This is a genomic window from Pseudomonas parafulva NBRC 16636 = DSM 17004 (genome assembly GCF_000730645.1).
Taxonomy (GTDB): Bacteria; Pseudomonadota; Gammaproteobacteria; order Pseudomonadales; family Pseudomonadaceae; genus Aquipseudomonas; species Aquipseudomonas parafulva.
Genome location: NZ_BBIU01000021.1, coordinates 1 through 40,624, shown reverse-complemented (window position 1 = coordinate 40,624; position 40,624 = coordinate 1). Strand labels below are relative to the sequence as shown.

38 protein-coding genes, 2 tRNA genes and 1 pseudogene are annotated in these 40,624 nt (G+C 62.3%); 21 read left to right on the top strand and 20 right to left on the bottom strand.

All coding sequences use genetic code 11. The features are described from left to right. Window positions 1-280: 280 nt before the first annotated feature. The 5 genes from PPA02S_RS14885 to PPA02S_RS14865 all read right to left on the bottom strand — a co-directional run bounded on the left by PPA02S_RS14885 (window position 281) and on the right by PPA02S_RS14865 (window position 4,370). Entirely contained in the window at window positions 281-1,846 is a 1,566-nt protein-coding gene (locus PPA02S_RS14885; protein ID WP_028631828.1) for an ABC transporter permease, read from the bottom strand. Next, a complete protein-coding gene (locus tag PPA02S_RS14880) occupies window positions 1,846-2,859 on the bottom strand; it encodes an extracellular solute-binding protein (protein ID WP_028631827.1) in 1,014 nt (337 codons plus the stop codon). The genes PPA02S_RS14885 and PPA02S_RS14880 overlap by 1 nt, the downstream gene beginning before the upstream one ends. A gap of 102 nt (window positions 2,860-2,961) precedes the next feature. Continuing rightward, entirely contained in the window at window positions 2,962-3,984 is a 1,023-nt protein-coding gene (locus tag PPA02S_RS14875) for a methyltransferase domain-containing protein (RefSeq protein ID WP_028631826.1), read from the bottom strand. Between the two features lie 126 nt (window positions 3,985-4,110). After that, window positions 4,111-4,197 (bottom strand) — tRNA-Leu (locus PPA02S_RS14870). A gap of 86 nt (window positions 4,198-4,283) precedes the next feature. Next, a tRNA-Leu gene (locus tag PPA02S_RS14865) sits at window positions 4,284-4,370 on the bottom strand. A 270-nt stretch (window positions 4,371-4,640) separates the two neighbouring features. Here PPA02S_RS14865 and rnr point away from each other — a divergent pair. The 9 genes from rnr (at window position 4,641) to azu (ending at window position 15,158) form a co-directional block, all read left to right on the top strand. After that, window positions 4,641-7,220, top strand: coding sequence for a ribonuclease R (gene rnr, locus PPA02S_RS14860; protein ID WP_028631825.1), 2,580 nt, complete (start codon window positions 4,641-4,643; stop codon window positions 7,218-7,220). After that, complete coding sequence (gene rlmB, locus PPA02S_RS14855; protein ID WP_028631824.1) at window positions 7,217-7,963, top strand: 23S rRNA (guanosine(2251)-2'-O)-methyltransferase RlmB; 747 nt, start codon at window positions 7,217-7,219, stop codon at window positions 7,961-7,963. The genes rnr and rlmB overlap by 4 nt, the downstream gene beginning before the upstream one ends. Window positions 7,964-8,269: 306 nt before the next feature. Next, window positions 8,270-8,695, top strand: a complete 426-nt coding sequence (gene rpsF / locus PPA02S_RS14850; RefSeq protein WP_013974420.1) for a 30S ribosomal protein S6 — start codon at window positions 8,270-8,272, stop codon at window positions 8,693-8,695. A 28-nt stretch (window positions 8,696-8,723) separates the two neighbouring features. Further along, window positions 8,724-8,954, top strand: a complete 231-nt coding sequence (gene rpsR, locus PPA02S_RS14845) for a 30S ribosomal protein S18 (RefSeq protein ID WP_003249563.1) — start codon at window positions 8,724-8,726, stop codon at window positions 8,952-8,954. A gap of 33 nt (window positions 8,955-8,987) precedes the next feature. Then, window positions 8,988-9,851 carry a hypothetical protein gene (locus PPA02S_RS14840; protein ID WP_028631823.1) on the top strand — a complete coding sequence of 288 codons (864 nt, stop codon included), beginning with the start codon at window positions 8,988-8,990 and terminating at the stop codon, window positions 9,849-9,851. A gap of 20 nt (window positions 9,852-9,871) precedes the next feature. Then, the gene (rplI, locus tag PPA02S_RS14835) at window positions 9,872-10,318 is read left to right on the top strand and encodes a 50S ribosomal protein L9 (protein WP_028631822.1); all 447 of its coding nucleotides are present in this window, start codon (window positions 9,872-9,874) and stop codon (window positions 10,316-10,318) included. Between the two features lie 113 nt (window positions 10,319-10,431). Then, the gene (gene dnaB / locus PPA02S_RS14830; protein WP_028631821.1) at window positions 10,432-11,829 is read left to right on the top strand and encodes a replicative DNA helicase; all 1,398 of its coding nucleotides are present in this window, start codon (window positions 10,432-10,434) and stop codon (window positions 11,827-11,829) included. Between the two features lie 228 nt (window positions 11,830-12,057). Beyond that, on the top strand, window positions 12,058-14,364 hold the full coding sequence (locus PPA02S_RS14825; protein WP_028631820.1) for a YgiQ family radical SAM protein: 2,307 nt from the start codon (window positions 12,058-12,060) through the stop codon (window positions 14,362-14,364). Between the two features lie 344 nt (window positions 14,365-14,708). Continuing rightward, a complete protein-coding gene (azu, locus tag PPA02S_RS14820; protein ID WP_028631819.1) occupies window positions 14,709-15,158 on the top strand; it encodes an azurin in 450 nt (149 codons plus the stop codon). A gap of 54 nt (window positions 15,159-15,212) precedes the next feature. Here azu and nadE read toward each other — a convergent pair whose 3' ends face one another. Then, entirely contained in the window at window positions 15,213-16,040 is an 828-nt protein-coding gene (nadE, locus tag PPA02S_RS14815) for an NAD(+) synthase (protein WP_028631818.1), read from the bottom strand. 3 nt (window positions 16,041-16,043) lie between these two features. Continuing rightward, window positions 16,044-17,249: a nicotinate phosphoribosyltransferase gene (pncB, locus tag PPA02S_RS14810; protein WP_028631817.1), complete on the bottom strand. Its 1,206-nt coding sequence runs from the start codon at window positions 17,247-17,249 to the stop codon at window positions 16,044-16,046. A gap of 388 nt (window positions 17,250-17,637) precedes the next feature. On the opposite strand from pncB, the gene PPA02S_RS14805 reads away from it, so the two are divergent. From PPA02S_RS14805 to PPA02S_RS14780, 6 genes are all read left to right on the top strand, one after another. Continuing rightward, window positions 17,638-18,774: a branched-chain amino acid ABC transporter substrate-binding protein gene (locus PPA02S_RS14805; protein WP_028631816.1), complete on the top strand. Its 1,137-nt coding sequence runs from the start codon at window positions 17,638-17,640 to the stop codon at window positions 18,772-18,774. A gap of 157 nt (window positions 18,775-18,931) precedes the next feature. Next, the gene (locus PPA02S_RS14800) at window positions 18,932-19,846 is read left to right on the top strand and encodes an ABC transporter permease subunit (protein ID WP_028631815.1); all 915 of its coding nucleotides are present in this window, start codon (window positions 18,932-18,934) and stop codon (window positions 19,844-19,846) included. Between the two features lie 2 nt (window positions 19,847-19,848). Further along, window positions 19,849-21,150: a high-affinity branched-chain amino acid ABC transporter permease LivM gene (gene livM / locus PPA02S_RS14795; RefSeq protein WP_028631814.1), complete on the top strand. Its 1,302-nt coding sequence runs from the start codon at window positions 19,849-19,851 to the stop codon at window positions 21,148-21,150. Then, on the top strand, window positions 21,147-22,022 hold the full coding sequence (locus PPA02S_RS14790) for an ABC transporter ATP-binding protein (RefSeq protein WP_028631813.1): 876 nt from the start codon (window positions 21,147-21,149) through the stop codon (window positions 22,020-22,022). Before livM ends, PPA02S_RS14790 begins: the two co-directional genes overlap by 4 nt. Beyond that, on the top strand, window positions 22,019-22,735 hold the full coding sequence (locus tag PPA02S_RS14785; protein WP_028631812.1) for an ABC transporter ATP-binding protein: 717 nt from the start codon (window positions 22,019-22,021) through the stop codon (window positions 22,733-22,735). The genes PPA02S_RS14790 and PPA02S_RS14785 overlap by 4 nt, the downstream gene beginning before the upstream one ends. A gap of 894 nt (window positions 22,736-23,629) precedes the next feature. Continuing rightward, window positions 23,630-24,397 (top strand): SDR family oxidoreductase, encoded by a 768-nt coding sequence (locus PPA02S_RS14780; protein WP_028631811.1) that lies wholly within the window; start codon window positions 23,630-23,632, stop codon window positions 24,395-24,397. An 11-nt stretch (window positions 24,398-24,408) separates the two neighbouring features. Here PPA02S_RS14780 and PPA02S_RS14775 read toward each other — a convergent pair whose 3' ends face one another. The 3 genes and pseudogenes from PPA02S_RS14775 to PPA02S_RS14765 form a co-directional block, all read right to left on the bottom strand. Next, on the bottom strand, window positions 24,409-25,506 hold the full coding sequence (locus PPA02S_RS14775; RefSeq protein WP_028631810.1) for an AGE family epimerase/isomerase: 1,098 nt from the start codon (window positions 25,504-25,506) through the stop codon (window positions 24,409-24,411). An 88-nt stretch (window positions 25,507-25,594) separates the two neighbouring features. Continuing rightward, window positions 25,595-26,227 carry a TetR family transcriptional regulator gene (locus PPA02S_RS14770; RefSeq protein WP_028631809.1) on the bottom strand — a complete coding sequence of 211 codons (633 nt, stop codon included), beginning with the start codon at window positions 26,225-26,227 and terminating at the stop codon, window positions 25,595-25,597. A 138-nt stretch (window positions 26,228-26,365) separates the two neighbouring features. Further along, window positions 26,366-26,575: pseudogene (locus PPA02S_RS14765) on the bottom strand (phage infection protein); the annotation flags it as partial. Between PPA02S_RS14765 and PPA02S_RS23445 the strand changes: the two are divergent. Next, a complete protein-coding gene (locus tag PPA02S_RS23445) occupies window positions 26,574-26,705 on the top strand; it encodes a hypothetical protein (protein ID WP_256217453.1) in 132 nt (43 codons plus the stop codon). The pseudogene PPA02S_RS14765 and the gene PPA02S_RS23445 overlap by 2 nt on opposite strands. Before the next feature lie 140 nt (window positions 26,706-26,845). Continuing rightward, complete coding sequence (locus tag PPA02S_RS14760) at window positions 26,846-28,912, top strand: AsmA family protein (protein WP_028631808.1); 2,067 nt, start codon at window positions 26,846-26,848, stop codon at window positions 28,910-28,912. Window positions 28,913-29,008: 96 nt separating this feature from the next. Here PPA02S_RS14760 and PPA02S_RS14755 read toward each other — a convergent pair whose 3' ends face one another. Continuing rightward, a complete protein-coding gene (locus PPA02S_RS14755; protein WP_028631807.1) occupies window positions 29,009-29,539 on the bottom strand; it encodes a ferritin-like domain-containing protein in 531 nt (176 codons plus the stop codon). Window positions 29,540-29,587: 48 nt separating this feature from the next. Continuing rightward, window positions 29,588-29,929 (bottom strand): osmotically-inducible lipoprotein OsmE, encoded by a 342-nt coding sequence (gene osmE, locus PPA02S_RS14750; protein ID WP_028631806.1) that lies wholly within the window; start codon window positions 29,927-29,929, stop codon window positions 29,588-29,590. Window positions 29,930-30,106: 177 nt separating this feature from the next. Between osmE and PPA02S_RS14745 the strand changes: the two genes are divergently transcribed. Together PPA02S_RS14745 and PPA02S_RS14740 are read left to right on the top strand one after the other, a co-directional pair. Next, entirely contained in the window at window positions 30,107-30,394 is a 288-nt protein-coding gene (locus PPA02S_RS14745) for a PsiF family protein (RefSeq protein WP_028631805.1), read from the top strand. Between the two features lie 71 nt (window positions 30,395-30,465). After that, window positions 30,466-31,473 (top strand): AI-2E family transporter, encoded by a 1,008-nt coding sequence (locus PPA02S_RS14740; RefSeq protein ID WP_028631804.1) that lies wholly within the window; start codon window positions 30,466-30,468, stop codon window positions 31,471-31,473. Between the two features lie 33 nt (window positions 31,474-31,506). Here the strand turns inward: PPA02S_RS14740 and PPA02S_RS14735 are convergent, their stop codons facing one another. After that, window positions 31,507-32,778, bottom strand: a complete 1,272-nt coding sequence (locus tag PPA02S_RS14735; RefSeq protein WP_028631803.1) for an Hsp70 family protein — start codon at window positions 32,776-32,778, stop codon at window positions 31,507-31,509. A gap of 163 nt (window positions 32,779-32,941) precedes the next feature. Between PPA02S_RS14735 and cbpA the strand changes: the two genes are divergently transcribed. Both cbpA and PPA02S_RS14725 read left to right on the top strand, forming a co-directional pair. Then, complete coding sequence (gene cbpA / locus PPA02S_RS14730; RefSeq protein ID WP_028631802.1) at window positions 32,942-33,901, top strand: curved DNA-binding protein; 960 nt, start codon at window positions 32,942-32,944, stop codon at window positions 33,899-33,901. 2 nt (window positions 33,902-33,903) lie between these two features. Next, window positions 33,904-34,209 (top strand): chaperone modulator CbpM, encoded by a 306-nt coding sequence (locus tag PPA02S_RS14725; protein WP_028631801.1) that lies wholly within the window; start codon window positions 33,904-33,906, stop codon window positions 34,207-34,209. Here PPA02S_RS14725 and PPA02S_RS14720 read toward each other — a convergent pair. The 7 genes from PPA02S_RS14720 to PPA02S_RS23245 form a co-directional block, all read right to left on the bottom strand. Then, window positions 34,196-34,717, bottom strand: coding sequence for a GNAT family N-acetyltransferase (locus PPA02S_RS14720; protein WP_028631800.1), 522 nt, complete (start codon window positions 34,715-34,717; stop codon window positions 34,196-34,198). The two genes, PPA02S_RS14725 and PPA02S_RS14720, sit on opposite strands and share 14 nt — an antisense overlap. 31 nt (window positions 34,718-34,748) lie before the next feature. Then, on the bottom strand, window positions 34,749-35,447 hold the full coding sequence (gene urtE / locus PPA02S_RS14715; RefSeq protein ID WP_028631799.1) for an urea ABC transporter ATP-binding subunit UrtE: 699 nt from the start codon (window positions 35,445-35,447) through the stop codon (window positions 34,749-34,751). A gap of 67 nt (window positions 35,448-35,514) precedes the next feature. After that, window positions 35,515-36,372, bottom strand: coding sequence for an urea ABC transporter ATP-binding protein UrtD (gene urtD, locus PPA02S_RS14710; protein ID WP_028631798.1), 858 nt, complete (start codon window positions 36,370-36,372; stop codon window positions 35,515-35,517). Next, window positions 36,369-37,448 carry an urea ABC transporter permease subunit UrtC gene (gene urtC, locus PPA02S_RS14705; protein ID WP_028631797.1) on the bottom strand — a complete coding sequence of 360 codons (1,080 nt, stop codon included), beginning with the start codon at window positions 37,446-37,448 and terminating at the stop codon, window positions 36,369-36,371. Before urtC ends, urtD begins: the two co-directional genes overlap by 4 nt. Continuing rightward, on the bottom strand, window positions 37,448-38,935 hold the full coding sequence (gene urtB / locus PPA02S_RS14700) for an urea ABC transporter permease subunit UrtB (protein WP_028631796.1): 1,488 nt from the start codon (window positions 38,933-38,935) through the stop codon (window positions 37,448-37,450). The genes urtC and urtB overlap by 1 nt, the downstream gene beginning before the upstream one ends. A 127-nt stretch (window positions 38,936-39,062) precedes the next feature. Beyond that, complete coding sequence (urtA, locus tag PPA02S_RS14695; RefSeq protein WP_028631795.1) at window positions 39,063-40,328, bottom strand: urea ABC transporter substrate-binding protein; 1,266 nt, start codon at window positions 40,326-40,328, stop codon at window positions 39,063-39,065. Window positions 40,329-40,422: 94 nt separating this feature from the next. After that, window positions 40,423-40,624, bottom strand: a 202-nt coding sequence (locus tag PPA02S_RS23245; protein ID WP_217997274.1) for a hypothetical protein, incomplete at its 5' end; no start/stop codon positions are given.

Below are 40,624 nucleotides of genomic sequence, written 5' to 3'. Positions count from 1 at the left end.
TCCCACAGGATGGGGGTTCACCGGTGAAGGCGCCTGGTCAGGCGGAAGCGCCCAACTGGCCTTGGTCGCAGCAGGGCTGCGGGGCGTTGGCGGCTGAAGTACCAGACGCAGAAGGTCACCAACGATACAGACAGCAGAATCAGGCTCCCGCAGAGGCACCCACACTGCTAGTCAGAAAAATTGCGCAATCCTTGTAGATGAAACTGTCTTCCACAAGATCTCAAAGCTGGCGCAATCACTGTGGGAGCGCGCCGCGCTATGCCTGACGTTTGTGCGCTGATCAGGCCTTGTTCAGATACATTCGCGTAGTCAGCAAATACACCGGCAACCCCGACACCACAATCAGCAGCGCCGCATACGGCGCCGCTGCCGCGAACTCGACATTGGCCGTGTGCGCCCAAACCTCGGTGGCCAGGGTAGTCATGCCGGTCGGGCTTAGCAGCAATGTGGCGGTGAGTTCCTTCATGGCATCCAGGAACACCAGGGCAAAGGCGGCCGCCATGGCGGGGAAGATGATCGGCAACGTGACCCTGCAAAAGGCCGTGAAGCTGCTCGCGCCCAGCGTTCTGGCGGCCTCTTCAAGCGTTGGCGAGGCCTTGTTCAGCGCGGTGCGTACGGGTGACTGGGCCAACGGCAGGAACAGCAGCGCATAGGCCAGCAGCAACAGTGCCGACGTCTGGTACAGCGCCGGCACATAGTGCAGGGCGAAGAACACCAGCGTCAGGGCGATCACCAGCCCGGGCAGGGCGTGCAGCAGGTACGGCAGGCGCTCTGCCCAGATGGCCAGGCGGCCTTTGTAGCGCACCACCAGGAAGCTGATCGGCAAAGCCAGCAGCACGCAGAAGCCCGCGCCGCCCAGCGATACCGAAAGCGATGTGAACAGCGCCTTGGAAATGGCTGCTACCGGGAAGGCGGCCGACGACCCCACACTCAACCAGTAACCGAGCATCGCCAATGGGATGCCGCTGCCCAGTACCGCCAGGCCCAGGCAGAACAGCTGCGCGGGCAGTGCCCAACCACCCAGCCGAACGGGTTGCGCCCGGCGCGCCACGCCCTGGCCAATGCGCACATGGCGAGCCTTGCCGCGTACACGCAGCTCCAGCCACAGCATCACCAGGCACATTGCCAGCAGCACGGCAGACAGCATGGCGGCATTGGCGTTGCTGAACTCCAGTTCGAACTGTTGGTAAATCGCCGTGGTGAAGGTCTGCAAACCGAGGATCGACAGGGCGCCGAATTCCACCAGCATGTGCAAGGCAATCAGCAGCGCGCCACCGAGCATCGACGGCCACAGCAGTGGCAGGGTGACCTTGAGGTACACCCCCCAGCGGCTGCAGCCCAGGGTACGCGCCGACTCTTCCAGGGAGGTGTCGAGGTTGCGCAGGGTGGCTGCCACGGGCAAGAACACCAAAGGGTACTTTGACAGGGCCATCACCAGGATCGCCCCGCCCAGGCCTTCGAAGTCCGAGCTCAGCGATACCCAGGTGAAGCTGCTGACAAAGGATGGCACCGCAAAGGGCAGGCACAGCACTACCCCCCAAAGCCTGCGACCGCGCAGGTTGCTGCGCTCGAGCAGCCAGGCCAGCGCCAGGCCCACCACCATGCAGGTCAGCGTTACACCCACCATCAGCAGCAGGGTGTTGCGCATCAACCCCCATACGAAGGGCCGCCACAGCAGGTGCAGCGCCTCTCGCCAGCCGGCTTCCCAGGCCTTGATGGCCACATAGAGCAAGGGCAGCAGGCTCATGGCGACCAGGAACAGTACGGGCAGCACCACCCAGACAGAGGGGCGCTTGCGGCGCGGCACGAAGCGTACCGGCGCCGGCTGGGTCAAGGCGGCAGTCATCAGAGCAGGCCGACCTCACGTTCAAGTTCGATCGCTTCCTCTGCGTTGCCCAGGTCGGCTGGCGAGATCTTCGGTGGGCGCAGGTCTTCGAATGGCTTGAGGCCGCGGTCAGACACCATGCCTTTGTGCAGTGGGTACTCGGCGGTGGTCTGGGTGATCACCCGCTGGCCTTCTTCGCTGGCCATCCAGTTCAGCAGGGCCTGAGCCTCCTTGGGGTGTTTGCTGGCCTTCACCGCCGCAGCACCAGAGATGGTCACCAGGTTGCCGGCATCGCCATCGGCCAGGTAATACAGCTTGGAGTCGAGCTTGCCGCGCTCGCGCTCCAGGGCGTACCAGTAGTAGTTGTTCACCAGCACAGCAGCCACTTCACCTTTTTCAACGGCCTTCAGCGCCACCATGTTGTTGGTGTAGGTCTTGCCGAATGCTTTCAGGCCTGTGAGCCATTCTTCGGTGGCCTCGCGGCCATGCATCTTGAGGATGGCCACGGCCTGCTCCTGGAATGCACCGCTGGTCGGCACGAAGCCGACGCGCCCGTCCCATTCCGGGTCGGCAAAGTCCATTACCGTGGTGGGCAGGTCTTTCTCGTCGATCTTCTTCGGGTTGAACACCACCACACGGGTACGGGCGGTAACGCCCATCCAGCTGCCATTGGCGGCCACATATTCCTTGGGCAACATGTTCAGGGTAGCGTCGTCGATCTTGGCCAGCAGGCCCAGTTCGCCCAGGTTGTTCAGCGGCGGCGACTCTTCGGTGTAGATGATGTCGGCGGGCGAGCGGTCGCCTTCCTCGATGATCTGGCTGGCCAGCTGGTTACTGCTGCCTTTGCGAATATTGATATGGATGCCGGTCTTGGCCTCGTAGGCCTTGGCGATGGCTTCGCCGATTTCCTTGTGCTGACCGTTGTACATGGTCAGGGTGACCGGGGCGTCTGCCATGGCGGCCGGAGCGCCGATGACCAGGCTCAGCACGGCGGCAGCCAGGGTGCGCATCAGCGGTTGCGGGCGGATCGTCATGCGGGTACTTCCTCGCTTACGGCTACATATTTGGAAACAATGGTAAACGAAATCGTTTCTCAAGTGGCCACGTGAGAAGAAATTCATGGTTGTGTGCTGCCATCACTTACAGGCAACCACTGCCGTCACCGGCGCCACCGGGTACCTCAGGCCATCCTCCTGGTGAACATCCGCGAACCCGGCATTGCGCAGCCGCTGCGCCAGTTCGCCGGCTGGCAATACATGCCGCCCTTGCATGCGCATATGCAGGTAATAAGGCAGTACCCGCGCTGCCGTGTGCCGGTTGCGTGGCACTTCGGCGTGGCAGCACATCAGCACACCGCCGGGGGTGAGCGCCGTATGAAGTCGGCGTATCACCCCATCGAGGTCACGGGCGAAGTGGAACACCGACGAGCACCAGATCAGGTCATAACCACTGCCAAACCCGTCATGGTCCAGATCACCACCAATGATATTCAGGCGCTTCTCCAGCCCCGCGCGCAGAATATTGTCCTGGGCAACGGCAGCGGTTTCGGCAAAGTCGAACACCGTGCCCTGCAATGCCTTGAACCGTTCAGCGAGGGCGATGGCAACCAGGCCTGGCCCGCCGCCCAGGTCCAGCATGTGTTTCAGGCGCGTAGCGTGGGGCAGCCGGTCGACCAACTGGCACGCAACGTCGGCTGTCACCGCTTGCTGCTCCTGGGCAATCTGCACCCGCGCTGCCTCTGCCCAGCGGCGAGCCATCTCTGGGCCGGGCGCTGTAGCCGGCGGCAGGCCGTTACGTAGCGCCTGCTCCAGGGGCGCGCCTGCCTGGCGCAGTACCTGGTGTCGGAACAGCAGGGCGTCACCGCAGTAATCATGCGCGCTGCGGATCAGGTAACGGCGGGCAGTGTCGCCATTGCGGTACTGGTTGCCGTGCTCATCACGCTCCAGCAGCCCTTGGGCCCAGAGCATTTCCAGCAGGTAGCCCGTGTTGAAGGGCTCAAGGTCCAGTGCCTTGGCCAATTGCGCGGGGGCAGTGAAGTGCTGCAGGTGATCGAACAGTTCAACCGTGAGTGCCGTGCGCAGGGCGTCGGCGGCCAGACCTGCCAGTTGCAGGTCCCAGCAGGCTTGAAGCGGGTGAGGGGTAGTCAGGTCCATGCTCATTGCAGGCTCGCTCCATGAGAGAAAGCCAGATGCTAGATGAGAATGATTCTGTATTGCAAATCCGGATGGACATTACAAAACCAGCAGGCAAGAAAAAACCCACTAGCAAGCTAGTGGGTTTTTGTATGGTGCCCAGGAGAAGACTCGAACTTCCACGACCGTTAAGTCACTGATACCTGAAACCAGCGCGTCTACCAATTCCGCCACCTGGGCAAAGCTTTACATCGTCTGGTGAAGGCGACTATTGTTCGCTTCACACAGTAGTAACAGATCCTTGGTCATCTATTACTTGAAAATCTTGGTGCCCAGGAGAAGACTCGAACTTCCACGACCGTTAAGTCACTGATACCTGAAACCAGCGCGTCTACCAATTCCGCCACCTGGGCACACATTCGAGATAAAAGATGCTTTACAGCGCCGTTCATCTCTACTACAACTGCGGGGTTGTCCGTCGTTGTGGTGCGCACTATACGGATGCCTCCGAGGGCTGTAAAGCCCCCGATCAAAAAAAATCTCAAAAAATTCAACTTGTTGATTTCACGAGCCTATTCCCGTTCGCCGGACACGCCACTGGGGCTGTCCAAGGCTGACATTTCCGGTTTCAATACGCCTATGCCAGAATTCCTATCTATATACCCCAAGGTGAACCCCTTCTGATGGCCGATTGGCAATCCCTCGATCCCGAGGCCGCTCGCGAAGCGGAAAAATACGACAACCCCATTCCCAGCCGTGAGCTGATCCTGCAGCGCCTCGCCGACCGTGGCGAACCGGCCGCACGCGAGGAGCTGGCGGCAGAGTTCGGTCTGCACGAAGAAGACCAGATCGAAGCCCTGCGCCGGCGTCTGCGGGCCATGGAGCGCGATGGCCAGCTTATCTATACCCGGCGCGGCACTTATGCCCCGGTGGACAAGCTGGACCTGATCTGTGGCCGTGTGTCCGGCCACCGCGATGGCTTCGGCTTCCTCATCCCCGATGACGGTAGCGAAGACCTGTTCCTCAGCCCCTCGCAGATGCGCCTGGTGTTCGACGGCGACCGCGGCCTTGCCCGTGTCTCGGGTGTCGACCGCCGCGGCCGGCGCGAAGGCGTGCTGGTCGAAGTCATTTCCCGAGGCCACGAAAGCGTGGTGGGCCGCTATTTCGAAGAAGGCGGCATCGGCTACGTGACCCCCGACAACCCCAAGATCCAGCAGGAAGTGCTGGTAACCGCGGGGCGTAACGGCGGGGCAAAGATCGGCCAGTTCGTCGAGATCAAGATCACCCACTGGCCAACCCCGCGCTTCCAGCCGCAAGGCGACGTGGTGGAGGTCATCGGTAACTACATGGCCCCAGGCATGGAAATCGACGTTGCCCTGCGCAGCTACGATATCCCCCACGTATGGCCCCAGGACGTGATCAAGGAGGCGCGCAAGTTCCGCTCCGAAGTCGAGGAGAAGGACAAGGAGAAGCGCGTCGACCTGCGCCATCTGCCGTTCGTCACCATCGACGGCGAAGATGCCCGCGACTTCGACGATGCCGTGTATTGCGAGCCGCTGGGCAAGCTGCGCATGTTCTCCGGTGGCTGGCGCCTGTACGTGGCCATCGCCGACGTTTCCAGTTACGTTCGCCTGGGTTCTGCCCTGGATGTGGAGGCCCAGCAGCGGGGTAACTCGGTGTACTTCCCGGAGCGCGTGGTGCCGATGCTGCCGGAGGAGCTGTCCAACGGCCTCTGCTCGCTGAACCCGCATGTCGATCGCTTGGCCATGGTGTGCGAAATGACCATGAACAAGGCTGGGCAGATGGTCGACTACCAGTTCTATGAAGGGGTGATCCATTCCCACGCCCGCCTGACCTACAACAAGGTCAGCAGCATGCTCGAGCACTCCCGAACCCGTGAAGGCAAGGCCCTGCGCGAGGAATACAAGGCGGTCGTGCCAGACCTGAAGAACCTCTACAACCTGTACAAGGTGCTTCTGAATGCCCGCCATACCCGCGGTGCCATCGACTTCGAAACCCAGGAAACCCGCATCATCTTCGGCGAAGAGCGCAAAATCGCGGAAATTCGCCCCACTGTGCGTAACGATGCGCACAAGCTGATCGAAGAGTGCATGCTGGCTGCCAACGTGGCCACTGCCGAGTTCCTGCAGAAGCATGGCGTGCCGGCCCTGTACCGTGTGCACGACGGCCCTCCGCCGGAGCGGCTGGAAAAACTGCGCGCCTTCCTGGGCGAGCTGGGCCTGTCGCTGCACAAGGGCAAGGACCCGTCGCCGAAGGATTACCAGGCCCTGCTGGCGAGTATCGCCGAGCGCCCGGACTTCCACCTGATCCAGACGGTGATGCTGCGCTCGTTGAGCCAGGCGGTGTACAGCACCGACAACAACGGCCATTTCGGCCTGAACTACGAGGCGTACACCCACTTCACCTCGCCGATTCGCCGTTACCCCGACCTGTTGGTGCACCGCGCCATCCGCAGCATCATCCGCTCCAAGGTGGATACCCCGCACGTCAAGCGTGCCGGCGCCATGAGCATCCCCAAAGCGCGCATTTACCCGTACGACGAGAACACCCTCGAGCAGTTGGGTGAGCAGTGCTCGATGACCGAACGCCGGGCCGATGAAGCGACCCGTGACGTGGTCAACTGGCTCAAGTGCGAGTTCATGAAGGACCGTGTGGGCGAAACCTTCCCGGGTGTAATCACGGCGGTGACGGGCTTTGGCCTGTTCGTCGAGCTGACTGACATCTATGTGGAAGGGCTGGTGCACGTCAGCGCACTGCCGGGCGACTACTACCACTTCGACCCTGTGCACCACCGCTTGTCCGGCGAGCGCACCGGGCGCAGTTTCCGCCTGGGTGACACCATCGAGGTGAAGGTCATGCGCGTTGACTTGGACGAGCGCAAGATCGACTTCGAGGTGGCTGACAAGACCCTCGCCGCGCCGATTGGCCGCAAGCAGCGTGGCGCAGCCCCTGCCGGCGCCCCCGCCGAGCAGGCGCAACCGGTAGAGGCCAAGGCCACACCGAAGCCGCGCAGCCGCAAGAGCGAAACCGCCGAAGCGTACTTCCCCAAGGACGCCGTACAGCGCAACAGCGAAGTGCGTAAAAGCCGCGAAATGAAAAAGGCGTTGATGACCGAGGCCCGCACCGGCGGTAATGCCAGTGGCAAGTCCGAGAAGGGCAGCAAGGCCACCGGCAAGCCCACCAAGCACCGTAAAGGCCCGTCGAAGTCCGGTACCCAACGCAAGAGCAAGAGCAAGTCATGAGTCAGCTGGAAAAAATCTACGGCGTGCATGCCGTGCAGGCATTGCTGCAGCACCATCCGAAGCGGGTCAAGCAGATCTGGCTGTCGGAAGGGCGCAGCGAGCCGCGCCTGCAGGCCCTGCTGGCGCTGGCTGCCGACAACCGCGTGGCGGTCGGCCAGGCCGAGCGCCGCGAACTTGATGCCTGGGTCGAGGGCGTTCACCAGGGCGTGGTCGCCGAGGTGAGCCCTAGCCAGGTGTGGGGTGAGTTGATGCTCGAAGAGTTGCTCGAGCGCACCGAAACCCCGCCGCTGATTCTGGTGCTCGATGGCGTGACCGACCCGCACAACCTGGGTGCCTGCCTGCGCACTGCCGATGCGGCCGGTGCCACCGCGGTGGTGGTGCCCAAGGACAAGTCCGCCACCCTGACGCCCGTGGTGCGCAAGGTGGCCTGCGGAGCCGCAGAGGTGATCCCGCTGGTAGCTGTAACCAATTTGGCACGCACGCTCGAGAAACTGCAGCAACGCGGTTTGTGGGTCGTGGGTACCGCCGGTGAGGCCGAGCAGGAAATCTACCAGCAGGACCTGACCGGCCCGCTGGTGATGATCATGGGCGCAGAGGGCAGGGGCATGCGCCGCCTGACCCGTGAGCATTGTGATTTCCTGGTCAAGTTGCCGATGGGCGGCAGTGTCAGCAGCCTGAACGTGTCGGTGGCTACCGGGGTTTGCCTGTTCGAAGCCGTGCGTCAGCGCCAGGCCAAGCGCTGATCATCAGCCCGTCGTGGCGTCTTCGCGGGTGAGCCCGCTCCCGCAGGTAGTGTGCAAGGCTTGATGCTAGGCCGAAGCCTGTGGGAGCGGTTTCACCCGCGAAAGGGCCGGCAGCTTGTGAATAGATTTCAGACTGTTCAAATAATCACCAATCACCTTGCTTGTACGCGCGGCCTTCTCTACAATTGCGCCCCTTGCCGACCTGGCAGGCGCGCATGTGCCTCCCCACCGTGCAAGACATACAGTGTCATTCACTCCTTGTCTGACCAGATTCGCTGGCAGACTACTAACCCGTAAGGAGCATTCATGCGTCATTACGAAATCATCTTCCTGGTTCACCCGGACCAGAGCGAGCAAGTCGGCGGCATGGTTGAGCGTTACACCAAGCTGATCGAAGAAGATGGTGGCAAGATCCACCGCCTGGAAGACTGGGGCCGTCGTCAACTGGCCTACGCAATCAACAATGTTCACAAGGCTCACTACGTGATGCTGAACGTTGAGTGCACTGGCAAGGCCCTGGCCGAGCTGGAAGACAACTTCCGCTACAACGATGCCGTTATCCGTAACCTGGTCATCCGTCGTGACGAAGCCGTTACCGGTCAGTCCGAGATGCTGAAGGCTGAAGAAAACCGCAGCGAGCGCCGTGAGCGTCGCGAGCGTCCTGAGCATGCCGAGTCCGCCGATGGCGACGACAGCAATGACAGCGACTCCAGCGATAACGCTGACGAGTAATCCACGGACCTTTAGAGGAGCCTATTAAATGGCACGTTTCTTCCGTCGTCGTAAATTCTGCCGCTTCACTGCTGAAGACGTGAAAGAGATCGACTTCAAAGATCTCAACACCCTGAAAGCTTACGTATCCGAAACCGGCAAGATCGTTCCAAGCCGTATCACCGGTACCAAAGCTCGTTATCAGCGTCAGCTGGCTACCGCTATCAAGCGCGCCCGCTTCCTGGCCCTGCTGCCCTACACCGACAGCCACGGCCGCTGAGACCGGGTCGTCGACAAGCAGTAAGGGATTAGCATGCGAGCGTTAGCAAGTTTCATCATGCGCGGTCGTGTGCAGGCTACCCTGGTGGTGGTCATCAGCGCGGTACTGCCGCTGCTGTTCTGGTTGAGTGCCGCTGCCGGCAGCCTTGTGCTGCTGCGGCGGGGTTTCAAGGATGCTACAACGGTCATCGCCGGCGGCTTGCTCGCCGGGCTGGCCGTGTGGGTCATGGGCGATCCGATCACCTTCATGGTGATCGCCGGTGCCCTGGCCTTGGCCGCCATGTTGCGTGGCGAGCATTCCTGGAGCCGGGTTCTGGTGGTCAGCGCCGTGTTCGCCGTGGTTTTCAGCCACGTGCTCGATCTGGCGCTGGCCCCGACCTTCGATGCGCTGGCCAAGGCGTTTTCCGACGCCATGCCGCAAGTCGAGGGGCAACCGGTGCTCTCCGGCGAAACGATCCGCCCTGTGCTGGTCGCTTCCACAGCCGTGACGGTGCAATTGTTCTGCGTGCTGGCTTTGGTGCTGGCGCGTTATTGGCAGGCAGCGTTGTACAACCCTGGAGGCTTCGGTCGCGAATTTCGCGCACTGAAGTTGCCGAAACAGACCATGGCGGTCTTGGTGGCAGTGATGGTGGTGGCCCCGTTCATCGGGCCGCAGTTCATCATCCTGGCATCGGCTTCGAGCCTGGTACTGGTGCTGGCCGGCATCGCGTTGATGCATGGGCTCGTGGCACAGGGCCGACTGGCTGGTTTCTGGCTGGTGGGGATGTACGTGACGTTGCCGCTGATCATGCAGCTGATTTATCCGTTGCTGGTGGTTTTGGCCATTGTCGACAGCCTGATTGATTTTCGCGGTCGCAAGTCCCCCAAGGGGAATGACTCCGCGAACGGTGAAGGTTAAAAGTTAAGAGGTTTTACCAAATGGAACTGATCCTGCTGGAAAAAGTCGCCAACCTGGGTAACCTGGGCGACAAAGTAAATGTTAAGGCTGGCTACGGCCGTAACTACCTGCTGCCATTCGGCAAGGCCACCGCTGCGACCGCCGCCAACCTGGCTGCGTTCGAAGAGCGTCGCGCCGAGCTGGAAAAAGCAGCCGCTGACAAGAAAGCTTCGGCTGAAAGCCGCGCTGCCCAATTGGCCGAGCTGGAAGTGACCATCACTGCCACCGCTGGCGACGAAGGCAAGCTGTTCGGTTCGATCGGCACCCACGACATCGCTGACGCCCTGACCGCCTCTGGCGTTGAAGTGGCCAAAGCTGAAGTGCGTCTGCCGAACGGCACCATCCGTCAGGTTGGCGAATACGACGTAGCCGTGCACCTGCACAGCGACGTTGAAGCCACTGTACGTGTGGTCGTCGTAGCTGCCTAAGCTGCGCTGACCGGCTGGCCCGTCAGGTGTCAGCCGGTTAACATCGGGCACGGTCCTGTCTTCGACAGGCCGTGCCCTTTGTGTTTCTAATCCTCCAGAATTCTTCCGTGGACATGAACGAGATCACTTCCTCCGAACAGCTTGACCTGCAAACCGCAGCCCTGAAGGTGCCGCCGCATTCCATCGAGGCCGAACAGGCCGTGCTCGGTGGCCTGATGCTGGACAACAATGCCTGGGAGCGGGTGCTGGACCAGGTGTCGGATGGCGACTTCTATCGGCATGACCACCGTTTGATCTTCCGTGCCGTGCACAAGTTGGCCGACGCCAACCAGCCATTCGACGTGGTGACCCTGCACGAGCAGCTGGACAAGGAAGGCCTTTCCACGCAGGTGGGTGGCTTGGCGTACCTCGCCGAACTGGCCAAGAACACGCCGTCGGTGGCCAACATCAAGGCGTACGCCGCGATCATTCGCGAGCGGGCCACGCTGCGCCAGCTGATCAGCATCAGTACCGACATTGCCGACAACGCGTTCAACCCGCAGGGGCGCGATGCCGCAGAAATCCTCGACGATGCCGAGCGGCAGATCTTCCAGATCGCCGAGGCACGGCCCAAGACCGGTGGCCCGGTGGGGGTCAACGAGCTGTTGACCAAGGCCATCGACCGTATCGATACACTGTTCAACTCCGACAGCGATATCACCGGGGTGTCCACCGGCTTTACCGATCTGGACGGGAAAACCAGCGGCTTGCAGCCGGCCGACCTGGTCATCGTTGCGGGACGACCCTCCATGGGTAAAACCACCTTCGCCATGAACCTGGTTGAAAACGCGGTGCTGCGTACCGACAAGGCAGTGCTGGTGTTCTCGCTGGAGATGCCAGGCGAATCGCTGGTCATGCGTATGCTGTCGTCGCTTGGCCGTATCGACCAGACCAAGGTGCGTTCCGGGCAATTGGACGATGATGACTGGCCCCGTCTGACCTCGGCTGTGAACCTGCTCAACGACCGCAAGCTCTTCATCGACGATACCGCCGGCATCAGCCCATCGGAGATGCGTGCGCGTACCCGGCGCCTGGCCCGCGAACACGGCGAAATTGCCCTGATCATGGTCGACTACCTGCAGCTGATGCAGATCCCGGGGTCGGCCGGTGACAACCGTACCAATGAAATTTCCGAGATTTCCCGCTCGCTGAAAGCACTGGCAAAGGAATTCAACTGCCCGGTCATCGCGCTCTCCCAGCTGAACCGATCCCTGGAGCAACGCCCGAACAAGCGCCCGGTGAACTCCGACTTGCGTGAATCCGGTGCAATCGAGCAGGACGCCGACGTGATCATGTTCGTCTACCGTGACGAGGTGTACCACCCCGAAACCGAACACAAGGGCGTGGCGGAAATCATCATCGGTAAACAGCGTAACGGGCCGATTGGTTTTGTGCGGCTGGCGTTTATTGGTAAATACACCCGCTTCGAGAACCTGGCGCCGGGGATGTACAACTTCGACGACGACGAGTAAGGCTCGACCAGGCGTTCGCCTTGCTGGTTTCAGTGTTGTTGAGTTCAAGCGCCGCGAGGGCGGCGCTCGATTTGACAAGCGAAGTCATCATCACGGCGGGCACCCGTAGGCCTTTACACCAACTGTCGCGCAACCCACCTATCCCCTACGATTCCAGTCGGACTTGGTTAAAATTTGTGCTATATTTCGCGCCCGCGATTTTCCTGCACACCAGAACCGGTCACTGACATGCAAGCAGCCAAACCACTCTACGACTATCCCAAGTACTGGGCCGAATGCTTCGGGCCAGCACCTTTCCTGCCAATGAGCAGGGAGGAGATGGATCTGCTCGGCTGGGATTCCTGCGACATCATCATCGTGACCGGGGATGCCTACGTCGACCACCCGTCGTTCGGCATGGCCATCATCGGCCGCCTGCTGGAGGCCCAGGGCTTCCGCGTGGGCATCATTGCCCAGCCGAACTGGCAGTCCAAAGACGACTTCATGAAGCTGGGCGAGCCGAACCTGTTCTTCGGGGTGGCTGCAGGCAACATGGACTCGATGATCAACCGCTACACTGCGGACAAGAAAATCCGCTCCGATGACGCCTACACCCCGGGCGGGCTGGCCGGCAGCCGCCCTGACCGTGCCAGCCTGGTGTACAGCCAGCGCTGCAAGGAAGCCTACAAGCACGTGCCGATCGTGCTGGGCGGCATCGAGGCCTCGCTGCGCCGTATCGCGCATTACGACTACTGGCAGGACAAGGTCCGCCACTCGATCCTGATCGACGCCAGCGCCGACATCCTGCTGTTCGGCAACGCCGAGCGCGCCGTGGTCGAAGTGGCCCAGCGCCTGTCCAACGGCGAGCGCATCGACACCATCACCGACGTACGTGGCACCGCGTTCGTGCGCCGCGATACCCCGCAAGGCTGGTACGAGATCGACTCCACCCGCATCGACCGCCCGGGCCGTGTCGACCAGATCATCAACCCCTACGTGAATACCCAGGACACCCAGGCCTGCGCCATCGAGCAGGCCAAAGGCGACCAGGAAGACCCGAACGAAGCCAAGGTGGTGCAGATTCTCGACAGCCCGCGCATGACCCGCGACAAGTCGGTGATCCGCCTGCCCTCGTTCGAGAAAGTGCGCAACGACCCGGTGCTGTATGCCCACGCCAACCGCGTGCTGCACCTGGAGACCAACCCCGGCAACGCCCGCGCCCTGGTGCAAAAACACGGCGAAGTGGATGTGTGGTTCAACCCGCCACCCATCCCCATGAGCACCGAAGAAATGGACTACGTGTTCGGCATGCCGTATGCGCGTGTGCCGCACCCTGCCTACGGCAAGGAGCGCATTCCGGCCTACGAGATGATCCGTTTCTCGGTGAACATCATGCGCGGCTGCTTTGGCGGCTGCACCTTCTGCTCGATCACCGAGCACGAAGGCCGGATCATCCAGAACCGCTCGCATGAGTCGATCCTCCACGAGATCGAAGAAATGCGCGACAAGGTGCCTGGCTTCACCGGCGTGGTGTCTGACCTGGGCGGCCCGACCGCCAACATGTACCGCATCGCCTGTAAAAGCCCGGACATCGAAAAGCACTGCCGCAAGCCGTCGTGCGTGTTCCCCGGTATCTGCGAGAACCTCAACACCGACCATAGCTCGTTGATCGAGCTGTACCGCAAGGCCCGTGCCTTGCCAGGTGTGAAGAAAATCCTGATTGCCTCGGGCCTGCGCTACGACCTGGCGGTCGAGTCGCCGGAATACGTGAAGGAGCTGGTCACCCACCACGTGGGCGGTTACCTCAAGATTGCCCCGGAGCACACCGAGCGTGGCCCGCTGGACAAGATGATGAAGCCGGGTATCGGCACCTACGACCGCTTCAAGCGCATGTTCGAGAAGTTCTCGAAAGAAGCGGGCAAGGAGCAGTACCTGATCCCGTACTTCATCGCCGCGCACCCAGGCACCACCGATGAAGACATGATGAACCTGGCCCTGTGGCTCAAGGGCAACGGCTTCCGCGCCGACCAGGTGCAGGCGTTCTACCCCTCGCCGATGGCCTCGGCCACGGCCATGTACCATTCGGGCAAGAACCCGCTGCGCAAGGTGACCTACAAGAGCGAAGGCGTGGATATCGTCAAGAGCGACGAGCAACGCCGGCTGCACAAGGCATTCTTGCGCTATCACGACCCCAAGGGCTGGCCGATGTTGCGTGAGGCGCTGGAGCGCATGGGCCGCGCCGACCTGATCGGCCCGGGCAAGCACCAGCTGATCCCCCTGCACCAGCCGCAATCGGACACCTACCAGAGTGCTCGGCGCAAGAACTCCACGCCTGCAGGTAGCCACAAAGTGGCCAAGGAGCAGAAGGTGCTGACCCAGCACACCGGCCTGCCGCCGCGTGCCAGTGATGGCAGCAAGCCTTGGGACAAGCGAGAAAAGGCCAAGGCCGAAGCATTCGCGCGCAACCAGCAAGCCGCCAAAGAGCGCAAGGATGCAGGCAAAGGTGGTAAAGCGGGCAAGGGCAAGAAACCGCGTCAGCCGGTCATCCCGCGCTAGTCGACCTCGTTCGGGGCCGCCTGGCGGCCCCGCAACACTGTGAATCCTTCAACCAGCTGTTATTCCGGGCGCGAGAATTCGCAGATCGCCCCGGTGGCTGCGTGTGCGTAAGCGGCGAGCAGGCTGTTGATGAGGCGGGACATGGGCATTTGGTATTGCTCCTAAATGAGTGGTTGTCCCATCGTCTAATAAAGGGGCATGATGTGCCTTTAGATTGGTTGTATACAATCCATTGAGCAATTCAACTGCCTGGCCTATTGACACCCCGTTGACCCACATCAGCGAGGGGCTGAACGGTATAAGGCAGTCTCGCAATTGATAAAACCCTGCCAAGGAGATTCATGATGTTTGCGAAAGCTGTAGCGGTATCCCTGCTGACCCTCGCCAGCGCCTCTGTCTTCGCAGCCGAGTGTTCGGTGACTGTCGATTCCACCGACCAGATGTCGTACAACACCAAGGAAATTACCGTCGACAAGAGCTGCAAGGAGTTCACGGTAAAACTGACGCACTCCGGCAACCTGCCGAAGAACGTCATGGGCCATAACCTGGTCATCAGCAAGACTGCCGACATGCAGGGCATTGCGACCGAAGGCATGAGCCAGGGCCTGGAGAAGGACTACATCAAGGCCGACAACGCCGCGATCATTGCCCACACCAAGATGATTGGTGCGCCTGAGAAAGAAACCGAGATCAAGTTCGACACCTCCAAGCTGGATGCCGGCGGTGACTACAGCTTCTTCTGCACCTTCCCTGGCCACATCTCGATGATGAAGGGCAAGGTTGTCGTCAAGTGATCTGAAGCGCGTGGGTACGTGTCATTGGGGCCGCTTTGCGGCCCCAATGCATTGTTACGGCGCAAACGGCAGCTCGCGCTTGTGCTGGGTCTTGCGGTAGTTGGCGACGATGATGTCGAACGCCGCCTGGTCGATGGGTTGCCCCTGCAGGAAGTCGTCGATCTGCTGATACGTCACACCGTGCGACGCTTCGTCCGGCTTGCCCGGTTCCAGGTCTTCCAGGTCGGCCGTTGGCACCTTCTCCACGAGTGACTCGGGCGCACCGAAGCTGCGCGCAATCGCCCGTACCTGGCGCTTCACCAGGCCGCTCAACGGGGCCAGGTCGCAGGCACCGTCACCAAATTTAGTAAAGAAGCCCATTACCGCTTCGGCGGCGTGGTCGGTACCGATCACCAGCCCAGCACGGGCGCCGGCAATGGTGTACTGCGCCACCATGCGCGTACGCGCCTTGACGTTGCCGACCACGAAGTCCACCAGGGTGGGCGAACCGGCCTTCAGCTCGACCACCTCGGCGGCCAGTGCCTTCACCGCAGGGGCAATGTCGACGGTGTGTACTTCGTCGGCCTTGATCACTTCCAGGCAGGCCTGGGCGTCATGCTCATCGTGCTGGACGTGGTAGGGCAGGCGTACGGCGATGAAGGTGTAGGCCTTGTCGCCGGTTTCTGCACGCAGCTCGTTGATGGCGCGCTGAGCGAGCAGTGCAGCGGTGAGTGAATCGACACCGCCGCTGATGCCCAGCACCAGGGTCTTGAGGCGGGCGTTGGCCAGGCAGCCCTTGATGAACGCCACACGCCGGGCGACTTCGGCGTCCAGGGCAGCGGCGTCGGCGAACGGCGGCTGTACCTTCAGGGCCTGGGCAATTTCCTGTTGAACCGCTTGCATGGGTTACTCCTTGCTGGGGACTTTGAATACATGACGCAAGTAGGCGACGAAATTCGGGTCGCGGCACTGGGTCTTGGCCGCCTCGTCGGAAATCTTCGCCACCGGGGCGCCGTTGCAGTCGGTCATCTTGAGCACGATGCTCATCGGCGCCACCCCCGGGATGTCGCATGTCAGGTTGGTGCCGATACCAAAGCTTACGTTGATGCGACCGCGCAGCGCACGGAAGATTTGCAGCGCCCGGGGCAGGTCCAGGCCATCGGAGAACACCAGGGTCTTGGTCATCGGGTCGATGCCCAGGTGCTGGTAGTGGGCGATGGCCTTTTCCGCCCAGGCCACCGGCTCGCCGGAGTCATGGCGCAGGCCGTCGAAGAGCTTGGCGAAATACAGGTCGAAGTCACCGAGGAAGGCGTCCATGGTGACGCAGTCGGTCAGGGCGATGCCCAGCAAGCCGCGGTACTCCCGCACCCAGCAGTCCAGTGCGGCGATCTGGCTGTCGATCAGCCGGGGGCCGAGCTGCTGATGGGCCATGATCCATTCGTGGGCCATGGTGCCCAGGGGTTTGATATCCAGCTTCCAGGCCAGGTCGACGTTGCTGGTGCCCACGAAGCGGGCCGGGAAGTCGTCGCGCAGCACCCGCACCACCTCCTGTTGCACGCGGCTGGAAAAGCGCCGGCGGGTACCGAAGTCGGCGACCTGCATCTCGGCCAGCTCGTCTCCGCTGGCATTGGCATTGAGCCAGTCGAATTTGCGATAGAGCTGGTCGCGTGCTTCCGACAGCCGCATGTGCGGGTGCAAGTGGCGGTTACGGACCTCGCTGATGATGGCCAGCAGCGGAACTTCGAACAGAATCACATGCAGCCAGGGGCCTTTGAGGCGCAGGCACAGCTGGTCTTCCTCGATGCCCAGTTGGACGTAGCGCAGGTTGAAGCGGAACAACCGCAGAAACCGCAGAAAGTCCGGCTTCAGAAAGCTGATGCGTTCCAGAAAGCCCAACTGCCCGTCATCCAGTGTCAGGTCGCTGAGACGTTCGAGCTGCTGACGGATTTCGCCAAGGTACGGGCGCAGGTCCTCGCCATTGCGGCAGCGGAACTCCCATTCCACGTCGGCATCCGGGTAGTTGTGCAACACAGCCTGCATCATGGTGAGTTTGTAGAAATCGGTGTCGAGCAGGTTATGCACGATGCGCTCGGCGAATGCGCTCTCGCTCATCAGGGGTGACTCCAGAAACGGCGAATGGCGGCCATTGTGCCAGCCTTTTCACTTTGATGTTTCGGCCAGCCTTGAAACGGTGCCGGGTGTAGCAGTGGCGCACCACGTGTGTGCAGTTCGGTGACGTTGTTTGTTACAGGCGGGTTGCACGGTGGTGTGGGGCAGGGTTGCAATGATGGCAGGGTGGAGTTGCCCTGATTCCTGGATGAAGGTGGCACCTTGCGCGTCGCAGACGGTTGCACGCTCAGTAACAAAAGGCCATGCCAGGCTGGCACGCCTGTTAAACGAAGTGTTTAACAGCGATGTAAAACTGATGGCACGGCCCTTGCTCGGAGGACAGGGCTGAGTCGTTGTAGTGCCAACCAAAAAAATTCAGGAGCACCACCTCATGTCGCAGACGTTTTACAAGAAAGGTTTTCTGGCCCTGGCCGTCGCCACGGCACTGGGTGTTTCTTCGTATGTTCAGGCCGACGTGAAGATCGGTGTCGCGGGCCCTATGACCGGGGCGAACGCAGCGTTTGGCGAGCAATACATGAAGGGGGCCCAGGCCGCCGCCGACAAGATCAACGCGGCAGGTGGCGTGAACGGCGAGAAGATCGTGCTGGTGAAGGGCGATGATGCTTGCGAACCCAAGCAAGCCGTGGCCGTGGCCAACCGGTTGGTGGACCAGGACAAGGTCATTGGCGTGGTCGGCCATTTCTGTTCGTCCAACACCATCCCGGCTTCGGAGGTGTATGACGAAGCAGGCGTGATCGCCATCACCCCCGGCTCGACCAACCCGCAGGTCACCGAGCGTGGCCTTTCTGCCATGTTCCGCATGTGCGGCCGGGACGACCAGCAGGGCGTGGTCGCGGGCAACTACATCGTCGATGTGCTCAAAGGCAAGAAGGTGGCGGTGTTGCACGACAAGGACACCTACGGCCAGGGCCTGGCCGACGCGACCAAGGCGCAGCTGGAAAAGCGCGGCGTGAAACCGGTGCTGTATGAAGGCCTGACCCGTGGCGAAAAAGACTTCAGCGCCGTGGTCACCAAGATCCGCTCCGTGGACGCCGACGTGGTGTACTTCGGCGGCCTTCACCCAGAGGCCGGGCCGCTGGTTCGGCAACTGCGCGAGCAGGGCCTGAAGGACGTGAAGTTCATGTCTGACGACGGCATCGTCACCGACGAGCTGGTGTCCACTGCTGGCGGCGCGCAATACGTCGATGGCGTGTACATGACCTTCGGCGCCGACCCGCGCCTGCTGCCGGACAGCAAGGCGGTGGTGGAAGCATTCCGCAAGGCCGGCACCGAGCCTGAAGGCTACACCCTGTATGCCTATGCCTCGCTGCAGGCGTTGGCAGCGGCGTTCAACGGCGCCAAGTCGAACAAGGGCGAGGACGCCGCCAAATGGCTGAAAGCCAACCCGGTGCAGACCGTGATGGGTGAGAAGAAGTGGGACAGCAAGGGCGACCTGACGGTGTCCGACTACGTGGTCTACCAGTGGGATAAGGACGGCAAGTACCACCAGCTGGAAAAACAACAATAACAACGGCCCAAGGCCCAGGTGCACACGCCCTGGGCCCGGGCCCCTGCGGTACCTGTCTTTATTCGTAGACCTGCACGGGTCTGCACTGCGAGGGCCGCCTTGACCCGGGCCCGCCGTGGGCGGCGCCCGTGCAGTCTCCATCAGGTGAGATTGCGTTATGGATGGTATTTTCCTGCAGCAACTGGTCAATGGCCTGACCCTTGGGTCGGTCTATGGCCTGATCGCCATCGGCTACACAATGGTCTATGGCATCATCGGCATGATCAACTTCGCGCACGGCGAGGTGTACATGATCTCCGCTTACCTGGCGGCGATCAGCCTGGCATTGCTGGCTTACTTCGGTATCGAATCCTTCCCCCTGTTGATGCTGGGCACGCTGTTGTTCACCATCGTGGTCACCGGGGTGTATGGCTTCACCATCGAACGCATCGCCTATAAACCCCTGCGTAACTCCACCCGCCTGGCACCGCTGATCAGTGCCATCGGCATTTCGCTCATCCTGCAAAACTACGCGCAGATCAGCCAGGGCGCCCGCCAGCAGGGTGTACCGACGTTGCTCGAAGGCGCCTGGCGCGTCGATGTGGGCAGTGGCTTCGTACAATTGACCTACACCAAGATCTTCATCCTGGTGGCCGCGTTCGTCGGCATGGGCCTGCTGACCTATGTCATCAAGTACACCAAGCTTGGGCGCATGTGCCGTGCCACCCAGCAGGACCGCAAGATGGCGTCGATCCTGGGGATCAACACCGACCGGGTGATTTCCTACGTATTCGTGATCGGTGCGGTGATGGCCGCGCTGGCCGGTGTGCTGATCACCATGAACTATGGCACTTTCGATTTCTATGCAGGCTTCATCATCGGCATCAAGGCATTCACCGCCGCCGTGCTCGGGGGCATCGGCTCGCTGCCGGGGGCGATGCTTGGCGGCATCATCCTGGGGATCTCCGAATCGCTGTTCTCGGGGCTGATCAACTCGGACTACAAGGACGTATTCAGCTTCTCGCTGCTGGTGCTCATCCTTATCTTCCGCCCTCAAGGCCTGCTGGGTCGCCCACTCGTGGCTAAGGTGTGATCATGTCCGTTGCCAAAATTGCCTCTGTTTCCGAAACCAAGGGTTTCGACCTGAAGCGCAGCCTGCTGGAAACCCTGGTCGCAGGGCTGCTGGCGCTGATCGTGTTTGGCCCGGTAGTGGGTGTGGTGCTCGATGGCTACAGTTTCAACGCCGAGCCGCGCCGGGTGGCCTGGCTGGTTGGCGGGGTGATGGTGGGGCGCTTTCTGCTCAGCCTGTACCTGCAGACCGCCGCTGGCCGGCGCATGCTGCAGGGCTTCGACAGCGGTGGCTCGGGCGTGCACGTCAACGCACCGGACTACAAGTCGCGCCTGCGCTACATCATCCCGGCGCTGGTGATCATCGCCATCGTGTTCCCCATCTTTGCCAACAAGTACCTGCTGACCGTGGTCATCCTTGGGCTGATCTACGTCTTGCTGGGCCTTGGGTTGAACATCGTGGTGGGCCTGGCAGGCCTGCTCGACCTGGGCTACGTGGCGTTCTACGCCATCGGCGCCTATGGCCTGGCGCTGGGTTACCAGTACCTGGGGCTGGGCTTCTGGAGCGTACTGCCGCTTGCGGCCATCGCCGCTGCGTTGGCCGGGTGCATTCTGGGGTTCCCGGTGTTACGCATGCACGGCGACTACCTGGCCATCGTCACCCTGGGCTTTGGTGAAATCATCCGCCTGGTGCTGAACAACTGGTTGTCGTTCACGGGCGGGCCCAACGGCATGCCGGCGCCTTCGCCGACCTTCTTCGGCCTGGAGTTCGGGCGGCGTGCCAAGGACGGCGGCGTGCCGATTCACGAGTTCTTCGGCTTCGATTACAACGCCAACCTCAAGTTCGTGTTCATTTATGGGGTGCTGTTTCTGGTCGTGCTGGCGGTGCTCTACATCAAGCACCGGCTGACCCGGATGCCGGTTGGGCGAGCCTGGGAAGCGCTGCGCGAGGACGAGATCGCCTGCCGTTCCATGGGGCTCAACCATGTGCTGGTCAAGCTGTCGGCCTTTACCCTGGGCGCATCGACTGCAGGCCTTGCCGGTGTGTTCTTCGCCACCTACCAGGGCTTCGTCAACCCGTCTTCGTTCACCTTCTTCGAGTCGGCGCTCATTCTGGCCATCGTCGTGCTGGGCGGCATGGGTTCGACCGTGGGCGTGGTCATCGCGGCCTTCGTGCTCACCGTCGCCCCTGAACTGCTGCGCAGCTTCTCGGAATACCGGGTGCTGCTGTTCGGCGTGCTGATGGTGCTGATGATGATCTGGCGACCGCGGGGCCTGATTCGCATCAGCCGTACCGGTGTGACCCCACGTAAAGGAGTGGCGCCATGAGCGACGAAATCATTCTGTCTGTGGATAACCTGATGATGCAGTTCGGTGGCATCAAGGCGCTCAGCGACGTTAGCCTGAAGGTCAGGCGCAACCAGATCTTCGCCTTGATCGGCCCCAATGGCGCCGGCAAGACCACGGTTTTCAACTGCCTTACCGGCTTCTACAAGCCCAGTGGCGGGCGCATCGAGCTGAACGTGCGGGGCGGCCACACCAACGTTATCCAGTTGCTGGGCGAAAGCTTCCAGGCGGCGGATTTTGTCTCCCCGTCCCGTTTCGCCAGCCGGCTGTACTACAAGATGTTCGGTGGCACACACCTGGTGAACCGCGCAGGCCTGGCCCGTACGTTCCAGAACATCCGCCTGTTCAAGGAGATGTCCGTCATCGAGAACCTGCTGGTGGCGCAGCACATGTGGGTAAACCGCAACCTGCTGGCCGGGGTGCTCAACACCAAGGCCTACCGCAAGTCCGAGAGCGATGCGCTGGACCACGCCTTCTACTGGTTGGAGGTGGTCGACCTGGTCGATTGTGCCAACCGCCTGGCTGGCGAGCTGTCGTACGGGCAGCAGCGGCGCCTGGAGATTGCCCGGGCCATGTGCACGCGGCCCAAGGTGATCTGCCTGGACGAGCCGGCGGCCGGCCTGAACCCGCAGGAAACCGAGGCGCTCAGCCGTATGGTGCGGGTGCTGCGTGACGAGCACGACATCACGGTGGTGCTGATCGAGCACGACATGGGCATGGTCATGAGCATTTCCGACCATATCGTCGTGCTGGACCACGGCAACGTGATCGCCGAAGGCGCCCCGCAGGATATCCGCAACAACCCGACCGTGATCGCTGCCTACCTGGGTGCCGACGAAGAGGAACTGGTATGACTGCACCCATTCTCGAACTGCGTGACCTGGACGTGTTCTACGGCCCGATCCAAGCCCTCAAGCAAGTGTCCATGCACATCGATGAAGGTGAGACGGTGAGCCTGATTGGCGCCAACGGGGCGGGTAAGTCCACCTTGTTGATGTCCATCTTTGGCCAACCGCGCGCCGCTGCCGGGCAGATCATTTACCGGGGGACGGACATCACCCGCAAGTCCACGCACTACATCGCGGCCAACGGCATTGCCCAATCCCCGGAGGGGCGGCGGGTGTTCCCGGACATGAGCGTGGAAGAAAACCTGATGATGGGCACCATCCCCATCGGCGACAAGCACGCCGACGAGGACATGCAGCGCATGTACGAACTGTTCCCGCGCCTCAAGGAACGGCGCAACCAGCGTGCCATGACCATGTCCGGGGGCGAGCAGCAGATGCTGGCGATTGCCCGCGCACTGATGAGCCGGCCGAAGTTGCTGCTGCTGGACGAGCCTTCGCTGGGGCTGGCGCCGATCGTGGTCAAGCAGATCTTTGCCACCCTGCGTGAGCTGGCCAAGACCGGGATGACTATTTTTCTGGTGGAGCAGAACGCCAACCATGCGCTGAAACTGTCGGATCGCGCCTATGTGATGGTGAACGGGCAAATCCGCATGACCGGGACGGGGCAGGAGTTGTTGGTGAACGAAGAAGTGCGCAGCGCTTACCTGGGTGGGCACTGAGCGGCGGCGCTGGGCAGCGCCTGCCTGGTTCGTACGGCACGATATCGCGCCATGCGCAAAGGCGTCCGCGCAAAAACGCCCCGGCTTAATTGGCCCGAAACAAATGTAGGAGCGAGCGCAGCTCGCGATGCGCCGCGCGGGCGGCGCTCGATCTGCGCGCCACCACAACCACCACGTCATGCCTGTGGTTGCCATCACACGATCTGCGTCGGCTGCCACGCCGGACGATTTGCGGGTAAGGGATGTGAGGGCTTACAGGTGCCCGCCTTGAGGTTTTTTTCGCCCGTGAGATCGAGCGCCGCCCGCGCGGCGCATCGCTAGCTTTGCTCGCTCCTACAGTGTGGACAACCTGTCGCACCCCATTTGTCATAACGCCTTTTATCCCGCCAGCATCCCCGTTTTCCACAGGCCGAAGGTTGTCCACGGATAATGTGCAACCGCCTGTGGAAAACATGGTGGCATGTTCACCTAAGCCACACACCGCGTGGCGTACAGAGCTTTGATCGTTTTTTGATCAATGGCATGCCACGGATGGTTTTCTGTGTCTTTTCAACGCCCTGTGCGGATTTACGAATTCCTGCAAAGGCTGTGGATAAGTCTGTGCAAAAACCTTGGACAGACTGCTGTAGGCGGCATGGCTGAAAGCCTTGGGCCATCACCCATGGACTGATCGCGGACCGTACAAGGCTGAAAGGGTTCCGCTCCGGGCAGAAGTTGCCCCCATTCAGTGGGGAAAGGCTTGTGGATAACGTGCGCATAGCTGGCCGTAGCCCGCTGATGGCGAGGGTTTGCGGCATATGAACAAAAAATGACCAACTGCACCACGGCTTGCTGAGTGTGCGTGGCGCGGGCATGCTGCACCCCTGCCCACACTCCTACCGTGAGGAACACTGCATGACATCCACCGTCTTCATCACTGGCGCCACCTCCGGCTTTGGCGAGGCCACTGCCCGACGTTTTGCCGAGGCAGGCTGGAAACTGGTGCTGACGGGCCGGCGCAAGGACCGCCTTGATGCGCTGTGCGCCGAACTGTCGGCCAAGACCGAGGTGCATGGCCTGGTACTGGACGTGCGGGACCGCAAAGCCATGGAGCAGGCCATCGCCAACCTGCCGGCAGGCTTCGACAAGCTGCAGGGCCTGGTCAACAACGCGGGCCTGGCGTTGGGTGTGGATGCGGCGCAAAACTGCAGCCTGGACGACTGGGAGACCATGGTCGACACCAATATCAAAGGCCTGATGTTCACCACACGCCTGCTGCTGCCACGCCTGATCGCCCACGGCCGTGGGGCGTCGATCCTGAACGTGGGGTCGGTGGCAGGTAACTACCCATACCCTGGCAGCAACGTGTATGGCGGCACCAAGGCGTTTGTCGGGCAGTTTTCCCTCAGCCTGCGCTGTGACCTGCGCGGCACCGGCGTGCGGGTGAGCAACATCGAGCCCGGGCTGTGCGAGAGCGAGTTCTCGCTGGTGCGCTTTGCTGGGGACCAGGCCAAATACGATGCCACCTACGCCGGCGCCGAGCCCATTCAGCCCCAGGACATTGCCGAGACCATCTTCTGGATTCTCAACCAGCCTGCGCACATCAACATCAACAGCCTGGAACTGATGCCGGTGAGCCAGGACTGGGCTGGGTTCGCCATCGACCGTTCTGCCAAGGGCTGACTGCGAAGGGCTTAGGCCAAGCTTTGCAGGCCTTCCAGGCAGGTTGCCAGGTGGTAGGGGGTGGTAGACGGCATGTCATGCCGGCTTACTGCCCCCTCGCCGTCCCGGCATTCATACCAGCCGCCGGCATGCAGAAACTGCCGTTCCATCGCCTCTAGCTGGGCAGGGAGCATGGCTTGGCTACCAGGCCGCAGGGCCAAGGCCCGCAGGTATTCAGCCTGTGCCCAGATGCGCTGGGTAGCGTCCAGTACATTGCCGTGCACATCGAGCGCGGCCATCACCGCAGCCCCTTTTACCCCGAACCGTTCGGCAAAGCCGAAGGCGCGGTCGATGGAAGCGTGCAGGGGCGTGTCGCGCAGCAGGGGCGAGGTGTGCAGCAGGTAGAACCACTCGAACTGATGCCCCGGCTCGAACCAGTTATCCACAGCACCGCGTGGCTTTTCCAGCATCAGGCCGTGAGCCGGTTCGATGAAGTGCGCTTCGAGGGCATCGCTCAGCTGCAGCAGCGCCTGGCGAACGGGGTGGTCGTCACGTACTGCCAGCACCTTGAGGAAGGCTTCTGCCAGGTGCATCTGCGGGTTCTGCAGCGGGCCGCTGCCCAGGTCGGCCCAGTTTTCACCGAGGCAGGCTTCGTACAGGCCCTCTTCACGGGCGAATTGCTGGGCAATGATATCGAGCGCGGCGTTCAGGGTGGATTCGACGAGGCTCTGCTTGACCTGGCCCCAATAGTGCGCGCAGGCGAACACGATGAAGGCGTGGGTGTACAGGTCCTTGCGCCGATCAAGCGGCTTGCCCTGGGCGTCGATGCTGTAGAACCAGCCGCCGTGCTCAGCATCGTGGAAGTGCTTTTGCAGCGAGCGGAACAGCGCCGCCGCCCGTTCGGCAGCACCGGGCTCGCCGATGCGGCTGCTGAACAGGTACAACTGGCGTGCGCAGGCCATGGCCCGGTAGCGCTGCACCGGCAGTGGACGGTGGTTGGCGTCCAGCGACTCAAACGGCAAGGCCAGGTCGGCGTTCCAGCCAGGCCCCTGCCACAGCGGCACGATGCATTCGGCGAAGTGCTGGCTGAAACGGGCCAGGGCGGGCAGGGAAGAAGAGGGGTGAGACATGTTCGCGCTCGTCGCTGTCAGGCAGGGCGCCATGGTAGCAGAAGTGGGGTGTGCAGTTGCCTGTGCAGGCCTCACCCCAGGTCACCCGTCAACCCGGATTGCCAAGCCCTTGCCAATGGCGAGCGCCCACGAAAATGAAGCGTAACTGCTGGGTGATCTTTTCCTGGGCCGTGAGTGCTTGTGGATAACCCGGCCCCGGGCTGTCGATCAGCTCGGGCAGGGTCGCGAACACGGTTTTCACCACCAGGTCAGCCATTACCGCCAGCGCCGCACCGTCAAGATGCTGCCAGCGCTTCATGCGGGCCAGGTCAGTGGCCAAGTCGTCGCTGATGTTCTGGCGCAGGCAGGCGATGGCCTGGCGTACGGCCTGGGAGCCACCATACTGCTCGCGGGCCAAAAAAAGAAACTGCGCGCGGTGGGCGGCGACCACATCCAGGAAGATACGCACCGAGGCGTCGGTGATGCCGCCCAGTTCGAATTCGTTTTGCCGCACCAGGCGGATGGTCTGGCGGAAGGTATTGTCGACCTCGGCCACCAAGGCCAGGCCCAGGGCATCCATATCGGAAAAGTGCCGGTAGAAACCGGTGGGCACAATGCCCGCCGTCTTGGCCACTTCACGCAGGCTGATACTGCCGAACCCGCGGCCACTCTCCATGAGCAGGCAGGCGGCATCCAGCAGGGCCTGGCGGGTTTGCAGCTTCTGTTCGGCGCGCGGCAACATGATGCGGGCTTCTTTGACGGTGAGGCTGGGCACTCTAGTTAAAAAAACGAAGCCCGGTCAATGGACCGGGCCAAGGGGTAGCAGGGGGTATGACAGCGTTTGCGCTTGTCAGCCATAGGGTCAGCTCACGCGACGGGTTTCGATCAGGCGATCGGAGCCGCCTTCGGCGACGCGGCCTTGTTGCTCGATCAGGCGATCGGAGCCGCCTTCAGCTACGGTCTTTAAAGCCTGCACGTGTTCGACAGTGCTGGCGCGTGACTCAGCTGTCAGGTGCTGTTCGGTGGCCGGCAGCGCAAAGGCATTGGCTGCAAGTACGGACAAAGCCAGGGTCAGGAGATGGCGTTTCATGATCGGGTGCTCCTCTTGGGGGCTGGAAAGTGGGTACGAAGCCAATGCTACGCCGCGTACCTCCAGAGAGAAGTTCATCCTGGTAATGGTAAACATCGACCGTATCGATAGCGTGTTCCAAGGTGTCTAGTTGGCTGCTTTGCGAGCGGTAGAGGGAAATTCTTGGCTATGATGGCGTCATCAATAAAACCCTGAGGGGTTTCGTCAGTCCCACATAAACCAGCATCACCGCTGTATTTGTTTACGCCATAGCGCATGGAGACCCACGCAATGACGCGTCCCGCCAGAATCACCCTCTGGACCCTGCTCACGCTGCTGACCCTGCTGGCGATTCTGGTGGTAGTGATCGCCACGTTCGACTGGAACCGGGTCAAGCCACTGATCAACGAGAAAGTGTCCGAAGCCCTGCATCGGCCGTTCGCCATCAATGGCAACCTTGCCGTGCACTGGCGCACCGAGCCTGAGGAAGGCGGCTGGCGTGCCTGGGTACCTTGGCCGCGTTTCGTTGCCGAGGACCTTACCCTGGGCAACCCGGATTGGCTGAAGACGCCGCAGATGGTCGGCCTTGAGCGCGTCGAGTTTCGCCTGGCCCCGCTGCCGCTGCTGGCGCAGCGCATCAGCATCCCGCGCATCGACTTGACCAAGCCTACCGCCAGCCTTACCCGGCTGGCCGATGGCCGCGCCAACTGGACGTTCGACTTCGGCCCGAAGGATGAAAACGAAGCGCCCTCCAAGTGGCAGCTGGACATTGGCGCGATCGGCTTCGACCAGGGCAACGTCAGCTTCGACGACCAGACCCTGAAGGCCCGCATGAAGGTGCAGATCGACCCGCTGGGCAAGCCCATTCCGTTCAGCGAGATCGTTGGCAAGGCCGCCGCCGAGAAGGCCGGGGCAGCCCAGGACTATGCCTTCGGCCTGAAAGCCGAGGGCCGTTACAAAGACCAGCCCGTATCCGGCACGGGCAAGATCGGCGGCTTGCTGGCACTGCAGGACGCCAACCAGCCATTCCCGCTGCAGGCCGACGTGCGTATTGCCGATACCCATGTGGTGCTTGCCGGCACCCTGACCGACCCCCGCAACCTCGGCGCACTGGACCTGCGCCTGCGGCTGTCGGGTGCCAGCCTGGGCAACCTCTACCCGCTGACCGGTGTGACCCTGCCGGATACCCCTGCCTATTCCACCGATGGCCGCCTGAAGGCAAATCTGCATGCCGCGCAAGGCGCCACGTTCGAGTATCAAGGCTTCAACGGCAAGATCGGTGACAGCGACATTCATGGTGACCTGGCCTTCGTCGGCAGCAAGCCGCGGCCCAAGCTGTCGGGCAAGCTGGTGTCCAACCAGTTGCTGTTCAAGGACCTGGCGCCGCTGATCGGGGCCGACTCCAACGCTGAGCAAAAAGCCCGTGGTGGCGCCAGCAAGCAGCCCACCGACAAAGTGCTGCCGGTGGAGGAGTTCCGCACTGAACGCTGGCGCGCCATGGATGCCGATGTCACCTTTGCTGGCAAGCGCATTGTGCACAGCGAGCAGTTGCCATTCACCGACCTCTCGGCCCACGTGATCCTGGACGATGGCCTGCTGCGCCTGGAACCGCTGCGCTTTGGCGTAGCGGGCGGCAACCTGGCTTCCAGGATTCGCCTGGATGGCCGCAATGTGCCGTTGCAGGGCCGCGCCCAGCTGACGGCGCGTGGCTTCAAGCTCAAGCAGCTGTTCCCCACCTTTGCGCCCATGCAGAGCAGTTTCGGCGAACTGAACGGCGACGCTGACATCAGCGGCCGCGGTAATTCCGTGGCGGCATTGCTGGGTACGGCCAACGGCGACTTGCGCATGCTCGTCAACGATGGCGCCATCAGCCGTAGCCTCATGGAAATCGCAGGTTTGAACGTGGGCAATTACATCGTCGACAAGTTGTTCGGTGACGAAGATGTGAAGATCAACTGCGCCGCTGCCGATGTGGGCATCAAGGATGGCCTGGCCAGTACGCGGCTCTTCATCTTCGATACCGAGAACGCGATCATCTACATCAACGGCACGGCCAATTTCGCCAACGAGCACCTGGACCTCAAGGTTACGCCGGAGTCCAAGGGCCTGCGGCTGTTCTCCCTGCGTTCGCCGTTGTACGTACGCGGCAAGTTCGCCAAGCCCAGCGCGGGCGTACAGGCCGTGCCCCTGGCACTGCGTGGCGCAGGCATGGTAGCGCTGGGTGTGGTTGCAGGGCCTGCCGCAGGCCTGCTGGCCCTGATCGCACCCAGCAGCGGCGATGACCCCAACCAGTGCACCCCGTTGTTGCAGCAAATGAAGGAAGGCAAGGCACCAGCAGCCGTGAAAGGGCGCCGGTAAACGCGAGCACGGATCGCGTTGTGCTCGCCTGGACATGACTTCAACCCCAAAAAAAAGAGGCCGCAAATGCGGCCTCTTTCGGTTCAGCAACTCCTGTTACAGGCCATCGAGCAGGTCCGACATATCGTCGGCATGCTCTTCTTCCTGCGCCAGGATTTCTTCGAAAATGCGACGGGTAGTCGGGTCCTTGTCACCGATGTACTGGATGATCTCGCGGTAGCTGTCGACGGCGATACGCTCGGCCACCAGGTCTTCCAGCACCATCTCCTTCAGGGTTTTGCCCGCCACATACTGAGCGTGAGAGTTCTTGCTCAGGTTGTCCGGGTTGAAGTCCGGCTCGCCGCCCAGCTGGACGATACGCTCGGCCAGTTTGTCAGCGTGTTCGGCTTCCTGGTTGGCGTGTTCCAGAAACTCATCGGCCGCCACGCTGGCCTTGACGCCAGAGGCCATGAAGTAGTGGCGCTTGTAGCGCAGCACACAGACCAGTTCGGTTGCCAGCGACTCGTTCAGCAGGGTGATGATGCGTTCGCGGTCGGCGCTGTAGCCTTCCGTCACCGCACCATTTTCCACGTGCTCGCGGGCGCGTTTGCGAAGGGTCTGTACGTCGGTCATTTCAGTCGAGCTCATGTCTATCTCCGAAAATATCAAGGTAGTCGTGGAGTGGTCCCGGAAGGCTTACGCGCCTGGCACGGCGTCGCGGTCTTCTTCACGTTGTTTGCAGGTTTTGAAGCCTTTTGCATCCACATGGCCGGTGGCGTCGAAGCGCACGTAGTACGGCTGCTGGTGGCCATCACGGTTGAGGATGTAGTCGTTGCAGGTGCCGCCGTTTGGCAGGTCGATGACATTGGACGGGCTGCCGCCGATGGCGATGACCTTCTGCATGGTCATGCCGTGCTCCACCTGCTTGACCAGCGGCTCTTCACGATAGGTCACGTAGTCCACCGGGTTTTCCGGGCGGCTGCCACAGGCGGCCAGGGTGGCGCTGGCCAGTAGAATCGCCAGGGTCTGCTTGATCATCGTCCCGCTCCTTGCACAAAAGGGTATGTGCAAGTTTTGAACCTCGCGCAGCGCCAGGAGTTCGATCGCACTAGCCAATTGCCTGCAAGTGGGCGGGCAGGGGGAGGCAATGGGCATTTCTTGGCTACACTCACTTCGTCGACCGTGCATCGGGCGCGGGGCCCAGGAGATCACTTCATGAAATGGCTACACGTTCCGTTTTTGATGGTGGCAGTGCTGTTCAGCGCCCAAGGTTTCGCGGCCAACACCGCCCAGCAGGAAAAAATGAAAACCTGCAACGCCGATGCCAGCGCCAAGTCGTTGAAGGGTGATGAGCGCAAGGCGTACATGAGCACGTGCCTGAAGAAGCAGGCGCCGCAGACCCAGCAGGAAAAAATGAAGACCTGCAACGCCGACGCCACGGCCAAGACGCTCAAGGGTGATGCGCGCAAGGCCTACATGAGCGACTGCCTGAAGAAGAAATGACCTGCGCCTATGCGTGCAGGCATAACGCTGGCAGACTGCGGATCTTCTTCGCTGTCTGCCGTTGAGGCTGTATGACCTTCACCCCCCGCCAAGTCACCCTGGCCAGTTGGATCATCGTATTTGCCGGTTTGCTGCTGGCGTTGCCATTGAAGTTGCTGCCCAGCCTGCTGGCGGGCCTGTTGGTATTCGAGCTGGTCAACATGCTTACCCCGCGCCTGCAGCCGTTGATGGCCGGGCAGCGGGCACGCTGGCTGGCGGTGGCGCTACTGAGCACGCTGGTGGTGACCACGCTGACCCTGCTGATTGCCGGTGCTTTCAGCTTCTTGCTGCACGAAGCGGAAAACCCAGGCGCCTCGCTGGACAAGTTCATGGCGCTGGTAGAACGCGCCCGGGGCCAGCTGCCGCCATTCATCGAAGGCTACCTGCCGGCCAGCGCCGCAGAGTTCAAGGTGGCAATCGGGGACTGGATCAAGAGCCACCTCAGCGACTTGCAGCTGGTCGGCAAGGGCATGGCGCACATGTTCGTGACGCTGCTGATCGGCATGATCCTGGGCGCCATCGTGGCCTTGCAGCGCATCCCTGACATTTCCCGGCGCAAGCCATTGGCTGCGGCGTTGTTCGAGCGCCTGAGCCTGCTGGTGCAGGCGTTTCGCAATATCGTTTTTGCGCAGATCAAGATCTCGCTGCTCAACACGGCCTTTACCGGCATCTTCCTGGCAGTGGTGTTGCCGCTGTTCGGCGTGCACCTGCCGCTGACCAAGACGCTGATCGTACTGACCTTCCTGCTGGGCCTGCTGCCGGTGATCGGCAACCTGATGTCCAACACCCTCATCACCATCGTCGGGTTGTCGTTGTCGATCTGGGTAGCCGCCGCTGCGCTGGTGTACCTGATCGTCATCCACAAGGTGGAGTACTTTCTCAATGCCAAGATCGTCGGTGGGCAGATCAGGGCCAAGGCCTGGGAACTGCTGCTGGCCATGCTGGTGTTCGAAGCGGCATTCGGCCTGCCCGGCGTGGTGGCCGGGCCGGTGTATTACGCGTACCTGAAAAGCGAGCTGCGCCGCGCTGAACTGGTGTAGGCGGATGCCTGGGGCGTATGAGGCCCCGCGGGCTCAGGCAGCGCCGTAGCGCTTGCGGGCCTCGATGGCCAGGCCGCTGCCGATGCTGCCGAAGATGTTGCCTTCCACATGCTGCGCATTGGGCAGCATGGCCGCCACGCTGTTGCGCAGCGCAGGTATGCCACTGGAGCCCCCGGTGAAGAACACCGTGTCGACCTGCGTTTGGCTCACGCCGGCCTTGGCCAGCAGTTCGGTCACGCTGCCGCGCACACGTTCCAGCAGCCCCTCGATGGCGCTTTCGAACAGTACCCGCGACAGGTCTACGCCCAGGTCCCGCTCGATACGGCCAAGGTCCACGCGGCGGCTTTGCTGTTCGGTCAGCGCGATCTTGCTGGCTTCGACTTCCATGGCCAGCCAGTGCCCGGCGCGTTCCTCGATCAGCTTGAACAGGCGGTCCACGCCCAGGGTGTCTTCGATGTCGTAGCGCATGCTGCCCAGGGCCAGCTGCGACTTCTGCGAGTACAGGGCGTTGATGGTGTGCCAGGTCGCCAGGTTCAGGTGGTAGCTGGTGGGCATCAGCGCGCCGCTCTTCATGCGGCTGCCGTAGCCGAACAGGGGCATCACGCCCTGCAGGCTCAGTTGCTTGTCAAAGTCGGTGCCGCCAATGTGCACGCCGCCAGTGGCCAGAATGTCGTTTTGCCGTTCGGCCACGTTGTGGCGCTGCGGGGACAGGCGGATGAGCGTGAAGTCGGAGGTACCGCCGCCGATGTCGACGATCAGCACCAGCTCTTCACGGCTGATGCCAGACTCGTAGTCGAAGGCTGCAGCGATGGGTTCGTACTGGAACGACACCTCCTTGAAACCGAGCTTGCGCGCCACCTCGGCCAGTGTGTCTTCGGCCTCCTGGTCGGCTGCTGGGTCTTCGTCGACGAAAAACACCGGCCGGCCCAGCACCACCTGGTCGAACTCGCGGCCGGCCTCGGCCTCGGCGCGCTTTTTCAGCTCGCCGATGAACATGCCCAACAGGTCCTTGAAGGGCAGTGCGCTGCCCAGCACGCTGGTGTCGTGCTTGATCAGCTTGGAGCCCAGCAGGCTCTTGAGCGAGCGCATCAGGCGGCCTTCGTAGCCTTCCAGGTATTCGTGCAACGCCAGGCGGCCGTAAACCGGGCGGCGCTCTTCGATATTGAAGAACACCACGGACGGCAAGGTGATCTTGCCGTCTTCCAGGGCAATCAGCGATTCCCGGCCAGGGCGGTGCCAGCCAACCGTGGAATTGGAGGTGCCAAAGTCGATGCCCAGGGCGCGGGCCGGGGTTACGTCGGACATGGGAATGAGCTTCCGGAGGTAAAACGGCCGCGCAGTTTATGCCAGTTGGCTGGAGAATCAAGGCCGGTCGTCTGCCATGGCGCAACCCCAAGCGGGTCTTGAAAGGCTATGCTTGACCCCTATCTTCTGTAGCAATACGCACATTCACATTGGTGATCCCCAGATGGACTTCAAAGACTACTACAAGATACTTGGCGTAGAGCCCACCGCGGACGACAAGGCGATCAAGGCCGCGTATCGCAAGCTGGCCCGCAAGTATCACCCTGACGTCAGCAAGGAGCGCGACGCCGAGGACAAATTCAAGGAGGCCAACGAGGCCTACGAGGTGCTGGGCGACGCCCAGAAGCGCGCCGAATTCGACGAGATCCGCAAGTACGGTGGCCAGCACGGTCGACCGTTCCAGGCGCCGCCCGGCTGGGAAGGCCGTGGCGCGGGTGGTGGCGGCGGCTTCGAAGGGGGCGATTTTTCCGATTTTTTCAGCTCGATGTTCGGTGGCCGGGGTGGCAACCCCTTCGGCGGCGCCCGGCAACAGCAGCGCAGTGCCGGCAGGCGGGGGCAGGACGTGGAGCTTGAACTGGCAGTCTTCCTTGAAGAAACACTGAGCAAAGAGTCCAAGCAGATCAGCTTCCAGGTGCCGCAGACCAACGCCATGGGGCAACGCACCGGGTTCACCACCAAAACCCTGAACGTCAAGATTCCCGCCGGGGTTACCGACGGCGAGCGCATCCGCCTGAAGGGCCAGGGTGCACCTGGCAGTGGTGGCGGCGCCAACGGCGACCTGTTCCTGACCATTCGCATGGCGCCGCACCCGCTGTTCGATGTGGAAGGGCACGACCTGATCATCACCGTGCCGCTGGCACCGTGGGAAGCCGCCCTGGGCACCAAGGTGGCGGTGCCTACCCTGGAAGGCAAGATCAACCTCACCATCCGCCCCGACAGCCAGAGCGGCCAGCGCCTGCGCGTGCCGGGCAAGGGCCTGGCCGACAAACAAGGCCAGCGTGGCAACCTGTATGCGCAGCTCAAGGTGGTCATGCCGGCCACCTCCGACGAATCAACCCGTGAACTGTGGGCCAAGCTTTCCGAAAAGGCCGCGTTCAACCCGAGGGCACAATGGAGTAAGTGATCATGAGCAGCACCCTGATCGTTCAACTGGACATGCGTACCTTGTGTCAGGAGGCCGACGTCACGGCCGACTGCGTGATCGAGATCGTCGAACACGGCATTGTGGAACCGTCCGGGCGCACGCCCGAGGACTGGCTGTTCGACGATCAGGCGCCGTTGCTGGCCAGGCGCGCCGCCAAGCTGCACCACGAGCTGGAGCTGGAGTGGGAGGGGGTGGCACTGGCACTGGAGTTGCTGCAGGAGGTGCAGCAACTTCGCAGCGAGAACACCATGTTGCGCCAGCGCCTGGGCAGGTTCACGCAGATGTAGGCGCCGCCCCGGGGTTCAACAGCAACTGCATGAAGGTGAGGTCCAGCCAACGGCCGAACTTCACCCCAACCTGCGGCATCTGCCCGGTGGTCACGAAGCCCAGCCTTTCGTGCAGGCGCACCGAGGCTGCGTTGCCGCTCTCGATGGCGGCCACCATCACATGCTTGCCGCCGCTGCGGGCCCGCTCTACCAGCAGGGTCATCAGCGCAGGCCCCAGGCCCTTGCCGCGTTGGTCGCTGCGCACGTACACCGAGTGTTCCACCGTGTTGCGAAACCCTTCGAACGGGCGCCAGTCGCCAAACGACGCATAGCCGAGCACGCCGGTTTCGTCCACCGCCACCAGGATGGGGTAGCCCTGTTGCGCGCGCGCCGCGAACCAGGCCTGGCGGTTAACCAGGTCTACAGGTGTTTCGTTCCAGATCGCCGTGGTGTTGCGCACCGCGTCGTTGTAGATGTCGAGAATGCCCGGCACATCGCTGAGCAGGGCATCGCGTAGTTGGTAACTCATGACAGCGTCTCGCAAAGGGGTTGCGTGCAGGTTAAATGGTTACCAGCCCGCGTACACCCTCGGCCGGCATGTTTTCGCCACGGCCACACTGGATGATCTCGCCCCGGGCCATGACCAGGTACTGGTCGGCCAGTGCTTCGGCAAAGTCGTAGAACTGCTCCACCAGCAAAATTGCCATGTCGCCGCGCTGGGCCAGGCGGCGGATCACGGCGCCTATCTCCTTGATCACCGACGGCTGGATACCTTCGGTAGGCTCGTCGAGGATCAGCAGCCGTGGCCGGCTGGCCAGGGCGCGCCCGATGGCCAGCTGTTGCTGCTGGCCTCCGGACAGGTCGCCGCCACGTCGCTGTTTCATCTGCTCGAGTACCGGGAACAGCTCGTAGATGAAGGCTGGCACTTCGCGAGCTTCACGGGCAGGGAACCGCGACAGGCCCATCAACAGGTTTTCCTCCACGGTCAGGCGCGGGAAGATTTCGCGGCCCTGGGGCACGTAGGCGATGCCGGCCTGTACCCGTTGCTGGGGCTTGAGCGTGGTGATTGGTTTGCCCTCCCACTGCACGCTGCCTTCGCGGGCCGGTACCAGGCCCATCAAGCAGCGCAGCAGGGTGGTCTTGCCCACCCCGTTGCGCCCCAGCAGGCAAGTCACTTCGCCCACCTTGGCTTCGAAGCTCAGGCCCCTGAGGATGTGGCTGCCGCCGTAGTACTGGTGCAGGCTGTCGATCTTGAGCATGTGAATATTCCCGGAAACGTTGCAGTGCCTGCACCGGCCCGCGAGGGGCCAGCCCAGGTTTCAATCCCTAACGGCCTAGATACACCTCGACCACCCGCTCATCCGCCTGCACCTGTTCCAGCGATCCCTCCGCCAGCACACTGCCTTGATGCAACACCGTCACGTGGTCAGCGATGCTGCCGACAAACCCCATGTCGTGCTCCACCACCATCAGCGAATGCTTGCCAGCCAGGCCTTTGAACAGTTCGGCGGTGAACTCGGTCTCGGCGTCGGTCATGCCGGCCACCGGCTCATCCAGCAACAGCAGCTGTGGCTCCTGCACCAGCAGCATGCCAATCTCCAGAAACTGCTTCTGCCCGTGGGACAGCAGCCCGGCCTGGCGCCCGGCCAGCGGCAGCAGCCGCAAGGTGGTGAGCACCTGCTCGATACGTTCACGCTGCTCACCGCTCAGCCTTGCGGCCAGGCTGGCCCACACCGATTTGTCGGCTTTGAGCGCCAGTTCCAGGTTTTCGAACACCGTCAGTGCCTCGAACACCGTAGGCTTCTGGAACTTGCGGCCGATGCCGGCCTGGGCGATCTGGTATTCGCTCATACGGGTCAGGTCGAGGGTGTCGCCAAAGTACGCGGTCCCGGTATCGGGGCGGGTCTTGCCCGTGATCACGTCCATCAGGGTGGTCTTGCCGGCGCCGTTCGGGCCGATGATGCAGCGCAGCTCCCCCACACCGATATAGAGGTTCAGGGCATTCAGCGCCTTGAAGCCATCGAAGCTAACGCTGACGTCCTCCAGGCTCAGCACTGTGCCGTGGCGGGTGTCCAGGCCGGCTTTGCGGCTGTGGCCGAGGCCAATGGCTTCGCGGCCGGCGCCAAGCTGGTCGAAGACGGGTTCGAGCATGAATTCCGGGTGAACCGGCGGCACGCCTCTCATGGCTGGCTCCTTTTCTTCAGCAGCCCGACCACCCCTTTGGGCAGGTACAGGGTCACCAGGATGAACAGCGCGCCCAGGAAGAACAGCCAGAACTCCGGGAAGGCCACGGTGAACCAGCTCTTCATGCCATTGACCAGGCCGGCGCCGAGCAGCGGGCCAATCAATGTGCCGCGCCCGCCCAGGGCGACCCACACGGCGGCTTCGATGGAGTTGGTGGGCGACATCTCGCTGGGGTTGATGATGCCCACCTGCGGCACGTACAAGGCGCCTGCCAAACCGCACAGCACAGCGCTGAGCACCCACACCAGCAGCTTGAACCCGCGTGGGTCGTAGCCGCAGAACATCATGCGGTTCTCGGCATCGCGCACGGCGGTGAGCAAACGCCCGAACTTGCTGCGGGTCAGCCGCCAGCACAGGTACAGGCTGGCCAGTAGCAGCCCGACGGTGAGCAGAAACAGCACCGCACGGGTGCCGGGCGCGGCAATGTCGAAGCCCAGGATGGACCGGAAGCTGGTGAAGCCGTTGTTGCCGCCAAAACCGGTCTCGTTGCGAAAGAACAGCAACATGCCGGCAAAGGTCAGGGCCTGGGTCATGATCGAGAAGTACACGCCCTTGATGCGCGAACGGAACGCAAACCAGCCAAACGCCAGCGCCAGCAGCCCGGGCGCCAGCACGACCAGGCACAGGGCCCAGGCAAAGTGCTGGGTGCCGGCCCAGTACCACGGCAGCTCGGTCCACGACAGGAAGGTCATGAACCCGGGCAGCCCGTCACCGGCAGCCTGGCGCATCAGGTACATGCCCATGGCGTAACCGCCCAGGGCAAAGAACAGGCCGTGGCCCAGGGACAGCAGCCCGGCGTAGCCCCACACCAGGTCCAGAGCCAGGGCGACGATGGCGTAGCAGAGGATCTTGCCGACCAGGGTCAGCGTGTAGGCCGAGACGTGCAGGGCATGTTCTGCCGGCAGCAGTGACAGCAGCGGCAGTGCTATCAGCACCAGTGTGGCGGCGCAGCCGGCGGCCAGCGACAGGCGTGGCCCGGCTTTTTGCGCAGCGGTGACAAGCAGTGGCTGGTTCATCAGTCGATTACCCGTCCCTTGAGGGCGAACAGGCCTTGCGGGCGTTTCTGGATGAACAGAATGATCAACGCAAGGATGAGGATCTTGCCGAGTACCGCGCCTATCTGCGGTTCCAGCAGCTTGTTGGCGATGCCTAAGCCGAAGGCCGCCCAGAGGCTGCCGGCCAGCTGGCCGACACCGCCCAGCACCACCACCAGGAAGGAGTCGATGATGTAGCTCTGGCCAAGGTCCGGGCCCACGTTGCCGACCTGGCTGAGGGCAACGCCACCCAGCCCGGCAATGCCCGAGCCCAGGCCGAAGGCCAGCATGTCGATGCGCCCGGTGGGCACCCCGCAGCAGGCGGCCATGTTGCGGTTCTGGGTGACCGCTCGCACGTTCAGGCCTAGCCGCGTGCGGTTGAGCAGCAGCCAGGTAAGCAGCACCACTGCCAGGGCGAAGACGATGATCACCAGGCGGTTGTAGGGCAGTACCAGGTTGGGCAGCAGTTGGATGCCACCGGACAACCAGCCCGGGTTGCTGACCTCGACGTTCTGCGCCCCGAACAGCAGGCGGATGGCCTGGATCAGCATCAGGCTGATGCCCCAGGTGGCCAGCAGGGTTTCCAGTGGGCGGCCATACAGGTGGCGGATGACCGTGCGCTCCAGGGCCATGCCCACCCCGGCACTGACGGCGAACGCCACCGGCAGGGCAATCAGCGGGTAGAACTCGATGGCGCCCGGGGCGTAGCGCTGCACCAGCACCTGCACCATGTAGGTGCTGTAGGCGCCGAGCATCAGCATTTCGCCATGGGCCATGTTGATGACCCCCAGCAGGCCAAAGGTAATGGCCAGGCCCAGGGCGGCCAGCAGCAGGATCGAACCCAGCGACAGGCCGCTGAACGCCTGGCCCAGCAGTTCACCCATCAGGAGCTTGCGCTTGACCTGGGCCAGGCTGGTTTCGGCGGCGGTGCGCACTGCCGGGTCGGCTTCGGTATCCGGTTGCAGCAAGGCTTCCAGGCGGGTGCGGGCCATGGGGTCGCCGGTTTCGCCCAGCAGGCGCACGGCGGCCAGGCGTACCCCAGGCTCGCTGGCGCCCAGTTGCAGATTGGCCAGGGCCAGGCCAAGGGCGGCGTGCACGGCAGGGTCGGGGTCGTTGGCATAGCGCCGGTCCAGCCAGGCCATCTGCGCCGGCTGGGCGCTTTTTTGCAGTTGCCTGGCCGCTGCCAGGCGGGTTTCGCTGTTGTCACTGAGCAGTTGATGGCTGGCCAGGGCATTGTCGATCAGCCCGCGCAAGCGGTTGTTCAGGCGTACCTTGCGGGTATCGTCCTGTGCGATGCGGCCCTGGCGCAGGTTTTCCAGCAGGGCCAGGCGCGCAGGGTCGGGTTGTGCGGCCCAGCTTTCGAGCAGGCGGGCCTGCTCGGCGGGCTTGGCGGCAAAAAAGAATTCGCCTTCGCTGGCTTCGGCAGCCAGCGGCAACAGCAGCAAGAGGATGAGGAGGTATCTGAGCATCTGGGCCATCCTGGAAATCGGTGTTGGAGTCATCGCGGGCAAGCCCGCGCCCACAGGTGCGTTGAAGGGTTTGAAGCCAGTGCTGTCGCTGTGGGCGCGGGTTGCCTGCGATTGGGGCCGCAGTGCCTCAGTTACTCTTCACCGCATAATCAGGCCGCTTGTCGTTGCCTGGAATGAACGGGCTCCAGGGCTGCGCACGCAGGGGTTGCTCGGTCTCCCACACCACGCTGAACTGGCCGTCGTCCTGGATCTCGCCGATCATCACCGGCTTGTGCAAATGGTGGTTGGTCTTGTCCATGGTCAGGGTGAAGCCTGACGGTGCCTGGAACGTCTGGCCGGCCAGTGCTTCACGTACCTTGTCCACGTCAGTGGACTTGGCTTTTTCCACCGCCTGGGCCCACATGTGGATGCCCACGTAGGTGGCTTCCATGGGGTCGTTGGTCACGGCCTTGTCGGCGCCGGGCAGCTTCTTGGCCTTGGCATAGGCTTTCCAGTCGGCAACGAACTTCTGGTTGACCGGGTTATCCACCGACTCGAAGTAGTTCCAGGCCGCCAGGTGGCCTACCAGTGGCTTGGTGTCGATACCGCGCAGTTCTTCTTCACCTACCGAGAACGCCACCACCGGCACATCGGTTGCCTTCAGGCCCTGGTTGGCCAGTTCCTTGTAGAACGGTACGTTGGAGTCGCCGTTGACGGTGGAGATGACCGCGGTCTTGCCGCCTGCGGAGAATTTCTTGATGTTGGCGACGATGGTCTGGTAGTCGCTGTGGCCGAACGGGGTGTATACCTCCTCGATGTCCTTGTCGGCCACGCCCTTGCTGTGCAGGAAGGCGCGCAGGATCTTGTTGGTGGTGCGTGGGTACACGTAGTCGGTGCCCAGCAGGTAGAAGCGCTTGGCACTGCCGCCGTCCTCGCTCATCAGGTACTCCACGGCCGGGATGGCTTGCTGGTTGGGCGCCGCGCCGGTGTAGAACACGTTGGGCGACATTTCTTCACCCTCGTACTGCACCGGGTAGAACAGCAGGCCATTGAGCTCCTCGAATACCGGCAGGACGGATTTACGCGATACCGAAGTCCAGCAGCCGAACACCACGGCGACCTTGTCCTGGGTCAGCAGTTGGCGGCTCTTCTCGGCGAACAGGGGCCAGTTGGAGGCCGGGTCTACCACCACGGGCTCCAGCATCTTGCCGTTGACGCCGCCCTTGGCGTTGATCTCGTCGATGGTCATCAGCGCCATGTCCTTGAGCGACGTCTCGGAGATGGCCATGGTGCCGGACAGCGAATGGAGAATGCCGACCTTGATGGTTTCGGCGGCCTGGATGGTCCAGCTCAGGCCCATGGCGGCGATCGATGCGCTGAGGGTAAAGGCCTTGATCAAACTGCGACGCTTCATGTGCTCTCTCCGCTGCGTTTTTTTTTGAGTGTTGGGTAAGCGGGGAGTGGGGTTGCAAGGGGTGTGCCTAGTGATGGAGCGGGGCTAGCGCGGGTTACAGCGCATTATTTGGGCAGGCTGACGTAACAGACTGGTGCGTGGTCGATGCGCCTGCACGTTCTTGGTGCTGGCCTGTCGATTTGTTTCGAAGTGATGAATTGAGATCGCTCGATCTGCTTCTCTTGATCTGCTTCTTTGGCAACAGCCAATCTGACTGAAGTACGCCACTGCTTTTGCTTCTAAGCGCGCGATAGCTC

Coding starts and splice junctions, on each gene's coding strand:
- PPA02S_RS14885 (WP_028631828.1), bottom strand. CDS start 1,846: ATGACTGCCGCCTTGACCCAGCCGGCGCCGGTACGCTTCGTGCCGCGC.
- PPA02S_RS14880 (WP_028631827.1), bottom strand. CDS start 2,859: ATGACGATCCGCCCGCAACCGCTGATGCGCACCCTGGCTGCCGCCGTG.
- PPA02S_RS14875 (WP_028631826.1), bottom strand. CDS start 3,984: ATGAGCATGGACCTGACTACCCCTCACCCGCTTCAAGCCTGCTGGGAC.
- rnr (WP_028631825.1), top strand. CDS start 4,641: ATGGCCGATTGGCAATCCCTCGATCCCGAGGCCGCTCGCGAAGCGGAA.
- rlmB (WP_028631824.1), top strand. CDS start 7,217: ATGAGTCAGCTGGAAAAAATCTACGGCGTGCATGCCGTGCAGGCATTG.
- rpsF (WP_013974420.1), top strand. CDS start 8,270: ATGCGTCATTACGAAATCATCTTCCTGGTTCACCCGGACCAGAGCGAG.
- rpsR (WP_003249563.1), top strand. CDS start 8,724: ATGGCACGTTTCTTCCGTCGTCGTAAATTCTGCCGCTTCACTGCTGAA.
- PPA02S_RS14840 (WP_028631823.1), top strand. CDS start 8,988: ATGCGAGCGTTAGCAAGTTTCATCATGCGCGGTCGTGTGCAGGCTACC.
- rplI (WP_028631822.1), top strand. CDS start 9,872: ATGGAACTGATCCTGCTGGAAAAAGTCGCCAACCTGGGTAACCTGGGC.
- dnaB (WP_028631821.1), top strand. CDS start 10,432: ATGAACGAGATCACTTCCTCCGAACAGCTTGACCTGCAAACCGCAGCC.
- PPA02S_RS14825 (WP_028631820.1), top strand. CDS start 12,058: ATGCAAGCAGCCAAACCACTCTACGACTATCCCAAGTACTGGGCCGAA.
- azu (WP_028631819.1), top strand. CDS start 14,709: ATGTTTGCGAAAGCTGTAGCGGTATCCCTGCTGACCCTCGCCAGCGCC.
- nadE (WP_028631818.1), bottom strand. CDS start 16,040: ATGCAAGCGGTTCAACAGGAAATTGCCCAGGCCCTGAAGGTACAGCCG.
- pncB (WP_028631817.1), bottom strand. CDS start 17,249: ATGAGCGAGAGCGCATTCGCCGAGCGCATCGTGCATAACCTGCTCGAC.
- PPA02S_RS14805 (WP_028631816.1), top strand. CDS start 17,638: ATGTCGCAGACGTTTTACAAGAAAGGTTTTCTGGCCCTGGCCGTCGCC.
- PPA02S_RS14800 (WP_028631815.1), top strand. CDS start 18,932: ATGGATGGTATTTTCCTGCAGCAACTGGTCAATGGCCTGACCCTTGGG.
- livM (WP_028631814.1), top strand. CDS start 19,849: ATGTCCGTTGCCAAAATTGCCTCTGTTTCCGAAACCAAGGGTTTCGAC.
- PPA02S_RS14790 (WP_028631813.1), top strand. CDS start 21,147: ATGAGCGACGAAATCATTCTGTCTGTGGATAACCTGATGATGCAGTTC.
- PPA02S_RS14785 (WP_028631812.1), top strand. CDS start 22,019: ATGACTGCACCCATTCTCGAACTGCGTGACCTGGACGTGTTCTACGGC.
- PPA02S_RS14780 (WP_028631811.1), top strand. CDS start 23,630: ATGACATCCACCGTCTTCATCACTGGCGCCACCTCCGGCTTTGGCGAG.
- PPA02S_RS14775 (WP_028631810.1), bottom strand. CDS start 25,506: ATGTCTCACCCCTCTTCTTCCCTGCCCGCCCTGGCCCGTTTCAGCCAG.
- PPA02S_RS14770 (WP_028631809.1), bottom strand. CDS start 26,227: ATGTTGCCGCGCGCCGAACAGAAGCTGCAAACCCGCCAGGCCCTGCTG.
- PPA02S_RS23445 (WP_256217453.1), top strand. CDS start 26,574: ATGATCGGGTGCTCCTCTTGGGGGCTGGAAAGTGGGTACGAAGCCAAT.
- PPA02S_RS14760 (WP_028631808.1), top strand. CDS start 26,846: ATGACGCGTCCCGCCAGAATCACCCTCTGGACCCTGCTCACGCTGCTG.
- PPA02S_RS14755 (WP_028631807.1), bottom strand. CDS start 29,539: ATGAGCTCGACTGAAATGACCGACGTACAGACCCTTCGCAAACGCGCC.
- osmE (WP_028631806.1), bottom strand. CDS start 29,929: ATGATCAAGCAGACCCTGGCGATTCTACTGGCCAGCGCCACCCTGGCC.
- PPA02S_RS14745 (WP_028631805.1), top strand. CDS start 30,107: ATGAAATGGCTACACGTTCCGTTTTTGATGGTGGCAGTGCTGTTCAGC.
- PPA02S_RS14740 (WP_028631804.1), top strand. CDS start 30,466: ATGACCTTCACCCCCCGCCAAGTCACCCTGGCCAGTTGGATCATCGTA.
- PPA02S_RS14735 (WP_028631803.1), bottom strand. CDS start 32,778: ATGTCCGACGTAACCCCGGCCCGCGCCCTGGGCATCGACTTTGGCACC.
- cbpA (WP_028631802.1), top strand. CDS start 32,942: ATGGACTTCAAAGACTACTACAAGATACTTGGCGTAGAGCCCACCGCG.
- PPA02S_RS14725 (WP_028631801.1), top strand. CDS start 33,904: ATGAGCAGCACCCTGATCGTTCAACTGGACATGCGTACCTTGTGTCAG.
- PPA02S_RS14720 (WP_028631800.1), bottom strand. CDS start 34,717: ATGAGTTACCAACTACGCGATGCCCTGCTCAGCGATGTGCCGGGCATT.
- urtE (WP_028631799.1), bottom strand. CDS start 35,447: ATGCTCAAGATCGACAGCCTGCACCAGTACTACGGCGGCAGCCACATC.
- urtD (WP_028631798.1), bottom strand. CDS start 36,372: ATGAGAGGCGTGCCGCCGGTTCACCCGGAATTCATGCTCGAACCCGTC.
- urtC (WP_028631797.1), bottom strand. CDS start 37,448: ATGAACCAGCCACTGCTTGTCACCGCTGCGCAAAAAGCCGGGCCACGC.
- urtB (WP_028631796.1), bottom strand. CDS start 38,935: ATGCTCAGATACCTCCTCATCCTCTTGCTGCTGTTGCCGCTGGCTGCC.
- urtA (WP_028631795.1), bottom strand. CDS start 40,328: ATGAAGCGTCGCAGTTTGATCAAGGCCTTTACCCTCAGCGCATCGATC.